We start from the raw sequence: 49,731 nt of genomic DNA, 5'->3' as shown, positions 1-49,731 counted from the left end.
GTGGGTGCGGAGCCGGAATTCCATCTCGACGGCCCGGTTCAAGCATGCACCCGGCTGCTGGAGCGATCCGGAATGAGCATCGGCGATATCGATCTGTTCGAAATCAACGAGGCATTCGCTTCCGTTGCACTGTCCTGGGCGCGCGTCCACGGGCCCGACATGGACCGGGTGAATGTCAACGGCGGTGCGATTGCGATCGGACATCCGGTGGGCTCCACGGGATCTCGTCTCATCACCACCGCGCTGCACGAACTAGAGCGCTCGGATCGCAGTACCGCAATGGTGCTCATGTGCGCCGGTGGCGCGCTCGCGACGGGGACGATCATCGAACGTCTCTAGGAGTTCTCCCAATTCTCACCGCGCAAGTTGAAGGCTCATCCCAGCCATGGTGAAACGTGTCGTACACCACACAATCCGCGACACAAGCCGCTAGATGAGCTGTCAGCTATCCTTAAGCTACCCATGGCCCGTCCGAGAAGAGCCCCGCGACGGGCCGTTACCTGCGGGTACCCGGATTTCGCAAGAAGCATTCGGGCAACCCGCAAACGCCACGCTCCGAGCCAGTTCTCCGGATGTGTACCTGGAAGCTTCAAGGAAATCCGGAATCAGGCGTAGGTTTTCAGTTACTTAGCCGCTAATATCAATGATACCTATCCGAGATAACGACTGTTAGTACAGCGAAGGGAATTGGGCGGCTCACAATGGCTGATTTCGCGGCGCGGCTGAACAAGCTGTTCGAAACCGTGCATCCCCCGGGGCGTAAGCCGCATACCAATGCGGAGGTCGCCGCCGCGCTCACCGCATCCGGGCATCCGATCTCCAAACCGTATCTGTCGCAGTTGCGGTCGGGTCAGCGCACGAATCCGTCCGACGAGACGGTCGCTGCGCTGGCGAAGTTCTTCAAAGTGAAGCCCGACTACTTCTTCAACGACATCTACGCCGCGAAGATCGATCACGATCTGGAGCTGCTGTCGCAGCTGCAGGGCTACGGGCTGCGGCGACTGTCCAGCCGGGCATTCGACCTGTCCGAAGAATCGCAGAATCTCCTCACCTCCATGGCGGAGAAGCTGCGGGCAAGCGAAGGCCTGCCTGAAATTCCTCCGGACGGAACCGAATAGTTTCTTACATGTCTGCGGCGCAGGCGTCCGAACGGACGCACCGCGCCGCAGACATGTAATGCGCCATGGTGACGTGTCACAGAATATTCGGGCACAGACCGGTAACGACACAGCGGCTACGACGAGAGCGCTTTCAGCACAGCGAAACGCCGCCTCAACCGAAATCACTGTGACGTAATAGGGCGAGCAAAACAAGCCCAAGCGCCGATGAAGGCTGCACAGCGGACCTTCAGTTATGTCTCATCTCGAGGTGGGTACTTCCGGCTCGGCTTCGAACGCTTCCGCAATGGCCCGCACCCAGCCTCGGGGTGTCACCCCGTCCGGCGGTGCGATCCAGCGCGCATCGACCACCACGTCGCCGAGCGGGTTACCCGCCCATTTCGCGACCCGATCGGCACGTTCGGTCACCGACGCAGGTGGGTCCCCTGCCGCGGCGAACTCCGCCCCGCCACCGGATTGCAGGTACAGCGCGTCCATAATCTGCGCGACCTGGTCGGAAGCCTTGAGCTGCGTGGGGGTTCCGGTCTGCTCATGAACCACCACTTCCGGAAAACGTTTCACCAGAACACGATGCAGCCGCCGCACCCGCCGCAACAGCAGCCGTGCCCGCACCCAGAGTTCGACGACAATCCACACCGCGCCGAACGCAATCAACAGACCGGCTATCTGCCACAGCGGCCACGCCCACCCCGGCTGCCCCGGATCAGCGCGGGGCGCCTCGACCACTTCCCGTTGCATCTGCCCCACCGCGAGCGCCACCACCAGCGCAGTGCCCGCGGTGTAGATCGCGATACCGCGTCCGAGCGCGGTCCAGCCCAGCGTGCGCAGCCCGGTGACAACAATGAAAACCCCGCCCACCGCGGTCACCACCCACCCGACCACGTGCGAAACCATAAGCGTGAGCACGATTTCGGCAGCTCCCAGCACATAGATGCCGCTCGCGATCTGACGCAGATTCCGCCGCGACACCACCGGCCACGCCGCCGACGCGACCACCGATGTCGCGGACGCGAACAGTACCCACGCCGACACCACAATGCCGTCGGAGAGTAGACCGGTCGGCAGCCCGGCCGGTAAGAGGTGGTCGACGGCCAACCCGACCTCGGGGATCGCCACAGTGACAGCGAGCGCCACCGCCGCGACGGCGACGACGATCGCGGCACGCGCAGTAGTAGCCGGTTTGACCAATACCCGTCCCACCCGTGCACCCGCCGCAACCCAGATCAGCAGTGCGGTCAACCAAAAGGTCATCCGAGAGCCTCATCGAATCGAAGGACCGAGACGCCCGCGCCCCGGCTGTTGAAAACACGTAACCGCGTCATCAGCATGGCGGCGAACGTTTCGGCCTCCCATTCGGCTTGCTCGTCCTCGCCGTCGTCGACGATGCGCTGATGCGCGCGCTGGCTCAGCATGTAGGCGATCAGATCGTCGCTGGCTTCCAGCGTCACCTCCGGCGCGGGTGCGCCTTCGTGGTCGAAAACAATATGACCGAGTTCGTGCGCCAAAGTGTGCTCGCGGTTGGGCAGCGCGCTCGCCAACACGATGACATCCTTGTCCGGATAAAACCGGCGCTGCCCGCACACACCCGGACCCAGTTCAGCGTCCGCGATCTCGATGGGACGGCCGCGTTCGGCGGCAATCGCATGCACCACCTCATCGAGGGTGGTGGCGTCGGCATCGGCGGCGACCGCGCAGACCGCATCGACAGCGGCTGCGACCCGGCGATAGGAACGCGTGCTCTGCGTTTTACTCTCTGTCACTCGATCACGCACCTGTTCCGAAGAATTCAGCCCGTGCAGCATCGATACGGGCCTGCTCCTGCGCTGCGCTCTGGAAACTCACTGCGGCGGAAGCAGCTCCGGCAAGCGCCAACGCGACCAGACCGCCGATCACCGACAGTACTTTCACATCGGGCAGACCGTCCTCGGCACTGGTGGGGCGGATATCGTGGTCCGGCTCCGCTGCTGAAGCAGGGGATTCGGGAGCAGCCAGAGCTGGATCACCTGGAGCAGGAGCACCCGGAACAGGGGCGCTCGGGGCAGGAGCATCTGGAGCAGGAGCACCCGGAGCGGGCACTGCCGGATCCGGGGCTGCGGGCACCTGCGCGGGTGGTGGCGAAACGTTCGGAGCTGGTGCCTGCGTGCCGGGTGCGTCTGGCGCAGGCGTGCCGGGAGCAGGGGAAGCGGGTGCTTCTGGTCCTGGCGGGGCGGGCGCCGCGGGTGCGGGCGCGGGTGGCAGGACGAGCGGCGGCACCAGGCCGAACGGCGGCACCCATGCGGGAGACCCCGTATATGGCGGCAGCATGGGATTGTTCTGCTGCGGCTGACGCGGCGTACCGTGCCATCCGGGTCCGTTCCCGAACGGCGGGTTCACGCCATTACCGAATGGATTTCCCGGCCCGTTCCCATGCGGTGACCAACCAGGGACGTGCGCCGAATCCCCATGCGAATTACGGTTCTTCGGCCCGCTGCCGTACGGCGATTCCTGCCCTCCCTCTTCGTTCAGACGCAACCCCTCCCCCTGCCCGCTGAGAGGTGAATCCCATCCATCGGCCGGTTGCCCGAACGGCGTACGCATCCCCGGGAGCCCGAACGGCGAGCCCGGTTCACCCACACCCTGCCCATCGAACGGGGCACCGAAGTCCTGCTCGCCGAATGACGTGCTATGCCCCGGCAGGGATGGCAGATCGAAAGGCGCACGGCCGCCGTGGGTTACTCCAGGCGAGGGAGGGGTGAACGGTGAGTTCTGTTCTCGCTCACTCTGCCAGCCGAACGAGGCGCCGGGACCAGCCGGGTCACCGTAAGGCGTTGGTTGGGCTTCCGCAGCGAGGGGAGCCAGTAGCGAGAGACCGGCAACAGCTCCAGCTACCACCATCACATGCGAGGCGCGACCAAAGGCCATGCACAAGCCAACCCTTCATCAGATATTGCGCATACTCCACCCGGCGAAGAGACGCCGACGGCCGTGCCCTGCTGAACACGACCGGTATATCGGCCCAATACCTTTCGCGGACCGGCCTACATAGTAGGCCGAGCCCCCGTTTCTCGCAGAAAGACGCTGGAAGCCAGCCCTCAGGCCCCGTATACGGGCTCCGGCGGCAAACCCTTGGCGATCAGGTCGGCAACCACGGGCCCGAGTTCGCTCGGTTCCCATTTCGCGCCCCGGTCCGCGGGTTCGCCGTGCCGCCAGCCTTCGGCGAGCGCGACCTTGCCGCCCTCGACCTCGAACACCCGGCCGGTGACTCCGGCGGATTCGGGGCTACCGAGCCAGACAACCAGCGGGGAAATGTTCTCCGGGGCCATTGCGTCGAATCCATCTTCGGGTTTGGCCATCATGTCGGCGAAAACGGTTTCGGTCATCCGGGTGCGGGCCGAAGGGGCGATCGCGTTCACGGTCACGCCGTATCGGGAGAATTCAGCAGACGCGGTCAGGGTCAGCCCGGCGATACCGGCCTTCGCCGCACCGTAGTTGCTTTGGCCTACGCTGCCCTGTAATCCCGCTCCGGAACTGGTGTTGATGACGCGAGCGTCCACCTTGCGCCCGGCTTTCGATTCGGCGCGCCAGTATTCGGCGGCATGGCGCATGGTGGCGAAATGGCCTTTGAGGTGGACGCGGATAACGGCGTCCCATTCGCCTTCGCTGAGGTTGACCAGCATCCGGTCGCGTACGAAACCAGCGTTGTTGACGAGGACGTCCAGCCCGCCGAAGGTGTCGATGGCGGTGCGGATGAGGTTGCGCGCGCCCTCCCAATCGGCGACGTCGTCGCTGTTGGCGACGGCCTGACCGCCGTTGGCCTTGATTTCGGCAACGACCTGTTCGGCGGGGGTCTCGCTGGTCGCGGCGCCGTCGAGCGCGGTGCCGATATCGTTGACGACCACATTCGCGCCCTCGGCGGCGAAGGCCAGCGCGTGCGCGCGGCCGATACCACGGCCGGCGCCGGTGATGATGACTGTGCGCCCGGCGCAGATGCCCTCGGTTCCCATGTCGTTCCTATCGTTGCTGGTGGGGACAGGTGATTAGCTGGTGTCAGACTTGTCCGGCGTTTTCCGCGTTGCCCGCGTCCAGGAAGGCGGGTCGTTCGCCGCCGCCGTGGAGCTGCAAGGTCGCGCCGCTCACATAGGACGCGAGCGGGGAGAGCAGGAAGGCGACGCTGCGGCCGATATCCTCGGGCCGGGCCAGGCGGCCGAGCGGAATGGTGCGGCCGACAGCGGCGACACCATCGGCGTCGCCGTAGTGCAGTTCGCTCAGTTCCGTTTCGACCGCCCCGGCAACCAGGGAGTTCACCCGGACCTTCGGCGCCCATTCCACCGCGAGCGAGGAGGTGAGGCTGTCCACGCCCGCTTTGGCCGCACCATAGGCGGCGGTGCCGGGTGAGGGCCGGTGGCCGCTGACGCTGGAGATATTGACGATGGACCCGCCGTCGGGCTGGGTCTGCATCACCACGTTGGCGCGCTGCGCGACGAGCAGCGGGGCGAGCAGGTTCAGCTCGACGATTTTGGCATGAAAGTTCTTACTGGCCTCGGCGGCGAGTGCGAACGGGGCCCCACCGGCGTTGTTGACCAGATGATCCAGCCGGCCGTGTCGTTCGACGATGGTGTCGATCATCGTCTGCACGGCATCGGCATCGCGCACATCGCACGGCAGGAATTCGACGGCCCGCCCCTGATATTCCACCGCGGTATCGGCGGGGCGGCGTGCACAGGCCACCACCGTCGCCCCGGCGGAGAGCAGCACCCGGCTCACCCCGGCGCCCACTCCGCGGACACCGCCGGTTACCAGAACGACGCGCCCGGACAGATCGATTTCGAGAGCCACCGTGCTAACCTACCAAGCAATTGCTTGCTTCGCCAAGACGCTCGAGATGGGACATGCGATGGGGATCAATCGCCATTCGGAGTCGACCGGCATCACCGTGGTCACGGTCGACTATCCGCCGGTCAACGCCATACCTTCGGACGGCTGGTTCGCCCTCGCCGACACCATTCGCGAGGCGGGGCGCGACCCCGAGACCCGCGTAGTGGTGTTGCGGGCGGAGAACCGCGGTTTCAACGCGGGCGTGGATATCAAGGAAATCCAGCGCAAACCAGGTCATCAGGCGCTGATCGACGCCAACCACGGCTGCTTCGAAGCGTTCGGCGCGGTATACGACTGCCCCGTCCCGGTGATCGCCGCAGTCCAGGGTTTCTGCCTGGGCGGCGGGATCGGTCTGGTCGGCAACGCCGACATCATCATCGCCGCCGATGACGCCACCTTCGGACTACCCGAAGTCGACCGCGGCGCGCTCGGCGCAGCCACCCATCTGGCGCGGCTGGTGCCGCAGCATCTGATGCGGGCGCTCTTCTACACGGCGGGCACCGTCACCGCGCAGCAGCTGCAGCATTACGGCTCGGTGTTCAAAGTGGTGCCCCGCGCCGAACTCGACGCCGCCACCCTCGACGTGGCCAAGGACATCGCTGCCAAGGACGGCCGGGTGATCCGGGCCGCCAAACGCGCACTCAACGGTATCGACGTCCAGGATGTGCACCGCAGCTACCGCTACGAGCAGGGCTTCACATTCGAACTGAACCTGGCCGGGGTGTCGGACGAGATCCGGGAACGGTTCGACGACGATCTGGCCGCACGCAAGGAAGACAAGTGATGGTGGAGAAAACCATGCGGGACAAGCGGATGTCACTGGACGCAGTGATCGGCGAACTGCGCAGCGGAATGACGATCGGCCTCGGCGGCTGGGGCTCGCGGCGCAAACCGATGGCGCTGGTGCGGGCACTGCTGCGTTCGGATATCACCGACCTGACCGTGGTCACCTACGGTGGACCCGACCTGGGCCTGCTGTGCTCGGCCGGGAAGGTGCGCAAAGCCTATTACGGATTCGTGTCGCTGGACTCGGCGCCGTTCTACGACCCGTGGTTCGCCAAGGCGCGCACCTCCGGACAGCTCATCGCCCGCGAAATGGATGAGGGCATGCTCAAGTGCGGGCTCGAAGCAGCGGCCGCGCGACTGCCGTTCCTGCCGATCCGCGCCGGGCTCGGTTCGGATGTGCCGAACTTCTGGGACGACGAACTGCGCACCGTCACCTCCCCCTACCCCGATGCCGACGGCCGCACCGAAACCCTCATCGCCATGCCCGCGCTGAAACTCGATGCGGCGCTGGTGCATCTGAACATCGGCGACAAACACGGCAATGCCGCCTACCAGGGCGTCGACCCGTACTTCGACGACCTGTACTGCCTCGCTGCCGAACGCCGCTATGTGTCGGTGGAGCGTGTTGTCGAGACCGAGGAACTGGTCAAAGCGGTTCCCACGCAGTCGCTGCTGCTCAACCGCATGATGGTGGACGGCGTTGTGGAGGCTCCGGGCGGCGCCCACTTCACTCTCGCCGGCGAAAGCTATGGCCGCGACGAGAAGTTCCAGCGTCACTACGCCGAGGCAGCCAAGGACCCGGAGACCTGGCAGACGTTCGTCGACACCTACCTCTCGGGTTCGGAAGACGACTACCAAGCCGCCGTCGCGAAGTTCGCGCAGGAGAACCAGTGACCCGGCACACGATTGGGGCGAACTTCGAGCCGAGCCGCACTGTGGTGCCGCTCGGTGTATCGGATCACAAGGAGGGCCAATGACCAGCACGGAGACGATTACGCGGGCCGAGGTGTGCGCGGTCGCGTGTGCCGAGATCTTCAGCGGTGCGGGCGAAATCGTGGCCTCGCCGATGACGCCCATGGCGCAGCTGGGCGCCCGGCTGGCGCGACTGACCACCGAACCGGACCTGCTGCTGTCCGACGGTGAAGCGCTGCTGCTCGCCGAAACCCCACCCCTGGGCGGTAAGTCGCCGATCGAGGGCTGGATTCCGTTCCGGAAGGTGTTCGATGTAGTGGCTTCGGGCCGTCGCCATGTGGTGATGGGCGCGAACCAGATCGACAGGTACGGCAACCAGAACCTGTCTGCGTTCGGTCCGTTGCATCAGCCGACGCGGCAGATGTTCGGGGTGCGCGGCGCGCCCGGCAACACCATCAACCATCCGACCAGCTATTGGGTGGCCAAACACAGCAAGCGGGTGTTCTGCGACAAGGTCGATATCGTCTCCGGCGTCGGCTACGACAAAGTCGACCCGGACAACCCGGCCTTCCGGTTCCTCGATATCCACCGCGTGGTGACCAACCTCGGCGTCTTCGATTTCGGCGGCCCCGGCCACACCATGCGCGCCCGCAGCCTGCACCCCGGTGTCACGGCCGACGAGGTCGCCGACAACACCTCGTTCGAGATCGCCGGACTCGCCGAAGCGGGCGAAACCCGCCTGCCGACCGAGGAAGAACTGCGTTTGATCCGCGAAGTGCTGGACCCCAAGCAGGTCCGCAACAAGGAAGTGCCCGCGTGAGTGGCTTGCGAACTGGGCCGGGCACACACCGGAACCGAGAAGGGATGGCGCACGAATGAGCGCACAACGCCCAGAGCAATACCGCGCCGCCGTTGACGCCGACCAGCAGAACACGAATGACCCCCGCGAGACCGCTTCCGCGACGACCGACGCATCTGATGCGCGTCCGGGGCAGGCGCGGTTGCGCACCCCCTTGACCGAACTGGTCGGCATCGAGCATCCGGTCGTGCAGACCGGTATGGGCTGGGTCGCCGGTCCCAGCCTGGTTTCGGCTACCTCCGAAGCGGGCGGTTTGGGCATCCTCGCCTCGGCGACCATGACATTCGACGAGCTCGAGGCTGCGATCGCGAAAACCAAGGCGCAGACGAACAAACCGTTCGGCGTGAACATCCGCGCCGACGCCTCCGACGCCGGCGAACGCATCGATCTGCTCATCCGGGAGAAAGTCGCCGTCGCATCGTTCGCGCTCGCGCCGAAAAAAGACCTGATCGCGAAGCTGAAAGACCACGGTGTCGTGGTGATCCCGTCGATCGGCGCGGCCAAACACGCGGTGAAGGTCGCCTCCTGGGGCGCGGACGCGGTGATCGTGCAGGGCGGTGAAGGCGGCGGCCACACCGGCCCCGTCGCCACCACCCTGCTGCTGCCCTCGGTGCTCGACGCCGTCGACATCCCCGTGGTCGCCGCGGGCGGTTTCTTCGACGGCCGCGGCCTCGCCGCCGCCCTCGCCTACGGCGCAGCCGGTATCGCGATGGGCACCCGCTTCCTGCTCACCCAGGAAAGCAGCGTCCCCGAAGCGGTCAAACAGGAATACCTGCGCCGCCACCTCCAGGACACCGTCGTCTCCACCAAGGTCGACGGTATGCCGCACCGAGTCCTCAACACCGAACTCGTGCAACGCCTGGAACATTCGGGCCGAGTACGCGGCCTCACCGCCGCCGTCGGCAACGCTATGCGCTTCAAGAGCATGACCGGCATGAAATGGTCCACCATGATCCGCGACGGACTCGCCATGCGCAAAACCAAAGACCTCACCTGGTCCCAGGTCATCATGGCCGCCAACACCCCCATGCTGCTACGCGCCGGCCTCGTCGAAGGCAACACCCAAGCAGGCGTCCTCGCCGCAGGCCAGGTCACCGGCATCCTCGACGACCTCCCCACCTGCAAAGACCTCATCGACCGCATCGTCGAGGACGCAATAGCGCGAATCGACACAATCGCCGCGCTACCCCAGCGGACCGGACCGTCTTCCGGCACCGCTGACTGACCGGACACCCCTTCGGTACCCAAAGGCCGCCTCCGGTTCCAGGAATCGGAGGCGGCCTTTTTGCTTCGCCAGTCCGACCGAAGGACCTCCCTCAGCTGTCATCTACAGGCTCCACTGCCATGCCTGTGGGTCCCGGATAAGCGTCTCGGCACCACCTCAGCGTTCGGTAAATAGGCGGTTTCCGTAGTCCACGGAAACCAGGTATTACCTGAACATGAGCGTTGTGAATGTCGACTCGGGCGGACCGGAGCGGGCGCCGGTGAGCCCGACGAGGTCTCCATCACCGTCTCTATCCTCGCCACCGATTGCATGGAAAGCCTTCGCACACAGGGCTTTCTCCAGCGTTGGCACTACTGCCTGACCAAACATCCCCCAGGACATGAAGGCCGCTCGATCAGGTAACCGCGGCGGCCTTTGCTCTCCGGCTCAGGCCGGCCAAGCGATGGTGCTCTGCCAGGACTCGCCCTATCGCCACTGGGTTATGCAGTCACGTCAGGCTCGAGCGTGACCCGGGCGGCGGTCAACGAACAAGGCTGCCTTCCCAACCCCGCTCCGGGTCGGTATCGTAGGTTTTCTTGGGGAACTTAATTAATCACTAGGAACAAATCATGCGCAGTTATAGCGAGTTGCGGTCAGCGGTCGAGGACGCCAGCGTGTACACAACGACGATGGAGACCTTGAAGGGAATCCAGGCGGCGGGTCGACTGGGCATCCACGTCCGCTCGGCCATCAGTCGAGCCCTGGCTTCGCACGGAATCGGTCACCTTCCCCCAGATCTGCCACCCAATCAGGACGATGAGGTCCGCCTCTACCTGCTGGGCACTCCCATTGCCGATGTGGTGAGCGCTGTCCTGAGCCCCAGTGAACGTGGGGACGCGACGTTGCGTTCCGTGGCCTCGTCGGATGCCCAAGAAAAGCTCGTCCAGATCCGCGATATCGTCTGCGGATCCTCGGCAGATGGGATCTGACATGATCGCCCCTGGCAATCACTATGGGGCGAGCCATGCACGCCTACATTGACGAGTCGAAGCGGGGTGATTACATCCTTTGCGCAGTGACGATCCTGCCCACTGACGTCGACCCGCTACGAAAGCAGATGAGGGACCTCTGCCCCAAGGGAAGCAGCCGGATCCACATGAAGTCTGCAGGGAAGGCTGCGGCGAAGATCGTGACCGAGGTCTCGAAGTTGGATGTGGAAAGCCGCCTGTATATCGTCAAGTCGCGGAAGCTCTCCGAGCGTGCAGCTCGGAACCTCACGCTGGGCGCTGCGGCACGCGACCTGGCTATCTCACCCGTTAGGCGTGTGGTGATCGAATCGTGCAACCAAGACCGTGAAGACAGGCTGGTCATTCGGGATACTCTGGGTCCCTGTGCCCCGTTCGACTACCTCCACGATCGACCAACCGAGCCGTTGCTCTGGCTTCCGGACGTTCACGCGTGAGCATGGGGCCGCGGAGGAACCATACGTAGCAAGATTGCTCACCGTATCGAGGCCATCATGCTATGAAATACGCGAAGACCCCTCCGATAGGAGGGGCCTTCTACGTATGATGGGCGCGCAAGGCTGGAAACCACCAGTGGAGCTGCCCACGAGGGGTACTTACGCTCCGGAGACCTCCTACACGAACCACTTCCCTCGACTACTTGTCTCGGGCACTTTGAACAGTACCACTCGAGTACGAGGAATAGGCCAAACCCTGTGGATCGTAGGTTGCCAGGAGACCTCGAAGGGCAACCAAGGACCGACCCGTAGGGCACCGCCGAATCCTGGTCTGCCAACGAGCCCAGCAGACACGTGCCCGTGCGCTGCCGACCGGTCTGCTGCTCCAGGGCGGCGTGAGACCGGCGGTGACGGAGTCCTGATCGCGGCGTGGCGCACGGCGGTGCGCCTACAGCAGTGGTGATCCGGGAGCTGGGGTGAGGTGGGTGGCGGTCACCTCGATGATGGTGGTCATGTCGAAACCCTCCATATCGGAGCGTAGTTCTGGGCTGGCCAGATACTGCTCGGTGATGTCGGCTGGGTCGGCGCCCGCAGGGAACGACAGCAGTGCATACAGTCTCGGCGCATCGGAGTTGTCGGTCCACAGACCGTGTAGGCCGATGCCGAATTTTGGGAAGTTCATCAGATGCCGGGGATAGTGGATATTCCGATACCGTTCCAGCGCATCTGCCGTCGATAGTGTGTATCTCCTGAGCTGATAGATCCTCATGATCTGGTTCTGTTCCTGTTCGCGAATAGTGGTGTGACCAGGGGTTCAGGCGGTCAGCAGTAGCGTTGCGGCCGTCAGTACCACGGCTGCGGTGGCGGCGTGTACGCCGTAGGCAGCCGACTTGGGGCCCTTGCTGCGGAGCACGATCGCCGCGTCCCCGATCGGGATGAGAGTGAGGGCGAGCATGAGCCCGCCGAGCAGCGCGGGTGTGCCGACGGCGAGCAGGATGAAAATGCACACCCCGCAGTTCATGTCACGGACCCCCTTGACGCGCAGCCAGGCGCGGAAGGCAGGGTCCTGGATGGGGGTGTTCGGGATACCGAAGCCGACCGCACCCTGCGGCGCCCAGAAGAAACTCGTGCCCATGAAGACGATTGCGATGGCGATGACAGCGGCAAGGGAGCTGCCGATGATTGACTGCATAATGAATTCCTTTGTTCGATAGGTGTTTCAGCGGATACTGCGCCGGGGTGATGGGCGTGACGATCTCGTCGTCGACCTCGTGCGGGTGGGCAGGGTCAGGCCGCGCGGACGCGGCGGATGTGGCGGGTGTAGCGGGGGCGACCGATGACGTGCCAGATGACGCGTACCGGTGCGGGGAGGGCGCCGAGGAGGGTGGCGCGTTCCACCTGGTTGGCCTCCTCCAGGACGAGGCCGAGGAGCGTGAGCAGGGTGAACTTGGGTGTGTTGGCCACCATGTGTTCGCCCGGGGAAGCCCATTCTTTTTCGGTGATGTACTCGGCCGCGAGAGGGAGCAGAGTGTCCTCTTCGTCGTCGAGGTGTTCGAGCAGAACCGCCCGGTGATCGACGAGAATCGCTACGAGGGTGTCGCGTTCGTCGGCTCCGGCCGTGGTCTCCCACGCAGGGACCGCGGCGTCCAGCCTGGCCAACGTGGCTTCGACGCGCTCATGTTGGGCCTGCATGCGCAGGATGACGTCCGTCCCCGGATCGGCCCGGGAGAGCAGCGGTGGCCACAGCAGCTCGTCCTCGCCCTCGTGGTGGTTCTTCAGCCCCAGCCGGTAGTCGCGGAAGTGGTCGGCGATCACCTTGGCGCGCGCCGTGTCACCTGGGGTGACCGCTGCGACGAGCTCGATCAGCAGCCGGGACTCGCGGCGGAAGGCGCGGTGGACGATTTTCATGTCCTGGGTATTGACGCTCATTGTTCCTGCCCTTCAACGGTTTCGGTTGGCTAGAGACTGCTCCCGAGGGTTTGGAAGGGACTGGGAACCGACTTGGAACGTTCGGACGCAGCCACGCGCGTACGATTGCCACGTCATGGTCTTCATCCGGGTATTGGGCTCGTTCGCGGCCGAGGCAGGCGGCGAAGCCCTTCCCCTCGGTGGACCGCGGCAGCGCGGCGTGCTGGCTCTGCTGGTGGCCGCGCGCGGACAGGTTGTGCCGGTCGACCGGATGGTCGAGGACCTGTGGCGCGGCGAACCGCCGTCGCGTGCCCTGGCGTCGTTGCAGGCGTACGTATCCAACCTGCGCCGCCTGCTGGAACCTGGCCGCCCGCCACGGGCGCCGGCTCGCATGCTGGTGAGCGCGTCGCCCGGCTACGCATTGCGGCTGCCGCGGGGAGCGGTGGACGCATGGCGTTTCGAGGAGCTGCTCGACGAGGCCCGCACGCTCGCCGATCCGCGTGACGCTCGCGGCCGGCTGGCCGAGGCGCTGGCGCTGTGGCGGGGGCCCGCGTTCGCCGAGGTCGCCGATGAGCCGTGGGTCGTCGCCGAGACCGCCCGGCTCGACGAGCTACGCCTGGTCGCCCGCGAACTGCACATCGCGGCGGGGCTGCGGCTCGGCCACCCCGCGACGGTGGTGCCCGATACGGAGAGCCTTACCCGCGACCATCCCCTGCGCGAGGAAGGCTGGCGCCTGCACGCCCTCGCGCTGTGGAGCAGCGGCCGTCAGGCCGACTCCCTGGCCGCGCTCCGCCACGCCCGCGCCACCTTCGCCGACGAACTGGGCTTGGACCCCGGACCGGACCTGATGGCTCTGGAAGAGGCGATCCTCACCCAACGCACGGACGTCCTCCGCGCGGCCGTCCCCCCGCCCCCAGCGGACATACCCCGAGCCGAGGCAACCGCGCCGCCACCTCCAACCGAAAAGCCTGGCACGACAACGTTCGTGGGCCGGGAGAGTGAGCTGGCGGCGATGGTGGCAGCTGCCGAGGAGGCCGTTCGTGATGGGGTGCGCGTCGCGCTCGTCACCGGGGAGGCGGGGCTCGGCAAATCGATGCTGCTCGAGCAGCTCGGTGCGCGGCTCGGACAGCAGGGGTGGCTTGTGGCCGCCGGGCGCTGTCCCGATGTGGACAGCGCGCCACCCGCATGGGCATGGGTCGAGGTCCTGCGGACGGTCGCCGAGAGCGTTCCGCCGGGGGAGTTCGCCGACGACCTGTCACCGCTGCTCTCGGACTCCGTGACGGTGAACGGTGACGCGGCGGCCGGACGTTTCCGGCTGCGGCAAGCCGTGTGGTCCTGGCTCGCGGCGACCGCCGCCGACCGTCCGGTCGCCGTCGTTCTGGACGACCTGCACGGGGCGGACGCCGCCACGCTGGAACTGCTCGGCGGCGGCGTCGACACGCGGGCCCCGATCCTGATCGTCGCGGCGTACCGCGCGGAAGAGAGCGAGCGCCTCACCGCAACACTCGCGGCACTCGCCCGCACCGCGCCCCTCCGACTTGACCTGCCCGGACTCGACCGTGACGCCGTCGCGGAGCTCGTACGCGCCGAGTGCGAGGCCGACGACTCGACCGTGACCGGGATCGCCGAGCGGACCGGCGGCAATCCGTTCTATGTGCGGGAGACCGCGCGGCTGCTCAACGGCGAGGGTGCGTTGATCGCGCTCTCCGAGGTCCCCGAAGGCGTACGGGACGTGCTGCGGCGCCGGTTCGCAAGGCTGCCAGAGAGCGGAGTGTCCGTCCTGCGGCTGGCGGCGGTGGCGGGCAGGGAAAGCTTGGTGGAGGTGCTCATGCGGGCCGCTGACACCGACGAGGACGGCGTGCTGGACGCGCTGGACGCGGGCGTCATTGCCGGATTGCTCGACGAGCCGGGGCCCGGGCGTGTTCGGTTCGTTCACACGCTGGTCAGGGACACGTTGATGACCGATGTCAGCCGGGTGCGGATCACCAGGATGCACGCGCGAATCGCCGCGGCCCTGGAGGGCTCCGGCGACGTCGCGGCACTCGCCCACCACTATGCGCGAGCGGGATCGCCGAAGGCCGTCGGCTACTGCGTGCGGGCCGCCGAGCTGGCCGAGGCGCGCTATGCCCACGACGTGGCGGCCGCGCTGCTCACCGACGCCGTCACCAACTCCAGCGACCCGGACGAGCGCGTCGGCCTGCTCGGCAGGCTGCTGCGCGCGCAGGTCAGAGCCGGGGCATTCGCCGCGGCCAGGCACACGCGCGAGCAGGCCGTGGAGTACGCCGAGTCGATCAGGCGCGAGGACCTGATGATCGCCGCGTTCACCGCCTGGACCGAACCCACCCCCTGGCAGGCCCGCACCTACGGCACGGTCGACCACCCCATCGTCGACCGCCTCAACCGTCTGCTCGAGCGGACCGATCTCGCCCCCGACGTGCGGTCCCACCTCCTCATCGCGTATGCCCATGAGCTGATGGGCGAGGACGATCCGACGGTCATGGCGGCCGCGCGGGAAGCGCTCGACCTCACCACCTCGCCCCACTTCCGGGCCGCGGCGCTGCTGGTCCTCGCACGCGAGTCCGGGCGGGAGGAGTACTCCCGTGAGCTGGTGGAGATCGGCGTCGAACACGACCTGCCCGTCTACCGCATGACAGGGCTGCTCAACCAGGCCGCGAACGCCGCCACGGCCAACGACCCGGCGACCATGCGCCGCGTGACCGGGGAGGCGCTCGATCTCGCCCGCGCCTACCGGATGCCGGAAGCGATCGGCGCCGCCGAGATCGCGCTGGCGACGCTGGTGCTCATCGAGGGACGGTTCGCCGCCGCCGAGCGCCTCTACGTCGAGGCCACCGAACGCATGGAACGCGCCGGATCGGTGCACGCCGCCGGCTTCCTCCGCCTCGCGCTGGCAGCGATCTGGATCAACGACGGCACGCTCGGCGACCACGTGGACGACGTGCGCGCTTTCCACCAGGCGCTCGGCCCGATGGTCACCGACCTGCTCACGCTCGCCCTCCACGCCGCAGGCCGCGGCGACGAGGCACACCGGGCCCGCACCCCACCGAGCCCGATCCGGCCCGACTTCTTCTTCACCTTCCTGACCAGCCTGCGAGCGATGGCGGCCGTCGCCTCGAACGACCGCGACGCTGCCGAGCAGATCTACGCGAACCTGCTTCCGCACCGTGATGGTCCCCCGGCGGGCGCGGAGAGCGTGTCGCTGGCCCTGCGCCCGGTCGCCCACACGCTCGGCGAACTCGCCCTGTTCCTCGGCCGCGGCGACGAGGCCGCCGCCCACTTCGCCCGGGCCGCCGTCATCGCCGACCAGTGGAACGCCCCCCATTGGTCCGCCGACGCCCGGACACACGCCGATCGCGCTGTGGGCGTCCATGTTTCGCCCCCGCGGCAACGCTGAAACAAGTTCGGCGTCGGGTGCCTCAGCTCGCCGCTTCCAGCGTTCCGGTTCGGCTCCAAGTACCTTCCAAAACGCCGGGAGCAGTCTCTAGCCCATCAGAACCGAACTGATGGAGGAGCGAAACATGAGCACACCCACCTTCCGGGCCGCCGTCGTCCGCACACCGAGCGGACCCGACTCGATCGAGATCATCGATATCCCCCTCGCCGAGCCAGGCCCCGGCGAGGTCCGTGTCGCGGTCGCGGCCGCGCCGGTCAACCCCACCGACCTCGGAGTCGTTGGCGGCTTCTTCCATGAGCTCGGCATGATCAACCAGCCTGAGCGCACCGGCCTGGGCTGGGACTTCGCCGGTACCGTGCTCGCCGCCGGTCCGGGCGTGGACCTGACTGTCGGCACTCGGGTGGCCGGTGTCGTCCTCGGTTTCGACCGCGACTTCGGTACCTATGCCGAACAGCTCGTCGTGCCCGCCGCCGACGTCGCCGTAGTGCCCGACGAGCTCGATCTGGTCGCGGCATCGACAGTGCCGCTCAGCGGCTTGGGTGCGGCACAGATCGTCGATCTGCTCGGCGACGCGCCCGCCGACGGCAACCGTCTGCTGGTGACCGGTGCAGCGGGTGCGATCGGGGCCAACGTGGCCACTCTCGCACCCGACCGCGGCTGGCAGGTGACCGGTCTGGCCCGAGCCGCGGACGAGCAGTTCGTCCGCGGTCTCGGCGCCGACTTCGCCATGGAGGCCGAACCGGGCTGGGACGCGGTCGTCGACACCACATCGCAGCAGGTGTGGGGCTTGACTCCGGTTCGCGACGGCGGAGCCTTCGTCAGCGTCCGGCCCAATATAGTGCCCGCGGCCGAGCGAGGGATCACGGTGAACGTCCTGGTGACGCAGTCGGATGGTCCTCGATTGGGGCAGCTGCTCGCCCACGCCGCGTCCGGCCGGTTGCCGACTCGAGTTCATGCTGTCATGCCGTTGACCCAGGCAGCTGACGCCCACCGGGCCGTGGCCAAAGGCGGGACGCGCGGTCGCTACGTGCTAGAGCCCTGACCGACTCGGCCACTGTGCCCCGTCCGACTACATAGGCGAAGGCCCCTCCGATACAGAGGGGCCTTCTGCACCATTCGGTATCAGCTGAGGCGTTCGATGATGGTGGCGTTGGCGGTGCCGCCGCCCTCGCAGATGGTGAGCAGGCCGTAGCGGCCGTTGATGCGTTCGAGTTCGTTGAGCAGGGTGGCGAACAGTTTCGCGCCGGTGGCGCCGAGGGGGTGGCCGAGAGCGATGGCGCCGCCGTTGACGTTGACGCGGTCGGGGTCGGCGCCGGTTTCCTTCAACCAGGCCAGGACCACGGAGGCGAAGGCTTCGTTGATTTCGATGACGTCGATATCGTCGATGGTCAGTCCGGCCTTGTCCAGCGCCCACTTGGTGGCGGGGATGGGGGCGGTGAGCATGTAGATGGGGTCGGCGCCGCGGGCGCTGACGTGGATGATGCGAGCGCGTGGTTTCAGACCGTATTCCTGGACAGCCCAGTCGGAGGCGAGCAGGGTGGCGCTGGCGCCGTCGGAGATCTGGGAAGCGACGGCGGCGGTCAGCGGGCTGCCTTCGGCGAGCGGTTTGAGCCCGGCCATCTTCTCCAGGGTGGTTTCGCGCGGGCCCTGGTCGATCCAGAAATCGCCGACCGGGACGATCTCGTTGTCGAAGCGGCCTTCTTTGATCGCGTTGCGGGCGCGTTCGTGGCTGCGCAGCGCCCAGCGCTCCATGTCCTCGCGGCTGATGCCCCACTTTTCGGCGATCAGTTGCGCGCCCTTGAACTGGGAGACCTCGCCGGTTCCGTAGCGGTGATCCCAGCCTTGCGCCCCGACGAACGGGGAATCGAAACCGTATTCCTTACCTGCGAGCATGGCCGCGGAGATCGGGATGGCGCTCATGTTCTGCACACCGCCTGCCACGATCACTTCGGCGGTGCCGCTCATGATGGCTTGGGCGCCGAAGTTGATCGCCTGCTGGCTGGAACCGCACTGCCGGTCCACGGTGACGCCGGGAACTTCCTCCGGGTAACCGGCTGTCAGCCAGGCGGTGCGGCCGATATTGCCCGCCTGCGGACCGATGTTGTCGACACAGCCGACGATGACGTCGTCCACCTGCGCCGGGTCGATCGGCTGCCGGTCGAGCAGGCCGCGCAGTGCGGCCGCACCGAGGTCTGCCGGATGTACGTCCGCGAGCGCGCCGCCGCGCTTGCCGACCGGGGTGCGCACGGCGTCGACGACATATGCCTCGCGCAGCGGGGCGTAAGGGCGACGGGACGCAGCGGATGAAGCCATGAAAGTTCTCCTACGTGGTGTGGCCGGGCACGGTCAGCCCATCGAGCACGATGGTGAGGTATTGCTTGGCGAGGGTGTCCACGGTGATCTGGCCGCCTCCTGGCTGATACCACCGCACCGCCACCCAGACAGTGTCGCGCAGGAACCGGTACGCCATGTCGATATCGAGCTCCGGGCGGAAGCTGCCGTCGCGGATACCGTTGGTCAGTACCTGCCGCAAGAGCTCGCGGAATTCCTGGTTGTAGTCGTCGATGTAGGCGAACCGTTCGGAGCCGCGTAGCCGTTTGGATTCGGCCTGGTAGATCGCGACCGCCGCATGCGAACGGTCGAACGCCTCGTAGGAGGCGCGGACCACTTCTTCCAAAGTGGCGCGGGAGCTCGAGCCGGCTGCGGCGATCTCGCGGTATCTGGCGAACAGTTCGTCCAGGAAGCTGCGCAGGATTTCGTCGACCATCGACTCCTTGGAGTCGAAATGATGGTAGAGACTTCCGGACAGGATTCCGGCCGCATCGGCGATATCGCGCACGGTGGTGGCGCGCAGTCCCCGCTCGGCGAACAGTTCGGCTGCCAAGGCGAGCAGTTCGTTACGCCGTGCTGATTTCGAGGGATCTGGTGCGGGCACCCGGCCATGATACAACCAAGCATTTGCTTGGTTCAATGGTGGACCGAGAACGGCTCATCGCCGCGAATAACGCAAGGGTGACGCGGTGGACAGATCCGCCAGCAATCTCTCGCAGATAAGCACCGGAGAAACACCGGCCCGCATCATCCGGGTAACCAGGGCGAGGCGGCGTTCGCAGGAATCCCATTCGACGGTCAACGGGTCACGACCCGGACCCGCGTCCACCGTCGCCAGCACCCGGGGCGGACCTGATGGGCGCGGTACCTCGGTCAACCCGAGGACCATCCCGCGCTGCCAGGCCCGGAAGGTGTCCATATCCGCACCGCTGACGAGTTTGTCCGCGGCGGCGCACAGACCCTTGGCGATCTGATCGGCGAAGGTGAGCCGGTCGAACCGGTATTCGCGGCAGCGCCGCACCAGATCGAGCAGATCGGAGCGCACCTCGAAGAGCAGTTCGAGTTGGCGGGTGCGGCGTTCGTCGGCTTCCGCGGCCGCATGGTCGCGGCTGTGGCCGATGCGGCGCATCCGTTCCCGGTCGTGCTGCAGGTCGGCGCGCAACGCGCCGCGCGGATCGCGGGCGATATCGCTTTCCTCGACCGCATGCCTGCCGAGTATGCGCACGGCCTGCGCCGCGATCGCTTGTTCACTGGAAATTCCGAGCAGTTCCGCGCCGAACGCCAGCGCCGCCAGCACCATGCTGTCCTGCCGCCGCCGGGACAATACGACCTCGCGAACCAGCTCCAACTCGAATTGTTCGTCGTCTTGCCGGTGCTCCAGCCCCATCGGCCATCACCCCTTAGGGGAGTGGGACCCCGCCTACTCTCAGGATGGCACACCGGCGCCGACGTAAACCCGGCTTTTCTACCGAGGTTGCTCAGCTCAGGCGCGCTGGCTGCTGATCGACACAACCTCGCCGGTCAAATAGGTGGTGTAGTCGCTGGCCAGCATGGCGATGGTGGCCGCAACCTCCCACGGTTCGGCGGCCCGGCCGAACGCTTCCCCCTCGGACAACCGGTCGAGCAGTTCGGTGGAACTCACCTTGTCCAAGAAGGCGTGCCTGGCAATGCTGGGCGCGACCGCGTTGATGCGCACCCCCAGTTCCGCGGCCTCGACGGCGCTGCACCGGGTCAACGCCATCACACCTGCCTTGGCGGCGGCGTAGTGGGCTTGGCCGTACTGGGCGCGCCAGCCGAGCACGCTGGCGTTGTTGACGATAACGCCGCCGTGCTGCGCCTCGCGGAAATAGTTGAGCGCGGCGCGGGTACAGCGGAAGGTGCCGTTGAGGGTGACGTCGAGGACGCGGTTCCACTGTTCGTCGGTCATATCGACGACCGGGGTCTCGCCGCCGAGGCCGGCATTGTTGACGAAAATGTCGACCTTGCCCAGCGCGGCCGCCGCGCCGCGAACCAGTTCGTCCACCTGTTCGGTGCTGCATACGTCACAGGCGATGGCCGCGACTTTGCGATCGGGGAATTCGCTGGTCAGCTCGGCGCGGGTTTCCTCGAGACGTCGTTCGTGCCAGTCCGAGACAACCACCTCGGCGCCTTCGGCAAGCAGCCTACGCGCGGTCGCGGAGCCGATTCCGGTACCTGCCGCAGCTGTGACGACGGCGGTGCGCCCCGTCAGCAGGCCATGGCCGGGAATCTGCGCGGGCGCCACCGACAGCGGCCCGGCGCTCACGGCCGTGTCTTCGCGGCCTTCGCGGGGCACTCCGTGGTTACGCAAGCTGCCTCCTCCGTGCCCGGCGCTCACGGCCGAGCCTCACGCGGCAAGCCGAGCACACGCTCGGAGATGATGTTGCGCTGCACTTCGTTCGAACCTCCGTAGATGGTGTCGGCGCGGGTGAACAGATACAGCCGCTGCCATTCGTCGAGGTCGCCGTCTTCGGCGACGAGTCCGGTCGCCCCGCGCACCGCCATGGCGAGATCGCCGAGGTCGCGATGCCAGTTCGCCCACAGCAGTTTCGCCACCGAGGCCTGGCCGCCGTCGTCGGCGCCGGTGCCTTCCATGGTGCGGATGGCGTGGGCGCGCAGCACGCGCAACCCGATCCAGGCCTCGTCGATGCGGTCGGCGAGCAGCGGGTCGTCGATGGCTCCCGTGCGGCGGGCGAGTTCTTCCACTCCGGCCAGTTCGCGGGCGAACCGGATCTGCTGGCCGAGAGTGGAGATACCGCGTTCGAAGGTGAGCGTGCCCATCGCGATCCGCCAGCCGTCGCCGGGGTCGCCGACGACGAGGCCCGCTTCGGTGCGGGCGTCGTCGAAGAACACCTCGTTGAATTCGGCGGTGCCGGTGAGCTGCACGATCGGGCGCACCTCGATACCGGGCTGGCGCATAGGCACCAGCAGATAGGACAGGCCCTTATGTCTGCTCGAGCCACGTTCGGTGCGGGCGACGACGAAGCACCAGTCGGCGACATGGGCGAGGGAGGTCCAGATCTTCTGGCCGTTGATCGACCATTCATCGCCGTCGCGGCGGGCGGAGGTGGTGATGGCGGCCAGGTCGGAGCCGGCGCCGGGCTCGGAATAGCCCTGGCACCAGAGTTCGGTGACGTTGCGGATACCGGGCAGGAACCGTTCCTTCTGTTCCTGGGTGCCGAAGGCCAGCACGGTGGGCCCGAGCAGTTCTTCGCCCACATGCGAAACCCGCGCCGGCGCGTTCGCCTTGGCGTATTCCTCATGGAAGATGATCTGCTGACGCACACTCGCCGCTCGCCCACCGTATTCGACCGGCCAGCCGAGGCAGGTCCATCCCGCGGCCGCCAGATGCCGATCCCAGGCCAAGCGCTCGTCGAACGCCTCGTGTTCGCGCCCCGGGCCACCGAGCCCGCGCAGGTCCCGGAATTCACCGTTCAGATTCTCGGCCAGCCATTCGCGCACCTGCGCGGCGAACTCCGCCTCGCTCAGTGCCGCGACGCTGCCTGCGCTGGATATGGCCGAAAGCCGCCCGGCGTCCGGGCCGGTGTCGGATTCTGAGGTCTGGATAGCAGCCACGTCGGTAGGATAACCTACCAAGCACTTGCTTTGTAAGCCTGCGGATCGACCCGTGACCGCACGACGGCGAGGACACACCGTGACACCCCCAGCGCAGACCACCCCGATGGCATTGCACGATGCCGCGCACACCTTCGGCGACGCACCCGCACTCGCCGACGGTCCGATCCGGCTGAGCTGGCTCCAGCTGCTGGAAACCGTGCAGGACGTGGCAAGGGCACTTATCGCGCGCGGCGTGCAGGCAGGTGACCGGGTGGCCATCTGGTCGCCCAATACCCATCACTGGGTGGTCGCCGCACTGGCCACGCACTATTGCGGCGCCGCGCTGGTTCCGCTCAACACCCGCTACGTCGCCGATGAGGTCGCCGACGTGCTGCGCCGCGTCGACGCCAAAGCCCTGTTCATCGCGGGTCCGTTCCTGCGCCGCGACCGCCTCGCCGAACTCCGCGAAGCCGCACCGGGCCTGGACATCGCCACCATCGTGGTCGTCCCGGTGGAATCCGAGACCAGCGCGGCCGCCACCGGCGACCCGGTATTCGACTGGTCGGAGCTGCCCGGCCTCGCCGAAGCGGTCACCCACGAACAGGCCAGGCAGCGAGCCGAAGCCGTCTCCGGCGACGACATCTGCGACATCCTGTTCACCTCCGGCACCACCGGCCGCAGCAAAGGTGTCCTGATCGCGCACCGGCAGTCGCTGTCGGTGGTGCGGGCCTGGATCGACTGCGCGACGCTGACCAGCAGCGACCGCTATCTGATCGTCAACCCGTTCTTCCACACCTTCGGCTACAAGGCAGGCATCCTCGCCTGTCTGATCGCCGGTGCGACGATCGTGCCGCAGGCGGTGTTCGATGTGCCGGAGACGATGCGGCTGGTGCAGGAGGAACGGATCACCGTCCTGCCCGGCCCACCCACCATCTATCAGACGATCCTCGACTTCCCCGACCGCTCCGGGTTCGATCTGAGCAGCCTGCGGGTGGCGGTCACCGGCGCCGCGACGGTGCCGGTGGTGCTGATCGAGCGGATGCGTTCGGAACTGGATTTCGATGTGGTCGTCACCGCATACGGTCTGTCGGAGGCGTCCGGTTTCGGCACCATGTGCCGGCCCGACGACGACGCGGAAACCATCGCGGGCACCTGCGGCCGCCCCATAGCCGGTTTCGAACTGCGGATCAGCGATGAGGGCGAGGTGCTGTTGCGCGGCCCGAACGTGATGCTCGGCTACCTGGACGACCCGCAGAGCACCGCCGAAACCGTCGACGCCGACGGCTGGCTGCACACCGGCGATATGGGCAGCGTCGACGAGCGCGGGTATCTGAAGATCACCGACCGGCTCAAGGACATGTACATCAGCGGCGGATTCAACGTCTATCCCGCCGAGGTCGAACAGGCACTGGCCCGGCTGGACGGGGTCGCCGAATCCGCGGTGATCGGGGTACCCGATACCAGGATGGGCGAAGTCGGCAAGGCGTATGTGGTGCCCAAGGCAGGCGCGAAGCTCACCGAGGACCAGGTACTGGCCTACGCCACCAGTGTGCTGGCCAATTTCAAAGTGCCGCGCTTCATCGAGTTCCGCGACCAGCTGCCCTACAGCGCCGCAGGGAAGGTGCTCAAACGTCGACTACGTGAGGAGAATGCGTAATGCCGGACAGCCGGGACAATCCAGCCGACCCGAATGCGACAGCAGAGGCCGGGGTGCCCTATGAACCAGACGTGGTGACCTATGAGCGCCGCGGCGCGATCGCGGTCGTCACCATGAACCGCCCCGACTACCGCAATGCGCAGAACTCGGTGATGACCTACGCACTCGACGCCGCCTTCGAGCGTGCGGTCGAGGACCCCGAGGTCAAGGTGATCGTGCTGGCGGGCAACGGGAAACATTTCAGTGCTGGCCACGACCTGGGCACCCCCGGACGCGACCATCACGTGCGGTATCAGAACAAAGCCACCCTGTGGTGGGATCATGTGGACCGGGTCGGCGGCGATCAGCGGTTCGCGCGCGAGACCGAGGTGTATCTGGGGATGTGCCGCCGCTGGCGGGAGATTCCGAAACCCACTATCGCGATGGTTCAGGGCGCATGTATCGCGGGCGGTCTGATGCTGGCGTGGGTCTGCGATCTGATCGTTGCCTCCGAGGACGCCTTCTTCTCCGACCCGGTGGTGCGGATGGGAATTCCGGGTGTCGAATATTTCGCGCATCCGTGGATGATCGGGCCGCGCGCGGCCAAGGAGTTCCTGTTCACCGGCGACCGATTCGACGCCGCCCAGGCCAAGGAATGGGGCATGGTCAACCGGGTCGTGCCGCGGGAACAGCTCGCCGACGAGACGATGGCGCTCGCCGAAAAGATCGCCGATATGCCACAGTTCGGGCTCGCGCTCACCAAGAAGGCGGTCAACCAGGCCGAAGACCTGATGGGCATGCGTTCGGGTATGGACTCGGTCTTCGGCCTGCACCATTTCGCGCATGCGCACAACGCCGAGGTCGGCGCGGACTCCCTGGGTGGGATGAACGCGAAAACCATGAAAGCTCAGGCCGGTTCGGCGGAGCCCGGAAAGAACGGGACAAAATAGATGGATCTGGACCTGGACGACAAAACCCGGGAATTCCAGCGGGAGGTGCGCGAATTCCTCGCCGCCAACAAACCTGCGCAACCCCTGCCGTCGATGGACACCGCGGAAGGGTTCGCTGCGCACCGGGAATGGGAGCGCACACTCGCCGAAGCGCGGCTGTCGGTGGTGTCGTGGCCTGCGGAGTTCGGCGGGCGGGACGCGTCGCTGCTGGAATGGGTGCTGTTCGAGCAGGAGTACTACGCGGCAGGGGCGCCCGGCCGGGTCAGCCAGAACGGGATCTTCCTGCTCGCGCCGACCCTGTTCGAACACGGCACACCCGAACAGCTGGCGCGGATCATGCCGCGGATGGCTCGCGCCGACGATATCTGGGCACAAGCATGGTCGGAACCGGAAGCGGGCAGCGATCTCGCCGGTATCCGCTCCACCGCCAAACGCACCGACGGCGGCTGGCTGCTGAGCGGCCAGAAGACGTGGAGTTCGCGGGCGGCCTTCGCGGATTGGGCGTTCGGACTGTTCCGCAGCGACCCGGAAGCCGAACGGCACCGTGGGCTCACGTACGTGATGTTCCCGCTCACCGCCGAAGGCGTCACCGTGCGGCCGATCCCGCAGCTCGACGGGGAACCCGGTTTCGCCGAGATCTTCCTCGACGAAGTGTTCGTTCCCGACCACGATGTGATCGGCGAACCCAATGCGGGCTGGAAGGTGGCGATGAGCACCTCCAGCAACGAACGCGGGCTCTCGCTGCGCAGCCCCGGCCGGTTCAGCGCGACCGCCGACCGGCTGATCGACCTGTGGGCGTCGGGCGAAGACACCGGCCCCGCCGCACGTAACGCCGTGGTGGACGCGTGGATCGGCAGCGAGGCCTACCGGCTGCACACCTTCGGCACGGTCACCCGCCTGGCCGAAGGCGGAAAACTGGGCGCGGAATCCTCGATCACCAAGGTGTTCTGGTCCGAACTCGATATCGCCATGCACGAAACCGCGCTCGGGCTGCTCGGTGACACCGCCGAGCAGGAAAGCAATTGGACCGACGGCTACCTGTTCTCGCTGTCCGGCCCGATCTATGCAGGCACCAACGAAATTCAACGCAATATCATCGCCGAGCGGCTACTCGGCCTACCGAGAGGGGGCGGCCGATGAGGTTCGCGCTCAGCCCGGAGCACGTCGACTTCGGCGCCAGTATCCGCAAACTCCTCGACTCCGGACGCACACCCGCCGCGATACGCGCGTGGGGTGCCGGTGATCCCGCCGCCGGGCGCAAGCTCATCGAAGGCCTGGCCGGTGCGGGCGTGCTCGGTTTGAATATCGCCGAGGAATACGACGGGCTCGGCGCGGAACCGCTCGACCTGGTTGTCGCCTTCGTCGAACTCGGACGGGCGGCGGCCCCCGGCCCGCTGGTGGAATCGGCGGCCGCCATCCCGGCGCTGCTCCAAGCGCTGCCCGACAGCGAACCAGCCGGGCGCTGGCTGCCCGGTATCGCCGAAGGCGCGGCGCTGGGCACCATCGCGGTAGCGCGACCGGGGCACCGTGCGGTAGCGCTCGACGCCGATATCGCCGGCTTGGTACTGGTCACTGACGGCACCCGGCTCAGCACCGGCAAGACCGGCGAACTGGTTCGCTCGGTCGATCCGGCCCGCCGGCTGTTCACCATCGAAACCGACGAGCTGATTGCGGAAGGACCGCAGGTCGGTGCGGCCGTCGCCGCCGCGTTCGACTTCGCCGCGCTGGCCAATGCCGCACAACTGCTCGGCGCCGGACGCGCACTGCTCGACTCGTCGACCGAATACGTCAAGCAGCGCAAGCAGTTCGGTCGTCCGATCGGCGAATTCCAGGCGGTGAAACAGCAACTCGCCGATGTGTTCATCGCCCTCGACTTGGCCGAACCGCTATTGCACCGCGCCGCCTTGACCACCGCGACCGCCAACCGCAGCCGCGACATCTCCGCCGCTGCCGTCGCCGCCATCGACGCCGCCCACCTCGCCGCCCGAACGGCACTCCAGGTACACGGCGCCATCGGCTACACCGCCGAATACGACTTGTCGCTGTGGTTGACCAGGGTCACCGCCCTGCGCACCGCGTGGGGCACCACCGATCTGCACCGCGCCCGCATCGCGGAAGCCTTGCGTGCGACGGCCGGACAGGAAACACCGGTCGGGGCACTCCAGTGAGCGCGATCGCTACGGGGGCACGCCGGCACACAGCGTGGCGGCAACGCGCGGGATCGTACCCACGGGTCATCTCGCATCGACGCGCAGCGCAGCCCCGCGCGGTGGCAACGCCGGCGATCGCGGTACCTCGGGCAATACAGAGCACCGGCAAAACACCGGGAACGGGCCTGTCCGTGCGGCGGGCGGTGCGGGCTCGACTGACCCGTGTCGGCTGTAACGCCCGCGATTGTGCGTCGAAGAGGACCGGGCGCCAGGCGGCGAGTATGGCTGGCAGCACCTCGTGCTCCTATGAGGTGACGGCTCCGCGGATCGCGTTGGTTGAAGTTTGGGAGAAAGCATGATCAGCGAGGAACAGCGGGAACTGGTTGCAGCGGTGCGGGGGCTGCTCACCAAGCGGGATGCGCGGGCGGGGATCCGGCAGGTGATCGACTCCGACCTCGGGTATGACGCTGCTCTGTGGAATCAGCTGTGTGAGCAGGTCGGGGTGGCGGCACTGGCGATCCCGGAGGAATACGGCGGTTTCGGCGCGGGGTTGGTCGAATCACTGCTGGTGGTGGGTGAACTCGGCCGCACCCTGGTCGGGGTGCCGATGCTCGGTTCGGCGGTGCTCGGCGCGCAGGCGGTGCTGTTGTCCGGGGATAGCGACGCGTGTGAGCGGCTGCTGCCCGAGGTGGCGGCGGGCACCCGCACCCTCGCGGTCTGCTGGGCCGCAGCGAGCGGCTGGGATTCGTTCGGTGTGCGTGCCGACGGCGCAACCCTCAGCGGTACCGCGCACTATGTGCTCGACGGCACCACTGCGGACACGTTGATCGTGGTGACCGAAGATGGGCTGTTCGAAGTCGATCCGACCGCCGACGGTGTCGAACGCCGCCGCGTGGCCACCATGGATCCCACCCGCGCGCTCACCGAGATCACCTTCACCGGCATGGCGGGCCGCAAACTAGGCAGCGCCGAACCGGGCCCGCTGATCGAACGCCTGCGCCGCATCGCGTGGGCCGCGGTCGCCGCCGAACAGGTCTGCGCGGCCGAACACTGCTTGGAAAGCACTGTCGAATACACTAAATCCCGCGTCCAGTTCGGCCGCCCGATCGGCAGCTTCCAGGCGCTCAAACATCGTATGGCGGATATGTACGTCCTGCTCGAATCCGCGAAATCGGTGTCCTACGCGGCCACCATCGCGGTGGCCGAGGACAGCCCGTCCGTCGCAGAAGACGTCTGGGTCGCCCGCAGGCACTGCTCCCACGCCTTCAGCACGATCGCCGCCGAAACCATTCAGCTCCACGGCGGTATCGCGATCACCTGGGAACACGACGCGCACCTGTTTTTCAAACGCGCACACGGCGACAGCCAGTTGTTCGGCGCCCCGAAGCGTCCGATCCCGCAACCCGCATAACGGCCCCCGGTCGGACAGTCCGATTCCGGGCTGTCCGACCGTCGCGTGCCCTCACCTCACTCGGTTTCTTTCGGATGCCCTGGCATGCAGCGTTCCAGCAACACCCTGCCCGCGTTCTTGCCGTCTTTTCCAGCAGGCTCCACGAAGTACCAGATTCTGGCGCCATCAGTGATCTTGTATTGAAACCATTCATAGGTACGGCCCTGGAATGTGCCGTAACGCAGGCCGCCACGCAGCGCATAGAGGCGCGCGGACTCGGCCGTCGGCTGTGTAGTCAGAACGCCCACGCGTCGACGGTGGCGTTGCGCGCAACCGCGAGCAGGTCGGGCCAGCCTTTCATCGCGTCGCGGCTGATGAAAGCGATGACGTATTCGGAGCGTTTCAGCGGGCGCGGGACAGTATCTCGACTCTTGCTCACGGCGCCTGCCGCGGGTCCGGAACTACTTCGGGAACCTCCAGGTGCTGCAGATCGGATCCGGGAACGAGTCTTGTAATACATAGTTAGCTTATGTAATAATATTTCGGTGCAGCCGGACCATGCGACCACCACGGACGCCACCGTCGTCGACCTGCTCGTCACCGCTGGACGGCTCACCCGGCTGGCCGGGATCATCAGTGGGGATGACCTGCCGCGGGCGGTCGTGCGGGCGTTGGCCGTGCTCGAAGAGCACGGGCCGCTGCGAGTCAGCGAGTTCGCCCGGATCGACCGATGTTCGCAACCGGCGGCAACAGCACTGATCGGGCGTCTGGTCGCGGACGGATTCGCGACCAGAAACAAGGACCCGAACGACTCCAGGGCCGTAGTCGTAGCGCTGACGGATATCGGGCGGGCGCGGCTCGCCGAGTCGCGGGGGGCGTTCGCCGCCGCGCTGGCCGACCGGCTGCCCGGCTTCGACACCGACAGGCTGAACCGGCTGGCAACTGATCTGAACGAACTGCTCGATGCCGTGCGCACAGCGGCGTCGTCGCATGATCCGATGAGGTAACACCGATGAGCACCACTACCAGTGCGCCACCTGGCGCGGCTGTCGGCGCACCCAGTGCGCCCACAAAACAACCGAAGGCCGTGTGGGCGGTCGCCTTCGCCAGCGTGATCGCGTTCATGGGGATCGGTTTGGTCGATCCCATCCTGAAACCGATCGGGGAACAGCTGAACGCGTCGCCGTCGCAGGTATCGCTGCTGTTCACCAGCTACATGCTGGTCACCGGTGTGGCGATGCTGATAACAGGTGTGGTTTCGAGCCGTTTCGGTGCGAAGAAGACGCTACTGGCGGGCCTGGCGATCATCATCGTTTTCGCGGCGCTGGCCGGGCTTTCCGATACGGTCGCGCAGATCGTCGGGTTCCGCGCAGGCTGGGGCCTGGGTAACGCGCTGTTCATCGCGACCGCGCTGGCGTCCATCGTCGGCGCGGCCAGCGGCGGCGTCGCCCGCGCCATCATCCTGTACGAGGCGGCGCTCGGGATCGGTATCGCAACCGGCCCGCTGGTCGGCGGACTACTGGGCGGGATCAGCTGGCGCGGGCCGTTCTTCGGGGTCTCCGTGCTGATGGCGGTCGCGTTCATCAGCATTGTTGTACTGCTGCCGGAAGGGCCGAAAGCGGCGAAACCCACCTCGCTGGCCGCCCCGTTCAAAGCGCTGCGTCATCGGGGACTGCTGACGGTGAGCGTGACCGCGCTGTTGTACAACTTCGGCTTCTTCACCCTCCTCGCCTACACCCCGTTTCCGCTGGATATGGGCACCTACGCGATCGGGTTCATTTTCTGCGGCTGGGGCATCCTGCTCGCGGTGTCGTCGGTGTTCGTCGCGCCGCGGTTGCAGCGCCGATTCGGCACACTGCCGATGATCGCGCTGGCGGTCGGGCTGTTCGCCGCCGACCTGGCGGTGATGGCGCTGTTCGCCGAACACAAGGCGGTACTGATCGGCGGTGTGGTGATCGCAGGCCTGTTCCTCGGCATCAACAACACCCTGATCACCGAGGCCGTGATGATCTCTGCGCCGGTGGAACGCTCCACCGCCTCGGCCGCCTACAGTTTCGTCCGTTTCGCCGGTGGCGCCGCCGCCCCATACCTGGCGGGTAAGCTCGGCGAGCAAAGCATCTCGCTACCGTTCTGGCTGGGCGCGACCTGTACTGCCCTCGCCGTCGTCGTCCTGCTCATCGGCCGCTCCGCACTCGCTCATATCGACGACCACGATCCCGCCCCGCACAGCGTGGACGAAGCGGAAGCGATCACCGTCGGCGATTGACCACATAAGGCGTAACCGCCGACTACCTCGGCCGGGTTCGCCACCACAGACCGTCGACAACGGAGTCGACCATCCGGCGCACGCCGGGGTTCCCGCCACGGCCCCGGCGTGCGCCGCTTTACGCGGCCCCGGTAGGTCGTGGTTAGGAGTACCTTCGGCGGTATGACCGGAAACGAGCGGGTGCGGGTCGAGACCAGTCCGAAGCGCGTGCGGGTCTATCTGGACGGGCGGCTGGTCGCCGACACATTACGGCCCGAGCTGGTATGGGAAAACCCCTACTACCCGACCTATTATGTCCCCCTGGCCGATATGCGGGCCAAGCTCGAACCCAACGGCACGACCCGGCACTCCGCGGAACTGGGTGAAGCCACCGGATATGACGTGATCATCGACGGACACAGTGCGCGTGGCGCCGCGCTGCGCTACCACGACTCCCCTGTTCCCGGTCTCGACGATCTGGTGCGGCTGGACTGGAACGCGATGGACGAATGGTTCGAGGAAGACGAACCCGTCTACGTTCACCCGCGCAGCCCGTATTCGCGGGTCGACATCCTCGCCAGTTCACGCCACATCCGCGTCGAGATCGACGGCGTGTCCGTCGCCGACTCCCACTCCCCGCGCATCCTCTTCGAAACCGGACTGCCCGCGCGCTATTACCTGCCGCTCACCGACGTCCGCACCGATCTGCTCGAACCGTCGGAAACCCACACCCACTGCCCGTACAAGGGCACCGCCGACTACTGGAACGCACGCATCAACGGCAACCTTCATCCGGATATCGTCTGGATCTACCGCACCCCGCTCCCGGAAAGCCAGAAGATCGCGGGCCTCGCCTGCTTCTACAACGAGAAGGTGGACATCTACCTCGACGGCCAACGACAAGAACCGCCGCGCACGCCTTTCAGCTGACCGCTACCCGGTTCGTGCCTGCCGAGCACAGGCGGTCCCGTACCGGACGAACAGACCGGCCGTCGGGTGACCGGTGCGGAACGCCGCTACTCAGGGACCGGAACGACACCTTCGTCTACGGCCCATTTGATGGTCCGCTGCAGGTTCTCGCAGGTATCGGGCTTACCCGGCCCGTTGCCTTTGGCACCGAGTTCGGCGAACACCGGGCAGCGGGCGGCGGGGTTCTCGGTCCACTGCACCGAGGTCTGCCGCGCGCTGCTCTTGCGCACCAGCACCTCGGCCTGGCAGGACTGACACCGCAGCGGTGTCAGTCCCTCTTCCAGATACCGTTGCCGGTCGACCACCGTCTGGGCCTGCACCTGCGCTCGCCGAGCCGGCTGGTCGGCGAAGTCGGGTGCTTTCGCCCATGTGGGCATCAGACACCCGCCTCCGCCTGCTGGGCCCCGGCTTCCTCGGCTTGCTCAGCCTCCCGTTTACGCCGCAGGTTCTCCTCGACCTCGGCCTCCCAGGCTTCGTTGGCCTTGGTGGTGTCGACCTCGAACTCGAAGCGCTGCGTCATCTTCTCGGTGACATCGGCGACGTCGACGTAGAACTGCTCGTACCAGCGGCGCAGCTGGTAGACCGGGCCGTCCTCCTCGCACAGCAGCGGGTTTTCGACCTTGGACTTGTGCTTCCAGATCTCCACGTCCTGCAGGAACCCGTCGCCGAAGAATTGAGTCATGCTCTTGGCGAGTTTCTCGGCGGTCTTGTCGTCGATACCCTTGGGCTTCTCGACGGTCAGGCCCCACTGCAGCATGAACGAGTCCTGGGTGACGGGGTAGTGGCAGTTGATCAGCACCACCTTGATCTCGTACCCGCCGTAGATATTGACCAACGGGTTGATCATGTACGAGGGGCCGAAATAGGACGCTTCCGATTTCAGCAGATTGTCCCCGCCGTACTTGGCCGCCACACCGACATCAGGGCGGCCCTTGGTTTCCAGGAACTGGGTCGCCACATGGCCTTCGAACACGTTCTTGAAATAGGTCGGGAAGGCGTAGTGGATGTAGAAGAAGTGGGCCATGTCCACCACGTTGTCGATGATCTCGCGGCAGTTGGCGCCTTCGATCAGCAACGAGTTCCAGGTCCAGTCCGTCCAGCCGCTGTCGAGTTCCTCGGTGGACGTGCCGTCGGCGTCGGTGTAGGGACCCTCGATATAGGGGATGGTGACCTCTTCGGGCGGTTCGTTGCGCTCGTGGTCGTGCCAGACGAACAGCTGCCCGTTACGTTCCAGCGTGGTCCATTTCCTGGTCCTGGCCAGTGGCGGCACCCGGCGCGCGTACGGAATCGAGGTGCATTTACCGTTGGCGCCCCAGCGCCAGTCGTGGAACGGGCAGGCGATATCGTCGCCCTTGACCTCGCCCATGCTCAGGTCACCGCCCATATGCCGGCAGTATGCGTCGAGTACATGCAGGTCGTCGTTGCTGTCGGCCCAGACGACGAGCTTGGTGCCGAAAGCATGCACCGAGTGCGGCTTGCCGTCTCGGAAAGACTTGGCCAAACCCAGGCAATGCCATCCCCGCGCGTAGCGGGTGGGGGTGGTGCCGACATCGAGCTCCCGGACCTTCGCACCGCTCCCCTTGGGGGTTACTGCCATCGCGATTCCTCCTCCTTATGTACTAGAACACGTTACAAAATGGCGGCGCTTCACGCCAGCGATTCGGCCCACTTCCAGCGTGGGCTACCTATTGCGGCGAGCCGGCTTCGGTTCTCGACATAAACAAGAACCTGTTCTAATCTCAGAAGCAAATGACTACCGGTTACCAACGACCAGGCAGGAGCGGGTCCCCAAGATGACGCAAGAAGTGACCGAGCGGATCGAAGCGCTGTTGCCGACGCTGCGCGAGCGCGCGCAGGAGGCCGAGGACCTGCGGCGCATCCCCGACGAATCGATGAAGGCGTTGCAGGAGACGGGCTTCTTCCGGCTACTGCAACCCAAGCAGTGGGGCGGCCACGCCGCCGATCCGGTCGTCTTCTACGACACCGTCCGCAAGATCGCCAGCGCATGCGGTTCCACCGGCTGGGTCGCGGGCATCATCGGCGTGCACAACTGGCACCTGGCGTTGTTCGACCAGCAGGCCCAGGAAGACGTATGGGGCGAGGACACCGACGTCCGCATCTCCTCCTCCTACGCCCCCATGGGTGCGGGCACTGTCGTAGACGGCGGGTACACCGTCAAGGGCTCGTGGGCCTGGTCGTCCGGCTGCGATCACGCCAGCTGGGTGGTCGTCGGCGGGCCGGTGATCAAGGACGGCAGGCCGGTCGACTTCGGCAGCTTCCTGATCCCGCGCTCAGACTACCGAATCGACGACGTGTGGAACGTCGTCGGTCTGCGCGGCACCGGCTCCAACACCGTTGTGGTGGAGGACGTTTTCGTGCCCCGCCACCGGTTCCTCAGCTTCAAGACGATGAATGAGCTGAAATCGCCCGGCCTGGAGCAGAACCCGGACCCGGTGTACAAAATGCCCTGGGGCACAATCCACCCCACCACCATCTCCGCCCCGATCGTCGGCATGGCCTACGGCGCATACGCCGCGCACGTCGAACACCAGGGCAAGCGGGTGCGCGCCGCCTACGCCGGGGAAAAAGCCAAGGAAGACCCATTCTCGAAGGTCCGGGTCGCCGAGGCGTCCAGCGATATCGACGCCGCCTGGCGACAGCTGTCGGGCAATGTGGCCGACGAATACGCACTCCTGTTGGCCGGTGAGGAGATCCCATTCGAGCTGCGGCTGCGCGCCCGCCGCGACCAGGTGCGCGCCACCGGCCGTTCCATCGCCTCGATCGATAAACTGTTCGAGAGCTCTGGCGCGACCGCGCTCGCCAACGGCACTCCACTGCAGCGGTTCTGGCGCGACGCGCACGCAGGCCGCGTGCACGCCGCCAACGACCCCGAACGCGCCTACCAGATGTTCGGCACCGGCGAATTCGGCCTGCCCGTCAACGACACGATGGTGTGATGCGACAGTGACTGCCACTTCAGAGATCACCTACGAATCGACATCCCGGTTCGCGCAGGTCCGCCCGGACCTGAAACTGCACTACCACGAGGCCGGTGTCGGTAACGGCCCGACGATCGTGCTGCTGCACGGCGGCGGACCCGGTGCTTCGTCCTGGTCGAATTTCTCCCGCAACATCCCGGTGCTGGCGCGCGATTTCCATGTGCTCGCCGTCGACCAGCCCGGTTTCGGCCAGTCGGACAAGCCGACCGAGCACCCGCAGTATTTCGTGCACAGCTCCTCGGCACTCAAAGACCTGCTCGACACCCTGAACATCACCGAACGGGTGCATCTGCTCGGGAATTCCCTCGGCGGCGGCGCGGCAGTGCGGTTCGCGTTGGACTACCCCGACCGCGCGGGCAAGCTGGTGCTGATGGGGCCGGGCGGTTTGAGCACGAACCTGTTCGCGCCGGACCCCACCGAGGGCGTCAAACTGCTGTCGAAGTTCAATATGGAACCGACACGGGACAACCTCGAAGCCTTCCTGCGGATCATGGTGTTCGACCAGAAACTCGTCACCGAAGAACTCCTCGAGGAACGCTTCGCCTCCGCCAACACCCCCGAATCGCTCGCCGCGACCCGCGCCATGGGCAAATCGTTCGCCAGCGGTGATTTCGAAAAAGGCATGCTCTGGCGCGAGGCATACAAACTGCGTCAGCCGGTGCTGTTGATCTGGGGCCGCGAAGACCGGGTCAACCCGCTCGACGGCGCGCTGGTCGCCATCAAAACCATCCCGCGCGCGCAACTGCACGTCTTCGGTGGCTGCGGGCACTGGGCGCAGCTGGAGAAATTCGCCGAATTCAACCGACTGGCAACGGACTTCCTGTCCGGCGTCGGTAAACAGGAGAAATAGATCATGGGCATTCGATCGCTCGGCTATCTGCGTATCGAGGCCACCGATATGGCGGCCTGGCGCGAATACGGCCTCAAAGTGCTCGGCATGGTCGAGGGCAAGGGCAGTGACCCGGACTCCCTCTACCTGCGCATGGACGAATTCCCGGCGCGACTGGTCATCGTGCCCGGCGACAAGGACCGGCTGCTGGTTTCCGGGTGGGAAACCGCCAATGCCGAAGAGCTGCAGGACATCAGGGACCGGCTGGACAAAGCAGGCGTGTCCTACAAGGAGGGCTCCGCCGAGGAGAAAGCCGACCGCAGCGTCTACGAACTCATCCGTTTCGAAGACCCCTCCGGCAATGTGCTCGAGGCGTTCCACGGTGTCGCGTTGCAGCATCGCCGGGTGGTCAGCCCGTACGGGCACCGCTTCGTCACCGAGGAACAGGGTCTCGGCCATGTCGTGCTCAGCACCTCCGACGACCAGGCGGCGCTCGAGTTCTACCGCGACGTGCTCGGCTTCCGGCTGCGCGACTCGATGCGGATGCCGCCGCAGATGGTGGGCCGCCCCGCCGACGGCGAACCCGCCTGGCTGCGTTTCTTCGGCTGCAACCCACGGCATCATTCGCTGGCGTTCCTGCCGATGCCTACCCCCAGCGGCATCGTGCACCTGATGATCGAGGTGGAAAACGCCGACGATGTGGGCCTGTGCCTGGACCGGGCGCAGCGCAAGAAGGTCAAGATGTCGGCCACCCTGGGCAGGCATGTCAACGACAAAATGCTGTCGTTCTACATGAAGACACCCGGCGGGTTCGATGTCGAATTCGGCTGTGAGGGTTTGGAAGTCGACGACCATAGCTGGATCGCGCGGGAATCTACCGCGGTGAGTCTGTGGGGCCACGACTTCAGCGTCGGCATGAAGTAACGACAGTAGTGACAACGGTGGCGGTCGCGGAACCGGCCGCCACCGGCCGAGACAGGGCGAAAACAACCGAGGACGGGGATGAACGTGACGGCAGCAGCCGAACCGGCGGATCCGCAGCAGACCGAACAGGTGGAGCAGGTGGACTACCCCGAGATCGATGGGCGGCAGTTCCGCAACGTGCTGGGCCAGTTCTGCACCGGCATCACCGTCATCACCACCTTCGACGACGAACAGGCCCCCATCGGCTTCGCCTGCCAATCGTTCGCCGCCCTGTCCCTTGACCCGCCGCTGGTCCTCTTCTGCCCTACCAAGGGTTCTCGTTCCTGGGCCGCAATCGAACGCAACGGCCGTTTCGCCGTCAACGTCCTCGCCGAGGAACAGCAACCCGTCTGCGCCCGCTTCGGCTCCCGCGAACCCGACAAGTTCGCCGGCGTCGACTGGCACACCTCGGACCTGAACCTCCCGCTCCTGGACAACGCCCTGGCCACCATCCAGTGCACGGTGGACCGCGTCGTCGACGGCGGCGACCACTACATCGTGATCGGCCGAGTACTTGCCCTGTCGGAATCGACCACCTCCGGTCGGCCGCTGTTGTTCTACCGCGGCCAATACACCGCCATCGAGCCGGAAAAAACCACCCCAGCCCCCTGGCGCGCCGACCTCGACCACTTCCTCACCACCACCACGCTGGACACCTGGCTCTGACCCGAGAGCTGCACCCGAAGGAGAACCGGGTATCTCCCGACCGCGCTATCCCATATCACGGCGCCGGAGGGCGAATAGTCCGCCTCCGACGCAGATCGCGGACAGTACGAGCATCGTGACGGCCGGGACAGGATCGAAAGGGTCTCCGGCGACGGTGTTGGGGATGAAGTGGAACGGTTCGACCGGTGTTCCGCCCCAACGCCCGTACAGCGGGCCCGCTATCCGTCCGAGGACGATTGTCCCGATCCAGACGATCCACGACGCGGCGACAGCCGCACGAGGCAGCAGACCGTAGCCGAGCATCGCGACGGCCCCGACGAGCCAGGCGGCGGGGATGGTACCCAGTGCGCCTGCGAAAAGACGGGGGATATCGGAGGGTCCGCCGTGGGCGAGTGCGAAGCCCACACCGAACACCAGGCCGGTGATCGCGAACAGCGCGGCGGTGCCGAGCGCGGTGACGAGCAGATGCCCCGCCGCCCAACGTAACCGGGTCATCGGCGTAGCGTGCAGTACCTCAACGCGGCCGCTGGCCTCGTCCGCGCGCAGCCGCTGGATCATCAACACCGGGTAGAGCGCAAGAACGTAGGCGGCGATCAAGATGAGCGCCCACACACCGTTGTCGATATAGGTCGCTTCAGGGCTGCCGCCGAATCCTTCCACCAGTTTCGTCGCCAGCTCCGTCGGCGTGTCCTCCAGTTGATCCACCAGAGTCATGGCGCCACTCGCGGCGACAGCGAAGCAGGCCATCGCCGCCGCCCAGGAGACCAGCAGGCCACGGTGCAGCCGCCAGGACAACCCGATCGGGCCGTGCAGACCCGGTGCAGTCGAGGGGCCGAGCCGCTCCGGAATGAACCCCTCACCGAGGTCACGGTGGCTCAGGAGCCGATATGCCACGGCGAGCAGGATGGCCGTGACCACGGCCGGCACCGTGAGCATCCACCAGCGGTTGTCCAAGTACGGCAGCATCAGATGGCTCCAGCCGAGCGGCGACAGGTACTTGAGCCAGTACTGTCCGGACGCGTCCCCGGCGTACCGGAGAACATAAGCGATTCCGAGCACGGACAGACTGATGTTCCGGGCCGTGCGTGCGCTGCGGGCCAACTGGACACCTACCGCGGCGAACGCGCCGAACACCCATCCGGCCGAGACGATGGCGAGCCCGTAGGCGAGGGACCCGGCCGGGTCAAGGCCCTTCGCGATCAGCGCCAGCGCAGGCAGCACACCCCCGGCGAGCGCGACCCCGCCGGCCACCAGCACGGCTGTGGTCAACCCGGCGTAGCGACTGACCACACCAGCACGAAGTAATTCGGTGCGGCCGGTTTCTTCGTCGGCACGGGTATATCGGATGACGGTCAGCATGGCGGCCAGGCCGTTCAACAGATACAGGAACCCCCCGCTCCGCCAGGCGGCCATATATCCCAGATCGGGCACGGTGAACGCGCCACCGAGCGCGCGGAAGAAGCTGTTGCGGTTGATCATCGAGGTGTATTCGGCCATCAGTTCCGGCGTGCCCATCGCGCGTTCGATGTAGCCGACCATGATCAGCGACATCGCTGCGAGCAGCAGAACCCACCACGGCGCGATGGTGCGCTCACGGCGCAGTGCCAGCCGCAGCAGCGGACGGGTTCCCTTGATCGCGTTCATCGGCCGACCTCGACGGTGGACGTCGCCTTCCGGTCGTAGTACCGCAGGAACAGCTCCTCCAACGTCGGCGGCCTACTGGTGAGGCTACGCACGCCGAGCAGGTCGAGATGCCGCAGCACCGTACCCAGCGCATCGTTGTCGACGTCGAAAGACAAGGCGTCTGCCTCGTAGCGGACGCTGTGCACACCGGGCAGTTCGGCAAAACCATCCGGGGGCCCGGATATTTGAGCCTGGACGGCGGTAGTGCTCAGGCGCCGCAGTTCGGCCAGACGCCCAGTGTCCACGGTGCGTCCGTCCCGAATGATCGTCACGCGGTCGCAGAGGGCGTCGACCTCGGACAGCACATGGCTGGACAACAGCACAGTGCGTCCGTCACGGCACTGTTCGCGGACGACATCGCGGAACACCGCTTCCATCAGGGGGTCCAAGCCCGAAGTGGGCTCATCCAGTATCAGCAGATCGGCATCGGAGGCGAAGGCGGCGATCAGCGCCACCTTCTGCCGGTTGCCTTTCGAGTAGGCGCGGGCTCTGGTGCGTGGATCCAGATCGAAACGTTCGATCATCTCGTCTCGCTTGGCATGGTCGGCGCGCCCGTGCACTTGCAGCAGCAGATCGATGATCTCCCCGCCGGACAGCCCCGGCCAAAGCACGACGTCGCCGGGTACATACGCCAGGCGTTCGTGCAGGGTGGTCGCGTCCCGCCACGGATCCCCGCCAAGCAACTGCACGCTGCCGGCGTCGGCCTCGAGCAGCCCCAGCAGGATCCGGATCGTGGTGCTCTTTCCTGCCCCGTTCGGGCCTAGGAAACCATGTACTTCGCCCGCCTCGACAGTGAGATCGAGCCCGTCCACGGCCACGGTCCGGCCGAAACGTTTAACCAAGCCGGTCACCGAAATCGGTTCAGCCATGACACATCCTTCTGCTATCGAGAGCCGGTCTCGGCGGCCTGCAACTGTGCCCGGAGCGACGCGGCCTCGTCCGGGGTGAGATAGGGATGGGAGTAGATATCCAGCAGGATCGGAGCCAGCACCGCCGCTCCGTCCGGGCCGAGCACATCCACACCGAGGTTTCGTGACACATGGTCATGAAGGATCGGGACCGCAAGCGACATGGCCGCACACACGGTCGCCCTGGCCCGTCGCGACACCACGGGCGGATCGGGACGTTCGGCATCCGCTTCTGCCAACCACTGTTCGGCCAGCTCGACCAGCTTGTCGAACAGGGCAACCGCCCGGCCCTCGGTCAACGCCCGCGACAGATACCGCTGATACGGGCCGAACGCGGCGATCGCGGTCGCCACATGGTTCGCTCCGCCCGTGGCATCTCCGGTCTGTACCTGATCGTTGATCCCGTGCAGCACCCGGGCCAGATAGGCGTCACAAGCATCCCGCAACGCTTCTTTGGCCCCGAAATGATGCCGCACCAGCCCTGATGACACCCCCGCCGCGTCGGCGATACCCCGGATGGTCGCCCGTTCGAAGCCGTGCTCGCCGAATTGCCGTAGCGCGGCGTCGCGGATCCGGGCTCGAGCTGTGAGGTCTTCGGGATCGGATGTGATCACCATAGCCCGCACCTACACAAATATGCACTTTCCTTCACGCACAGGCACATTACTACACATATGTATAGTTTGCCTGCCCACGCCCGATTCGCCCGGTGCCACCGAATTCGGCGCACGTAGGTCTTCCCATCTCCGGGCAAGTCGCCGAGAAGTCGGGGTATGGTCGATCGCGGACGAATTTCACACGCCAACGGGGGCTCGCACCAGCGGGCTGAGAGGACGGCTAGCCCTTTCGGGCGATCAGGGCTGTCGACCGTATGAACCTGACCGGGTAATGCCGGCGTAGGGAGGAAGATCACGATGAACTCACCTGTCGACAGCGTGACCACGGGTCCGATCGAAGGCAGCGTCAAGCACTACCACGAAGTGGATGACCTGCGTATTCCGGTGCGACGGATCAACCTGACCAATGGTGACCACTTCGACGTGTACGACACGTCGGGTCCGTACACCGACGAGTCGGCGACCATCGACCTGGAAGCGGGGTTACCGAAGCTGCGGGACGGATGGGCGAAGCCGGAGGTGGCGGGGCCGCGGACGCAGTTGGCGTGGGCGCGGGCGGGAATCATCACCTCGGAGATGCGGTTCATCGCCGCACGCGAAGGTGTGGCGCCGGAGCTGGTGCGCGACGAGGTGGCCGCGGGGCGGGCGGTGATCCCGGCCAACCACAAGCATCCGGAGCTGGAGCCAACGATCATCGGGAAGAAGTTCCTGGTGAAAATCAATGCCAATATCGGTAACTCGGCGGTGTCGTCGTCGATCGCCGAAGAGGTGGAGAAGATGGTGTGGGCGACGCGGTGGGGCGCGGACACCATCATGGACCTGTCCACCGGCAAGAACATTCACGAAACGCGGGAATGGATTCTGCGCAACTCCCCCGTCCCGGTGGGCACGGTGCCGATCTATCAGGCGTTGGAGAAGGTGAACGGCGACCCCACCAAGCTCACCTGGGAGATCTACCGCGACACGGTGATCGAGCAGTGCGAGCAGGGTGTGGACTATATGACGGTGCATGCGGGCGTGCTGCTGCGGTATGTGCCGTTGACGGCGAAACGGGTCACCGGGATCGTGTCGCGCGGCGGATCCATTATGGCGGCGTGGTGTCTGGCACATCATCAGGAATCATTCCTGTACACCCATTTCGAGGAGCTGTGCGAGATCCTGGCCCGCTACGATGTCACGTTCTCCCTCGGCGACGGTCTGCGGCCGGGTTCGATCGCCGACGCCAACGACGAGGCACAGTTCGCGGAGCTGCGCACGCTCGGCGAGTTGACGAAGATCGCGAAATCGCATGGGGTCCAGGTGATGATCGAGGGCCCCGGTCATGTGCCGATGCACAAGATCGTGGAAAACGTGCGGCTCGAAGAGGAACTGTGCGAGGAAGCGCCGTTCTACACCCTCGGCCCACTCGCCACCGATATCGCCCCCGCCTACGACCACATCACCTCGGCGATCGGCGCGGCGATCATCGCGCAGGCCGGGACGGCAATGCTGTGCTACGTCACGCCCAAAGAGCATCTGGGCCTGCCGAACCGGGACGATGTGAAAACGGGCGTGATCACCTACAAGATCGCCGCGCATTCCGCCGATCTCGCCAAGGGCCATCCGCATGCACAGCGCCGGGACGACGAATTGTCCAAGGCACGTTTCGAATTCCGGTGGCGTGATCAGTTCGCGCTGTCGCTCGATCCCGATACCGCGCGAGAGTTCCACGACGAAACACTGCCCGCGGAGCCGGCGAAAACCGCGCACTTCTGCTCCATGTGCGGGCCGAAGTTCTGCTCGATGCGGATCTCGGCGGATGTGCGGGAGTACGCGGAACGGCACCAGTTGACCGATGCCGCCGCCATCGAAGCGGGGATGGCGGAGAAGTCGGCGGAGTTCGCCAAGTCGGGTAATGCTGTCTATCTGCCGGTCGTGTCGTAGACCGCAGTCCCGCGGATAAGCCTTTCGATGGGCCGGTTTCCACGGAGGCCGGCCCATCGGATGCCCTCTGTCCTGATGTACCTATCCCGAGCCGTTCCCGGCCTGGGGTCGCCCTGCACGGCGCTATCGGTGTCCGCACCGACAGCCATTCTTCGCTGCGAACATCCGGCGCCGACTCACTGGGAGATACCCGGGGTTTCGCGCAGGTAAGTGCGGTCGGTGAGCTGGTCGAGCATGAACTCGGCGATATCGGCTCGAGCGATCTTCAACGACAACCCTGTTTCGCTGGCGGGGAAACCGTGGCGGTATGCGCCGGTGCGCGGGCCGTCGGTGAAGGCGCTCGGCCGCACGATCGTCCAATCCAGGTCGCTGGCCTGCACGTGCTTTTCCTGCAACTGGTGGTCGGCGTAGGCCGGGCGCAGCAGCAGGCCGAACATGACGTACTTCCAGACGAAGTTCAGATTGGACCGGCTGTCGCCCGCGCCGAGCGTGGACTGGCAGATCAAGCGTTTCACCCCGGTGCGGTTCATTGCCTCGATGACCGTGCGGGTGCCCTCGGCACGCACCACGCCCTTGCGCCCGTTACCGAGGGAGATCAATACCGCGTCCTGGCCGAGAACGGCCCGCTCGACTGCCGCCGGGTCGAGGACGTCTCCTTCGACGACGTGAAGGTTCTCGTGGGTGCGGCCGATTCGGTTGGCGTCGCGGGTGAGGGCGGTGACCTCATGGCCGCGTTCCAGCGCCTGCTCGACGATATGCCTGCCGAGGGTACCGGTGGCTCCGAAGACTGCGATTCGCATGATTACTCCTGACTCTCCGAACGTGCTGTCCCTGTGTTGCATCCAGTACAGCAACCAGAAGAGAGACGAACCATGGGTCAAACGCTCGGCAACATAAGCGCTCGTCTCCCTGAAGCAACGGCGCTGAGACTTCGACGAAAATCCGCCGACCGCGTCCTGCTCAGATCACTGGGGGGACGTTGCTCGGGCATGCCCTAGCCGTCGAACTCGGGCGAGCTCACGAGGCACAGAATGCGTGCGTTGAGATAACGCTGCTCGGGGAGGGTCAGGCACGCCCCAGAGCCAGGGCGACATTGTGCCCGCCGAAGCCGAACGAATTGGTGAGGGCGTAGTCGATGCGCTGGGTGCGGGCAGTTCCGTGCACGATGTCGAGGTCGGTGTCGGGGTTGTCCAGGTTGAGGGTGGGCGGTACCTGCTGGTCGCGGAGGGTGAGTGCGGTCAGCAGGGTTTCGAGGGCGCCGACCGCTCCGATGGAGTGGCCGAGGGCGGATTTGGGGGCGTAGACGGAGGCATCGGGTGTCACCGCGGCGATCGCGGTCGCTTCGGAGGCGTCGCCGATGGATGTCGAGGTGGCGTGGGCGTTCACGTGCTGGATATCGGCGGGGTCGAGGCCGGCGACGGCGATCGCTTTGCGCATGGCGCGGGCCGCGCCGGTGCCTGCGGGGTCGGAGGCAACGATGTGGTAGGCGTCGGAGGTGATGCCCGCGCCGAGCATCCGGGCGTGGATGCGGGCGCCGCGGGCGCGGGCGTGCCGCTCGGATTCGAGCACCATCAGCGCGCCTGCCTCACCGAATACGAAACCGTCGCGGTCGCGGTCGAACGGACGGGAGGCGCGTTCGGGGTCGTCGTTGCGGGTGCTCATGGCGCGCATCATGGCGAAACTGGCGATCGGCACGGCGTGGATATGTCCTTCCACACCGCCCGCGACGACCATATCGGCTTCCCCGGTGGCAATCAGCCGCCAGGCCTGCGCTACCGCCTCCGTCCCGGACGAGCATGCCGAGACCGGAGCGAAAGCTCCGGCACGAGCACCGATTTCGAGACTGACCGCGGCGGCCGGACCGTTCGGCATGACCATCGGCACCGACATGGGCGACACCTTGCGGTAGCCGCCCGCGCGCATCGCGTCCACGGCGTCGATCAACGCGTCGCCGCCGCCGAGCCCGGTGCCGATGGAGACGGCGAGTCGTTCCGGGTCCACTTCGGGTGTTCCGGCCTCCTGCCAGAGGCGCCTGCTCAGTACCAGGGCCAGTTGTTCGACGTAGGAATGCCTGCGCTGTTCGACGCGGGTCAATTGCGCCGCGGGATGCGTCTTCAGTTTGCCGCCGATCCGCACCGGGAGGTCGTACTCAGCGATGAAATCGTCGTCGAGCGCGCCGATGCCGGTACTACCGCGCAGCAACTCGGCCCAGGTCTCGTCCATATCGTCGGCGAGCGAGGTGGTGGCCGCGTAGGCGGTGAGCACTACCGGTTCGGCAGCGCCCCGAGTTTCTGAAGCGGTTGTTACAGTCACGGGGACATGGATACCTGTACCGATCGCTACAGTCAACCCATGGCTCGCCCACTCGACCACGCCAAACGCGCCGAACTACTCGACGCCGTCGTCGGCTATATCGCCGAACACGGACTGGCGGATCTATCGCTGCGCCCGCTGGCCGCCGAACTGGGTACCAGCTCGCGGATGCTGATCTACTACTTCAACACCAAAGAAGAACTGCTGGTCCAAGCCCTGGCCACCCAGCGGCCCGATATCGAGGCGGTCTTCGCCGAGGTAGCCGACGCGGCCTCACTACGCGACCGACTGTGGGAGTTCTGGCGTGCGAACACCACTGGCAGCGGCGCGATCAGCGTCAAGGTGATGCTCCAGGTCCTCGGTGCCGCCTGCGCCCCCAACGGCCCCTATACCGAATACGCCCAGGACGCCATCGCCATCTTCGTCGCCGCGCTCACCGAAGGACTACGCGGCGTCGATACCGTAGACGACCCGGAGGTGGTCGCCACTCTGCTCATATCGGGACTTCGCGGCATCTTGCAGGACCAGTTGATCACTGGCGACACTCAGCGCACCGATCGGGCCGCGCGGCGGCTGATCGATCAGACCGTGCGCTGATCGCACGATGCTGCCTGCGGCCGACGACGCACGATCGCAGGACCCGTGCACTATGCCGTGAGCGAGCTGACCTGGCACGTAAATGTCACCCACGGTCCACGTAGGGTTGCCGCGTGAGATTGTTGCCGCTGGCGCCTACCGGGCAGACTCCGGTGCGGGCGCTCACCATCGCCGGAACGGACTCGGGGGGCGGAGCCGGAATTCAAGCCGATTCGCGGACCATGACCCTGTGTGGGGTGCATGCGCTGGTAGCGGTGGCGGCGGTGACCGTACAGAACTCCCTGGGGGTGAGCGGTTTCCACGAGGTCCCGCCGCAGATCGTCGCCGACCAGGTGCGGACCGTAGTCGGGGATATCGGGGTGGGGGCGGCGAAAACCGGGATGCTGGCCTCCACCGGCATCATCGAAGCGGTCGCTGCGGTGTGCCGGGAGGTCGGTATCGGCCGCGACGGCGAGATACCGCTGGTGGTTGACCCGGTGGCGGCGTCCATGCACGGTGACCCGCTGCTACATGCCGAAGCGCTGGACGCGGTGCGATACACCTTGTTCCCGCTGGCCACCATCGTCACGCCGAACCTGGACGAGGTGCGGCTGCTCACCGGGGTCGAGGTCACCGACAAGGCGTCGGCGCGGCGGGCTGCCGAGGCGCTGCACGCGCTGGGACCGCAGTGGACGGTGGTCAAGGGTGGGCATCTGCGCACCTCCGAGCAGAGCACGGATCTGCTGTTCGACGGTGAACGATTCCTGGAGTTCAGCTCCCCGCGGATCTACACCGGCAACGACCACGGCGGCGGTGACACCCTGGCTGCGGCGCTGGCCTGCGCGCTCGCCCACGGCTACTCGGTGCCCGATGCATTCGAGTTCGCGAAGGAATGGACCGAGCGCTGCTTGAAAGCCTCCTACGACCTGGGCAAAGGCCACGGCCCGGTGTCACCGCTGTGGCGGCTGGCCTGAACAAAACTTGTCGGAGCCCAGGAGCATACTGAAGGCGTCGCAGGCACAGCTGACCGCAACGGCGCGGCAGCGAGAACAGCGTGGTTCGCGTGACTGCTGCACCCACCGCCGCACGCCGGACGTCACGATGCACCCCTCGCGGCACCGTGGCGTCCGACGTACAGCACGCCCTGACCGGGTTTCGGCCGATAAACCCCATCAGGCGGGGGTGTAGCAGGAGTAGGCGATACCCGACCGGAAAGATTTCGTATCCAGCAGTCGTAACCGGGGCAGCTGGTATCGGTCGGGGAAGAGGCGGCGTCCCCGGCCTTGGACCACCGGGTAGACGAACAGCCGGTATTGGTCGACCAGACCCGCCGTGATCAGCGCATGGCAGAGCGTGATGCTGCCGGTGACGACGATGTCCTGGCCCGGTTGCTGTTTGAGGGCCGCGACCTGGTCGACCGGGTCGCCGGACAGGATCGTGGAGTTCTGCCATTTCGGTTCGGTCATGGTCGAGGACACCACATACTTGCGCACCTGGTTGAGGTAGGCGGTGATGCCGGTGGGGTCGTCGGTCTGCTCGGGCCAGTAGCTGCGCAGATCCTCGAAGGTGCGGCGCCCGGTGAGGAAGGCGTCGGCGGCGCTGTCCTGGCGGTGCAGCTCCTCCAGCAGGTCGGAGCTGTCTCCCTGTTGGGCTGGGTCGAACCAGTCGCCGAGCATTTCGATCGAGCCGTCGACGGTGATGTTCTGAGTGATCGCCAGTATGCGCACCGAGTCCTCCGTTTTCTGCTGTCGTCGTGAAAAAAACAAGCCCGGGAATTCATCGCGCACTACTGCAGACGGAACGGTTACGGGAAACTCATCGGTCCGGCGCGGCATACTCGAGGGCAAAGCCCACCGGTACGGGCGCACCTTCGGCAAGGTGGACCGCTGGCTCCCCTCGACCCGCATGTGCTCGGTGTGCGGAGCCGTGGGCGAGAAGAAGCCGTTGCAGGTCCGGGAATGGACGTGCACGTGCGGTGTCACCCATGACCGCGATCTCAATGCGGCCAACAATATTCTCGCGGCGGGACGCGCCGAGAGGTTGAACGCCTGCGGAGGGATGGCAAGTCCTGCCGCTTAGCGGGAGGCGCGCCCCAGCGAAACAGGAACCCACCGCAGCGGCGCGCGAGCGCCGCAGGAGGAATCTCCGCCCTTCATGGCGGGGAGGACGTCAAATCAGCCAGGCGACGGCCCCGACTACGGCGAGAACCGCGCAGACGGCCAGGGCGATGGACAGGGGCCGGGCGGTTTTCCACGTCGTGTAGACCCCGCCGAGCAGGAATCCGGCCAGGGCGAAGAGAAGGACTACGGCGACATCGGAGGACACTCGGCCCATTTTGCCTGGTCTCGGCCCGGCGGTTCGGGGCGGCCTCCCCGGACGAAGATCATTAACAAGCACGCGCGCTTGCTTTTTTACTGCCTGGCTGTGATGCTGGCCATGTACGTGGTACTGCACCGCTGGCGTCATAACCGGGTTGTTCGGCCCGCTACGACAGGAGGCATCTCCGCTGATGAGTAGGCTTGCGGCCGATCCCGGGGTGATCCGGATCGGCAACTGTTCCGGGTTCTACGGCGACCGCCTCGGTGCGATGCGGGAGATGCTCGAAGGCGGGCAGCTCGATGTGCTGACCGGCGACTATCTCGCCGAGCTGACCATGTTGATCCTGGGCCGGGACCGGATGAAGAACCCCGACCTCGGCTACGCGAAAACTTTCGTTCGCCAGCTCGAGGACTGTCTCGGTCTCGCGCTGGAACGCAATGTGCAGATCGTCGCCAACGCGGGCGGCCTCAACCCGGCCGGGCTGGCCGCGACACTGCGCACGCTGGCAGAAAACCTCGGACTGGACGTGCGGATCGGCTACGTCGAAGGCGACGACCTCACCGAACGCGCCGCCGACCTCGGACTCGGCTCCCCACTCGCCGCGAACGCCTATCTGGGCGCGTGGGGCATCGTGGAATGCCTGGAAGCGGGCGCGGACGTGGTGGTGACAGGACGGGTCACCGACGCCTCGGTGGTGGTCGGGCCGGCCGCCGCCCATTTCGGCTGGGGCCGCGCCGACTACGACCAGCTGGCCGGGGCCGTGGTGGCCGGGCATGTGATCGAATGCGGCACCCAGGCCACTGGTGGCAACTTCGCCTTCTTCACCGAACTGCCCGATCTGGGTAGGCCTGGTTTCCCGATCGCCGAGATCAGGGCCGACGGCAGCAGCGTCATCACCAAACATGAGGGCACCGGGGGCGCGGTCACCGTCGACACGGTGGCAGCTCAGCTGATGTACGAAATCCAGGGCGCCCGCTACGCCGGTCCCGATGTCACGACCCGGCTCGACACCGTCCGGCTGGCACAAGACGGACCCGACCGCGTGCTGATCGACGGTGCCATCGGTGAAGCTCCGCCGCCGCAGTTGAAGGTGTCGTTGAACACCCTCGGCGGTTTCCGCAACGAGATGGAATTCATTCTCACCGGTCTCGATATCGAGGCGAAAGCCGAGCTGGCGCAACAACAATTGGAGTCGTGGCTGCCGAAGAAGCCGGCCGAATTGGAATGGACGCTGGCTCGGCTCGACCGCCCGGACGCCGAAACCGAGGAGCAGGCCAGCGCGCTGCTGCGCTGCGTGGTCCGCGACCCCGATCCCAACACGGTAGGCCGTGCCTTCTCCGGCACCGCCGTCGAGCTGGCGCTGGCCTCCTACCCCGGTTGCAGCTTCACCACGCCACCGGGAAACGGATCACCCTACGGCGTGTTCAGCCCGGGGTATGTCGATGCGGCAGCGGTGCCGCATACTGCCGTGCTGCCGTCCGGTCGCCGGGTCATCATCGGCGGGAATCCGGAAACCAGAGCTCTGGAAGAGGTCCCCGAACCGGAACTTCCCGAACCGCAGACACCGGCGCCGACCAGCCGCGTTCCGCTGGGCACGATCGCGCTGGCGCGCAGCGGCGACAAGGGCGGCGACGCCAATATCGGTGTCTGGGTGCGTACCGACCAGCAGTGGCGCTGGCTGGTGCACACCCTCACCGTCGACCGGTTGCGCGAACTGTTGCCGGAAACCGCGCCGCTGCCCGTCGCCAGGCATGTGCTGCCCAATCTGCGGGCGGTGAATTTCGTGATCACCGGTCTACTCGGCCGAGGTGTCGCATATCAGGCCCGTTTCGACCCGCAAGCCAAAGGCCTCGGCGAATGGCTGCGGTCTCGCTATCTCGACATTCCCAGGGAGTTGTTGCCGTGAGCAGTGAATGGAATACCCCCGAACGCCGCGAGCTACGGGCTACCGTGCGACGTTTCGTGGAGCGCGAGATCCTGCCCGACCTGGACAACTGGGAGCGCGCCGGGGAAATACCGCGGGAGCTGCACAAGAAGGCCGGTGAGCTCGGCCTGCTCGGCATCCAGTACCCCGAACAGGTCGGTGGTGCGGGCGGGGACGGTATCGACGCCGCGATCGTCTGCGAAGAGATGCATCAGGCCGGCGCTTCCGGTGGCCTGTTCGCTTCGCTGT

General features: G+C 66.2%; 51 protein-coding genes, 1 pseudogene and 1 riboswitch. Of the genes and pseudogenes, 28 read left to right on the top strand and 24 right to left on the bottom strand.

The features are described 5' to 3' along the window. Together B0T44_RS20300 and B0T44_RS20295 are read left to right on the top strand one after the other, a co-directional pair. Nucleotides 1-339, top strand: a pseudogene (locus B0T44_RS20300) (steroid 3-ketoacyl-CoA thiolase); the annotation flags it as partial. Between the two features lie 362 nt (nt 340-701). Then, nucleotides 702-1,118, top strand: coding sequence for a helix-turn-helix domain-containing protein (locus B0T44_RS20295; protein WP_011207048.1), 417 nt, complete (start codon nt 702-704; stop codon nt 1,116-1,118). A gap of 240 nt (nt 1,119-1,358) precedes the next feature. Here the strand turns inward: B0T44_RS20295 and B0T44_RS20290 are convergent, their stop codons facing one another. The 5 genes from B0T44_RS20290 to B0T44_RS20275 form a co-directional block, all read right to left on the bottom strand. Continuing rightward, nucleotides 1,359-2,369 carry a hypothetical protein gene (locus B0T44_RS20290; protein WP_077115617.1) on the bottom strand — a complete coding sequence of 337 codons (1,011 nt, stop codon included), beginning with the start codon at nt 2,367-2,369 and terminating at the stop codon, nt 1,359-1,361. Further along, a complete protein-coding gene (locus B0T44_RS20285; RefSeq protein WP_077115717.1) occupies nt 2,366-2,878 on the bottom strand; it encodes an ImmA/IrrE family metallo-endopeptidase in 513 nt (170 codons plus the stop codon). Before B0T44_RS20285 ends, B0T44_RS20290 begins: the two co-directional genes overlap by 4 nt. A 4-nt stretch (nt 2,879-2,882) precedes the next feature. Beyond that, a complete protein-coding gene (locus tag B0T44_RS27280; RefSeq protein WP_175647965.1) occupies nt 2,883-3,026 on the bottom strand; it encodes a hypothetical protein in 144 nt (47 codons plus the stop codon). 1,163 nt (nt 3,027-4,189) lie between these two features. Further along, the gene (locus tag B0T44_RS20280) at nt 4,190-5,101 is read right to left on the bottom strand and encodes an SDR family oxidoreductase (protein ID WP_077115616.1); all 912 of its coding nucleotides are present in this window, start codon (nt 5,099-5,101) and stop codon (nt 4,190-4,192) included. Nucleotides 5,102-5,144: 43 nt separating this feature from the next. Then, the gene (locus tag B0T44_RS20275) at nt 5,145-5,933 is read right to left on the bottom strand and encodes an SDR family oxidoreductase (protein WP_077115615.1); all 789 of its coding nucleotides are present in this window, start codon (nt 5,931-5,933) and stop codon (nt 5,145-5,147) included. Between the two features lie 58 nt (nt 5,934-5,991). Here B0T44_RS20275 and B0T44_RS20270 point away from each other — a divergent pair, with 58 nt between their 5' ends. The 6 genes from B0T44_RS20270 to B0T44_RS20245 all read left to right on the top strand — a co-directional run bounded on the left by B0T44_RS20270 (nt 5,992) and on the right by B0T44_RS20245 (nt 11,195). Further along, nucleotides 5,992-6,756, top strand: coding sequence for an enoyl-CoA hydratase family protein (locus tag B0T44_RS20270; protein ID WP_077115716.1), 765 nt, complete (start codon nt 5,992-5,994; stop codon nt 6,754-6,756). Beyond that, nucleotides 6,756-7,652 carry a cholesterol ring-cleaving hydrolase subunit IpdA gene (gene ipdA, locus B0T44_RS20265; RefSeq protein ID WP_077115614.1) on the top strand — a complete coding sequence of 299 codons (897 nt, stop codon included), beginning with the start codon at nt 6,756-6,758 and terminating at the stop codon, nt 7,650-7,652. The genes B0T44_RS20270 and ipdA overlap by 1 nt, the downstream gene beginning before the upstream one ends. Nucleotides 7,653-7,731: 79 nt before the next feature. Next, nucleotides 7,732-8,490: a CoA-transferase subunit beta gene (locus B0T44_RS20260; protein WP_077115613.1), complete on the top strand. Its 759-nt coding sequence runs from the start codon at nt 7,732-7,734 to the stop codon at nt 8,488-8,490. 55 nt (nt 8,491-8,545) lie between these two features. Then, nucleotides 8,546-9,754: an NAD(P)H-dependent flavin oxidoreductase gene (locus B0T44_RS20255; protein WP_081512398.1), complete on the top strand. Its 1,209-nt coding sequence runs from the start codon at nt 8,546-8,548 to the stop codon at nt 9,752-9,754. Nucleotides 9,755-10,362: 608 nt separating this feature from the next. After that, on the top strand, nt 10,363-10,722 hold the full coding sequence (locus B0T44_RS20250; protein WP_077115612.1) for a hypothetical protein: 360 nt from the start codon (nt 10,363-10,365) through the stop codon (nt 10,720-10,722). 35 nt (nt 10,723-10,757) lie between these two features. Continuing rightward, complete coding sequence (locus B0T44_RS20245) at nt 10,758-11,195, top strand: hypothetical protein (protein WP_254854161.1); 438 nt, start codon at nt 10,758-10,760, stop codon at nt 11,193-11,195. 448 nt (nt 11,196-11,643) lie between these two features. Here the strand turns inward: B0T44_RS20245 and B0T44_RS20240 are convergent, their stop codons facing one another. From B0T44_RS20240 to B0T44_RS20230, 3 genes are all read right to left on the bottom strand, one after another. Next, nucleotides 11,644-11,877: an NIPSNAP domain-containing protein gene (locus B0T44_RS20240; RefSeq protein ID WP_254854160.1), complete on the bottom strand. Its 234-nt coding sequence runs from the start codon at nt 11,875-11,877 to the stop codon at nt 11,644-11,646. 132 nt (nt 11,878-12,009) lie between these two features. Further along, nucleotides 12,010-12,387: a DUF4267 domain-containing protein gene (locus tag B0T44_RS20235; RefSeq protein WP_077115611.1), complete on the bottom strand. Its 378-nt coding sequence runs from the start codon at nt 12,385-12,387 to the stop codon at nt 12,010-12,012. A gap of 95 nt (nt 12,388-12,482) precedes the next feature. Beyond that, nucleotides 12,483-13,124 (bottom strand): hemerythrin domain-containing protein, encoded by a 642-nt coding sequence (locus B0T44_RS20230; RefSeq protein ID WP_077115610.1) that lies wholly within the window; start codon nt 13,122-13,124, stop codon nt 12,483-12,485. A 115-nt stretch (nt 13,125-13,239) separates the two neighbouring features. Here B0T44_RS20230 and B0T44_RS20225 point away from each other — a divergent pair, with 115 nt between their 5' ends. Then, nucleotides 13,240-16,515 (top strand): ATP-binding protein, encoded by a 3,276-nt coding sequence (locus tag B0T44_RS20225; RefSeq protein WP_077115609.1) that lies wholly within the window; start codon nt 13,240-13,242, stop codon nt 16,513-16,515. A 124-nt stretch (nt 16,516-16,639) separates the two neighbouring features. Then, complete coding sequence (locus B0T44_RS20220) at nt 16,640-17,557, top strand: zinc-binding dehydrogenase (RefSeq protein ID WP_077115608.1); 918 nt, start codon at nt 16,640-16,642, stop codon at nt 17,555-17,557. Nucleotides 17,558-17,637: 80 nt separating this feature from the next. Here B0T44_RS20220 and B0T44_RS20215 read toward each other — a convergent pair whose 3' ends face one another. The 5 genes from B0T44_RS20215 to B0T44_RS20195 all read right to left on the bottom strand — a co-directional run bounded on the left by B0T44_RS20215 (nt 17,638) and on the right by B0T44_RS20195 (nt 22,380). Further along, on the bottom strand, nt 17,638-18,789 hold the full coding sequence (locus B0T44_RS20215) for an acetyl-CoA C-acetyltransferase (protein ID WP_077115713.1): 1,152 nt from the start codon (nt 18,787-18,789) through the stop codon (nt 17,638-17,640). 49 nt (nt 18,790-18,838) lie between these two features. Continuing rightward, on the bottom strand, nt 18,839-19,450 hold the full coding sequence (locus B0T44_RS20210; protein WP_077115607.1) for a TetR/AcrR family transcriptional regulator: 612 nt from the start codon (nt 19,448-19,450) through the stop codon (nt 18,839-18,841). Between the two features lie 54 nt (nt 19,451-19,504). After that, nucleotides 19,505-20,233, bottom strand: coding sequence for a hypothetical protein (locus B0T44_RS20205; protein ID WP_077115606.1), 729 nt, complete (start codon nt 20,231-20,233; stop codon nt 19,505-19,507). 96 nt (nt 20,234-20,329) lie between these two features. Then, nucleotides 20,330-21,130 carry an SDR family oxidoreductase gene (locus B0T44_RS20200; RefSeq protein ID WP_077115712.1) on the bottom strand — a complete coding sequence of 267 codons (801 nt, stop codon included), beginning with the start codon at nt 21,128-21,130 and terminating at the stop codon, nt 20,330-20,332. A 68-nt stretch (nt 21,131-21,198) separates the two neighbouring features. Beyond that, a complete protein-coding gene (locus tag B0T44_RS20195) occupies nt 21,199-22,380 on the bottom strand; it encodes an acyl-CoA dehydrogenase family protein (RefSeq protein ID WP_077115711.1) in 1,182 nt (393 codons plus the stop codon). A gap of 139 nt (nt 22,381-22,519) precedes the next feature. Between B0T44_RS20195 and B0T44_RS20190 the strand changes: the two genes are divergently transcribed. The 5 genes from B0T44_RS20190 (at nt 22,520) to B0T44_RS20170 (ending at nt 28,569) form a co-directional block, all read left to right on the top strand. Continuing rightward, nucleotides 22,520-24,079 carry a FadD3 family acyl-CoA ligase gene (locus B0T44_RS20190; protein WP_303047259.1) on the top strand — a complete coding sequence of 520 codons (1,560 nt, stop codon included), beginning with the start codon at nt 22,520-22,522 and terminating at the stop codon, nt 24,077-24,079. After that, nucleotides 24,079-25,008 (top strand): enoyl-CoA hydratase, encoded by a 930-nt coding sequence (locus tag B0T44_RS20185; RefSeq protein ID WP_077115605.1) that lies wholly within the window; start codon nt 24,079-24,081, stop codon nt 25,006-25,008. Before B0T44_RS20190 ends, B0T44_RS20185 begins: the two co-directional genes overlap by 1 nt. Next, nucleotides 25,009-26,148, top strand: coding sequence for an acyl-CoA dehydrogenase family protein (locus B0T44_RS20180; RefSeq protein WP_077115604.1), 1,140 nt, complete (start codon nt 25,009-25,011; stop codon nt 26,146-26,148). Next, complete coding sequence (locus B0T44_RS20175; protein ID WP_077115603.1) at nt 26,145-27,176, top strand: acyl-CoA dehydrogenase family protein; 1,032 nt, start codon at nt 26,145-26,147, stop codon at nt 27,174-27,176. Before B0T44_RS20180 ends, B0T44_RS20175 begins: the two co-directional genes overlap by 4 nt. 337 nt (nt 27,177-27,513) lie before the next feature. Further along, nucleotides 27,514-28,569, top strand: coding sequence for an acyl-CoA dehydrogenase family protein (locus B0T44_RS20170; protein ID WP_077115602.1), 1,056 nt, complete (start codon nt 27,514-27,516; stop codon nt 28,567-28,569). Nucleotides 28,570-28,625: 56 nt separating this feature from the next. On the opposite strand, the gene B0T44_RS20165 is transcribed toward B0T44_RS20170, so the two are convergent. Then, nucleotides 28,626-28,856 (bottom strand): hypothetical protein, encoded by a 231-nt coding sequence (locus B0T44_RS20165; protein WP_217697459.1) that lies wholly within the window; start codon nt 28,854-28,856, stop codon nt 28,626-28,628. Continuing rightward, a complete protein-coding gene (locus B0T44_RS27625) occupies nt 28,844-28,987 on the bottom strand; it encodes a hypothetical protein (RefSeq protein ID WP_217697458.1) in 144 nt (47 codons plus the stop codon). The genes B0T44_RS20165 and B0T44_RS27625 overlap by 13 nt, the downstream gene beginning before the upstream one ends. 106 nt (nt 28,988-29,093) lie before the next feature. On the opposite strand from B0T44_RS27625, the gene B0T44_RS20160 reads away from it, so the two are divergent. The 3 genes from B0T44_RS20160 (at nt 29,094) to B0T44_RS20150 (ending at nt 31,723) form a co-directional block, all read left to right on the top strand. Beyond that, the gene (locus B0T44_RS20160) at nt 29,094-29,555 is read left to right on the top strand and encodes a MarR family winged helix-turn-helix transcriptional regulator (RefSeq protein ID WP_077115601.1); all 462 of its coding nucleotides are present in this window, start codon (nt 29,094-29,096) and stop codon (nt 29,553-29,555) included. A 5-nt stretch (nt 29,556-29,560) separates the two neighbouring features. Beyond that, on the top strand, nt 29,561-30,814 hold the full coding sequence (locus B0T44_RS20155) for an MFS transporter (protein WP_077115600.1): 1,254 nt from the start codon (nt 29,561-29,563) through the stop codon (nt 30,812-30,814). A 162-nt stretch (nt 30,815-30,976) separates the two neighbouring features. Further along, nucleotides 30,977-31,723, top strand: a complete 747-nt coding sequence (locus B0T44_RS20150) for a DUF427 domain-containing protein (RefSeq protein ID WP_077115599.1) — start codon at nt 30,977-30,979, stop codon at nt 31,721-31,723. Between the two features lie 86 nt (nt 31,724-31,809). Here B0T44_RS20150 and B0T44_RS20145 read toward each other — a convergent pair whose 3' ends face one another. Together B0T44_RS20145 and B0T44_RS20140 are read right to left on the bottom strand one after the other, a co-directional pair. Further along, complete coding sequence (locus B0T44_RS20145) at nt 31,810-32,139, bottom strand: hypothetical protein (RefSeq protein WP_077115598.1); 330 nt, start codon at nt 32,137-32,139, stop codon at nt 31,810-31,812. Continuing rightward, nucleotides 32,139-33,359 (bottom strand): 3-ketosteroid-9-alpha-monooxygenase, oxygenase component, encoded by a 1,221-nt coding sequence (locus B0T44_RS20140; RefSeq protein ID WP_077115597.1) that lies wholly within the window; start codon nt 33,357-33,359, stop codon nt 32,139-32,141. The genes B0T44_RS20145 and B0T44_RS20140 overlap by 1 nt, the downstream gene beginning before the upstream one ends. A gap of 196 nt (nt 33,360-33,555) precedes the next feature. Here B0T44_RS20140 and hsaA point away from each other — a divergent pair, with 196 nt between their 5' ends. The 4 genes from hsaA (at nt 33,556) to hsaB (ending at nt 37,219) form a co-directional block, all read left to right on the top strand. After that, a complete protein-coding gene (gene hsaA / locus B0T44_RS20135) occupies nt 33,556-34,719 on the top strand; it encodes a 3-hydroxy-9,10-secoandrosta-1,3,5(10)-triene-9,17-dione monooxygenase oxygenase subunit (RefSeq protein ID WP_077115596.1) in 1,164 nt (387 codons plus the stop codon). 7 nt (nt 34,720-34,726) lie between these two features. Next, the gene (gene hsaD / locus B0T44_RS20130) at nt 34,727-35,611 is read left to right on the top strand and encodes a 4,5:9,10-diseco-3-hydroxy-5,9,17-trioxoandrosta-1(10),2-diene-4-oate hydrolase (RefSeq protein WP_077115595.1); all 885 of its coding nucleotides are present in this window, start codon (nt 34,727-34,729) and stop codon (nt 35,609-35,611) included. Between the two features lie 3 nt (nt 35,612-35,614). Continuing rightward, nucleotides 35,615-36,514: an iron-dependent extradiol dioxygenase HsaC gene (gene hsaC / locus B0T44_RS20125; protein ID WP_077115594.1), complete on the top strand. Its 900-nt coding sequence runs from the start codon at nt 35,615-35,617 to the stop codon at nt 36,512-36,514. A 78-nt stretch (nt 36,515-36,592) separates the two neighbouring features. Next, nucleotides 36,593-37,219, top strand: coding sequence for a 3-hydroxy-9,10-secoandrosta-1,3,5(10)-triene-9,17-dione monooxygenase reductase subunit (hsaB, locus tag B0T44_RS20120; RefSeq protein WP_081512394.1), 627 nt, complete (start codon nt 36,593-36,595; stop codon nt 37,217-37,219). Between the two features lie 45 nt (nt 37,220-37,264). On the opposite strand, the gene B0T44_RS20115 is transcribed toward hsaB, so the two are convergent. Genes B0T44_RS20115 through B0T44_RS20105 form a run of 3 tightly spaced genes read right to left on the bottom strand, consistent with a single transcriptional unit; the run spans nt 37,265 to nt 40,424 of the window. After that, nucleotides 37,265-38,863, bottom strand: coding sequence for an ABC transporter permease (locus tag B0T44_RS20115; protein WP_077115593.1), 1,599 nt, complete (start codon nt 38,861-38,863; stop codon nt 37,265-37,267). After that, nucleotides 38,860-39,771 (bottom strand): ABC transporter ATP-binding protein, encoded by a 912-nt coding sequence (locus tag B0T44_RS20110; RefSeq protein WP_077115592.1) that lies wholly within the window; start codon nt 39,769-39,771, stop codon nt 38,860-38,862. Before B0T44_RS20110 ends, B0T44_RS20115 begins: the two co-directional genes overlap by 4 nt. Before the next feature lie 14 nt (nt 39,772-39,785). Further along, entirely contained in the window at nt 39,786-40,424 is a 639-nt protein-coding gene (locus tag B0T44_RS20105; RefSeq protein WP_077115708.1) for a TetR/AcrR family transcriptional regulator, read from the bottom strand. A gap of 180 nt (nt 40,425-40,604) precedes the next feature. After that, nucleotides 40,605-40,730, top strand: a riboswitch (TPP riboswitch). Between B0T44_RS20105 and thiC the strand changes: the two genes are divergently transcribed. Next, a complete protein-coding gene (gene thiC / locus B0T44_RS20100; RefSeq protein WP_077115707.1) occupies nt 40,725-42,350 on the top strand; it encodes a phosphomethylpyrimidine synthase ThiC in 1,626 nt (541 codons plus the stop codon). (Overlaps the previous riboswitch by 6 nt.) A gap of 176 nt (nt 42,351-42,526) precedes the next feature. On the opposite strand, the gene B0T44_RS20095 is transcribed toward thiC, so the two are convergent. Continuing rightward, nucleotides 42,527-43,150, bottom strand: coding sequence for an NAD(P)-dependent oxidoreductase (locus B0T44_RS20095; protein WP_077115591.1), 624 nt, complete (start codon nt 43,148-43,150; stop codon nt 42,527-42,529). Between the two features lie 265 nt (nt 43,151-43,415). Beyond that, a complete protein-coding gene (locus B0T44_RS20090) occupies nt 43,416-44,663 on the bottom strand; it encodes a KasA/KasB family beta-ketoacyl-ACP synthase (protein ID WP_077115590.1) in 1,248 nt (415 codons plus the stop codon). Nucleotides 44,664-44,702: 39 nt separating this feature from the next. Between B0T44_RS20090 and B0T44_RS20085 the strand changes: the two genes are divergently transcribed. Together B0T44_RS20085 and thiD are read left to right on the top strand one after the other, a co-directional pair. After that, nucleotides 44,703-45,260, top strand: coding sequence for a TetR/AcrR family transcriptional regulator (locus B0T44_RS20085; protein WP_077115589.1), 558 nt, complete (start codon nt 44,703-44,705; stop codon nt 45,258-45,260). A gap of 113 nt (nt 45,261-45,373) precedes the next feature. Continuing rightward, nucleotides 45,374-46,213, top strand: coding sequence for a bifunctional hydroxymethylpyrimidine kinase/phosphomethylpyrimidine kinase (gene thiD / locus B0T44_RS20080; protein ID WP_077115588.1), 840 nt, complete (start codon nt 45,374-45,376; stop codon nt 46,211-46,213). A gap of 198 nt (nt 46,214-46,411) precedes the next feature. On the opposite strand, the gene B0T44_RS20075 is transcribed toward thiD, so the two are convergent. Continuing rightward, nucleotides 46,412-46,966 carry a dihydrofolate reductase family protein gene (locus B0T44_RS20075; protein WP_077115706.1) on the bottom strand — a complete coding sequence of 185 codons (555 nt, stop codon included), beginning with the start codon at nt 46,964-46,966 and terminating at the stop codon, nt 46,412-46,414. Between B0T44_RS20075 and B0T44_RS20070 the strand changes: the two genes are divergently transcribed. After that, a complete protein-coding gene (locus B0T44_RS20070) occupies nt 46,959-47,318 on the top strand; it encodes a zinc ribbon domain-containing protein (RefSeq protein ID WP_254854159.1) in 360 nt (119 codons plus the stop codon). The two genes, B0T44_RS20075 and B0T44_RS20070, sit on opposite strands and share 8 nt — an antisense overlap. 90 nt (nt 47,319-47,408) lie before the next feature. Here B0T44_RS20070 and B0T44_RS27275 read toward each other — a convergent pair whose 3' ends face one another. Then, complete coding sequence (locus B0T44_RS27275; RefSeq protein ID WP_497006527.1) at nt 47,409-47,573, bottom strand: CG2302 family histidine operon protein; 165 nt, start codon at nt 47,571-47,573, stop codon at nt 47,409-47,411. Between the two features lie 175 nt (nt 47,574-47,748). Here B0T44_RS27275 and B0T44_RS20065 point away from each other — a divergent pair, with 175 nt between their 5' ends. Together B0T44_RS20065 and B0T44_RS20060 are read left to right on the top strand one after the other, a co-directional pair. Then, entirely contained in the window at nt 47,749-49,464 is a 1,716-nt protein-coding gene (locus B0T44_RS20065; protein ID WP_077115587.1) for an acyclic terpene utilization AtuA family protein, read from the top strand. After that, nucleotides 49,461-49,731: acyl-CoA dehydrogenase family protein (locus tag B0T44_RS20060; protein ID WP_254893700.1), on the top strand; the 271-nt coding region annotated here is incomplete at its 3' end. The genes B0T44_RS20065 and B0T44_RS20060, both read left to right, overlap by 4 nt.

The organism is Nocardia donostiensis, assembly GCF_002081715.1.
Taxonomy (GTDB): domain Bacteria; phylum Actinomycetota; class Actinomycetes; order Mycobacteriales; family Mycobacteriaceae; genus Nocardia; species Nocardia donostiensis.
This window is presented reverse-complemented; position numbering and strand designations above follow the sequence as displayed.

Bases quoted from the DNA above. Each gene is read 5' to 3' on its own strand.
- B0T44_RS20295 (WP_011207048.1), top strand. From the start codon at position 702: ATGGCTGATTTCGCGGCGCGGCTGAACAAGCTGTTCGAAACCGTGCAT.
- B0T44_RS20290 (WP_077115617.1), bottom strand. From the start codon at position 2,369: ATGACCTTTTGGTTGACCGCACTGCTGATCTGGGTTGCGGCGGGTGCA.
- B0T44_RS20280 (WP_077115616.1), bottom strand. From the start codon at position 5,101: ATGGGAACCGAGGGCATCTGCGCCGGGCGCACAGTCATCATCACCGGC.
- B0T44_RS20270 (WP_077115716.1), top strand. From the start codon at position 5,992: ATGGGGATCAATCGCCATTCGGAGTCGACCGGCATCACCGTGGTCACG.
- ipdA (WP_077115614.1), top strand. From the start codon at position 6,756: ATGGTGGAGAAAACCATGCGGGACAAGCGGATGTCACTGGACGCAGTG.
- B0T44_RS20260 (WP_077115613.1), top strand. From the start codon at position 7,732: ATGACCAGCACGGAGACGATTACGCGGGCCGAGGTGTGCGCGGTCGCG.
- B0T44_RS20255 (WP_081512398.1), top strand. From the start codon at position 8,546: ATGAGCGCACAACGCCCAGAGCAATACCGCGCCGCCGTTGACGCCGAC.
- B0T44_RS20250 (WP_077115612.1), top strand. From the start codon at position 10,363: ATGCGCAGTTATAGCGAGTTGCGGTCAGCGGTCGAGGACGCCAGCGTG.
- B0T44_RS20245 (WP_254854161.1), top strand. From the start codon at position 10,758: ATGCACGCCTACATTGACGAGTCGAAGCGGGGTGATTACATCCTTTGC.
- B0T44_RS20240 (WP_254854160.1), bottom strand. From the start codon at position 11,877: ATGAACTTCCCAAAATTCGGCATCGGCCTACACGGTCTGTGGACCGAC.
- B0T44_RS20235 (WP_077115611.1), bottom strand. From the start codon at position 12,387: ATGCAGTCAATCATCGGCAGCTCCCTTGCCGCTGTCATCGCCATCGCA.
- B0T44_RS20230 (WP_077115610.1), bottom strand. From the start codon at position 13,124: ATGAGCGTCAATACCCAGGACATGAAAATCGTCCACCGCGCCTTCCGC.
- B0T44_RS20225 (WP_077115609.1), top strand. From the start codon at position 13,240: ATGGTCTTCATCCGGGTATTGGGCTCGTTCGCGGCCGAGGCAGGCGGC.
- B0T44_RS20220 (WP_077115608.1), top strand. From the start codon at position 16,640: ATGAGCACACCCACCTTCCGGGCCGCCGTCGTCCGCACACCGAGCGGA.
- B0T44_RS20205 (WP_077115606.1), bottom strand. From the start codon at position 20,233: ATGGGGCTGGAGCACCGGCAAGACGACGAACAATTCGAGTTGGAGCTG.
- B0T44_RS20185 (WP_077115605.1), top strand. From the start codon at position 24,079: ATGCCGGACAGCCGGGACAATCCAGCCGACCCGAATGCGACAGCAGAG.
- B0T44_RS20180 (WP_077115604.1), top strand. From the start codon at position 25,009: ATGGATCTGGACCTGGACGACAAAACCCGGGAATTCCAGCGGGAGGTG.
- B0T44_RS20175 (WP_077115603.1), top strand. From the start codon at position 26,145: ATGAGGTTCGCGCTCAGCCCGGAGCACGTCGACTTCGGCGCCAGTATC.
- B0T44_RS20170 (WP_077115602.1), top strand. From the start codon at position 27,514: ATGATCAGCGAGGAACAGCGGGAACTGGTTGCAGCGGTGCGGGGGCTG.
- B0T44_RS20155 (WP_077115600.1), top strand. From the start codon at position 29,561: ATGAGCACCACTACCAGTGCGCCACCTGGCGCGGCTGTCGGCGCACCC.
- B0T44_RS20150 (WP_077115599.1), top strand. From the start codon at position 30,977: ATGACCGGAAACGAGCGGGTGCGGGTCGAGACCAGTCCGAAGCGCGTG.
- B0T44_RS20145 (WP_077115598.1), bottom strand. From the start codon at position 32,139: ATGCCCACATGGGCGAAAGCACCCGACTTCGCCGACCAGCCGGCTCGG.
- B0T44_RS20140 (WP_077115597.1), bottom strand. From the start codon at position 33,359: ATGGCAGTAACCCCCAAGGGGAGCGGTGCGAAGGTCCGGGAGCTCGAT.
- hsaA (WP_077115596.1), top strand. From the start codon at position 33,556: ATGACGCAAGAAGTGACCGAGCGGATCGAAGCGCTGTTGCCGACGCTG.
- hsaC (WP_077115594.1), top strand. From the start codon at position 35,615: ATGGGCATTCGATCGCTCGGCTATCTGCGTATCGAGGCCACCGATATG.
- hsaB (WP_081512394.1), top strand. From the start codon at position 36,593: ATGAACGTGACGGCAGCAGCCGAACCGGCGGATCCGCAGCAGACCGAA.
- B0T44_RS20115 (WP_077115593.1), bottom strand. From the start codon at position 38,863: ATGAACGCGATCAAGGGAACCCGTCCGCTGCTGCGGCTGGCACTGCGC.
- B0T44_RS20110 (WP_077115592.1), bottom strand. From the start codon at position 39,771: ATGGCTGAACCGATTTCGGTGACCGGCTTGGTTAAACGTTTCGGCCGG.
- thiC (WP_077115707.1), top strand. From the start codon at position 40,725: ATGAACTCACCTGTCGACAGCGTGACCACGGGTCCGATCGAAGGCAGC.
- B0T44_RS20095 (WP_077115591.1), bottom strand. From the start codon at position 43,150: ATGCGAATCGCAGTCTTCGGAGCCACCGGTACCCTCGGCAGGCATATC.
- B0T44_RS20085 (WP_077115589.1), top strand. From the start codon at position 44,703: ATGGCTCGCCCACTCGACCACGCCAAACGCGCCGAACTACTCGACGCC.
- B0T44_RS20070 (WP_254854159.1), top strand. From the start codon at position 46,959: ATGCGCACCGAGTCCTCCGTTTTCTGCTGTCGTCGTGAAAAAAACAAG.
- B0T44_RS27275 (WP_497006527.1), bottom strand. From the start codon at position 47,573: ATGGGCCGAGTGTCCTCCGATGTCGCCGTAGTCCTTCTCTTCGCCCTG.
- B0T44_RS20065 (WP_077115587.1), top strand. From the start codon at position 47,749: ATGAGTAGGCTTGCGGCCGATCCCGGGGTGATCCGGATCGGCAACTGT.